The 57,671-nt window shown below is 34.1% G+C and carries 58 protein-coding genes, 5 tRNA genes and 1 pseudogene (2 of these 64 running past the window's edge); 39 read left to right on the top strand and 25 right to left on the bottom strand.

What is annotated here, in order from left to right:
- Positions 1 to 807, bottom strand: the 5' portion of a protein-coding gene (gene terL, locus AAGE00_RS07870) for a phage terminase large subunit (RefSeq protein WP_213863854.1). Its footprint begins 627 nt before the window's first position; 807 of the gene's 1,434 nt are visible here — the first part of the coding sequence; its start codon is at positions 805 to 807; the stop codon falls past the left edge of the window.
- Positions 808 to 1,314: 507 nt separating this feature from the next.
- On the opposite strand from terL, the gene AAGE00_RS07865 reads away from it, so the two are divergent.
- The 8 genes from AAGE00_RS07865 to AAGE00_RS07830 all read left to right on the top strand — a co-directional run bounded on the left by AAGE00_RS07865 (position 1,315) and on the right by AAGE00_RS07830 (position 8,010).
- Positions 1,315 to 2,988 carry a recombinase family protein gene (locus AAGE00_RS07865; RefSeq protein ID WP_341815255.1) on the top strand — a complete coding sequence of 558 codons (1,674 nt, stop codon included), beginning with the start codon at positions 1,315 to 1,317 and terminating at the stop codon, positions 2,986 to 2,988.
- Positions 2,936 to 3,424 (top strand): group II intron maturase-specific domain-containing protein, encoded by a 489-nt coding sequence (locus AAGE00_RS07860; protein ID WP_341815254.1) that lies wholly within the window; start codon positions 2,936 to 2,938, stop codon positions 3,422 to 3,424. The genes AAGE00_RS07865 and AAGE00_RS07860 overlap by 53 nt, the downstream gene beginning before the upstream one ends.
- Entirely contained in the window at positions 3,421 to 3,582 is a 162-nt protein-coding gene (locus AAGE00_RS07855) for a hypothetical protein (protein WP_012481963.1), read from the top strand. Before AAGE00_RS07860 ends, AAGE00_RS07855 begins: the two co-directional genes overlap by 4 nt.
- Before the next feature lie 18 nt (positions 3,583 to 3,600).
- Complete coding sequence (locus AAGE00_RS07850; RefSeq protein WP_007302365.1) at positions 3,601 to 4,236, top strand: DnaA ATPase domain-containing protein; 636 nt, start codon at positions 3,601 to 3,603, stop codon at positions 4,234 to 4,236.
- Between the two features lie 371 nt (positions 4,237 to 4,607).
- Positions 4,608 to 5,594 carry a site-specific tyrosine recombinase gene (locus AAGE00_RS07845; protein ID WP_007302367.1) on the top strand — a complete coding sequence of 329 codons (987 nt, stop codon included), beginning with the start codon at positions 4,608 to 4,610 and terminating at the stop codon, positions 5,592 to 5,594.
- 56 nt (positions 5,595 to 5,650) lie between these two features.
- On the top strand, positions 5,651 to 6,376 hold the full coding sequence (locus AAGE00_RS07840) for a lysophospholipid acyltransferase family protein (RefSeq protein WP_012481964.1): 726 nt from the start codon (positions 5,651 to 5,653) through the stop codon (positions 6,374 to 6,376).
- Between the two features lie 43 nt (positions 6,377 to 6,419).
- On the top strand, positions 6,420 to 6,689 hold the full coding sequence (rpsT, locus tag AAGE00_RS07835) for a 30S ribosomal protein S20 (protein WP_007302369.1): 270 nt from the start codon (positions 6,420 to 6,422) through the stop codon (positions 6,687 to 6,689).
- 79 nt (positions 6,690 to 6,768) lie between these two features.
- Positions 6,769 to 8,010: a citrate synthase gene (locus tag AAGE00_RS07830; protein WP_007302370.1), complete on the top strand. Its 1,242-nt coding sequence runs from the start codon at positions 6,769 to 6,771 to the stop codon at positions 8,008 to 8,010.
- Between the two features lie 44 nt (positions 8,011 to 8,054).
- Here AAGE00_RS07830 and AAGE00_RS07825 read toward each other — a convergent pair whose 3' ends face one another.
- Both AAGE00_RS07825 and AAGE00_RS07820 read right to left on the bottom strand, forming a co-directional pair.
- Positions 8,055 to 9,497, bottom strand: a complete 1,443-nt coding sequence (locus AAGE00_RS07825; protein ID WP_213863842.1) for a hypothetical protein — start codon at positions 9,495 to 9,497, stop codon at positions 8,055 to 8,057.
- A gap of 29 nt (positions 9,498 to 9,526) precedes the next feature.
- Entirely contained in the window at positions 9,527 to 9,709 is a 183-nt protein-coding gene (locus AAGE00_RS07820) for a hypothetical protein (protein WP_213863843.1), read from the bottom strand.
- 359 nt (positions 9,710 to 10,068) lie between these two features.
- Here AAGE00_RS07820 and AAGE00_RS07815 point away from each other — a divergent pair.
- A pseudogene (locus AAGE00_RS07815) lies at positions 10,069 to 10,354 on the top strand (GIY-YIG nuclease family protein).
- Positions 10,355 to 10,859: 505 nt separating this feature from the next.
- Here AAGE00_RS07815 and AAGE00_RS07810 read toward each other — a convergent pair.
- The 3 genes from AAGE00_RS07810 to ruvA form a co-directional block, all read right to left on the bottom strand.
- The gene (locus AAGE00_RS07810; RefSeq protein WP_213863844.1) at positions 10,860 to 12,080 is read right to left on the bottom strand and encodes a hypothetical protein; all 1,221 of its coding nucleotides are present in this window, start codon (positions 12,078 to 12,080) and stop codon (positions 10,860 to 10,862) included.
- A 268-nt stretch (positions 12,081 to 12,348) separates the two neighbouring features.
- Positions 12,349 to 13,338, bottom strand: a complete 990-nt coding sequence (gene ruvB, locus AAGE00_RS07805) for a Holliday junction branch migration DNA helicase RuvB (RefSeq protein ID WP_007302374.1) — start codon at positions 13,336 to 13,338, stop codon at positions 12,349 to 12,351.
- A complete protein-coding gene (gene ruvA / locus AAGE00_RS07800) occupies positions 13,335 to 13,907 on the bottom strand; it encodes a Holliday junction branch migration protein RuvA (RefSeq protein WP_007302375.1) in 573 nt (190 codons plus the stop codon). Before ruvA ends, ruvB begins: the two co-directional genes overlap by 4 nt.
- A gap of 299 nt (positions 13,908 to 14,206) precedes the next feature.
- Between ruvA and AAGE00_RS07795 the strand changes: the two genes are divergently transcribed.
- Positions 14,207 to 14,731, top strand: a complete 525-nt coding sequence (locus tag AAGE00_RS07795) for a c-type cytochrome (protein WP_007302376.1) — start codon at positions 14,207 to 14,209, stop codon at positions 14,729 to 14,731.
- Between the two features lies 1 nt (position 14,732).
- A complete protein-coding gene (locus AAGE00_RS07790; RefSeq protein ID WP_213863845.1) occupies positions 14,733 to 15,488 on the top strand; it encodes an alpha/beta hydrolase in 756 nt (251 codons plus the stop codon).
- A gap of 42 nt (positions 15,489 to 15,530) precedes the next feature.
- On the opposite strand, the gene AAGE00_RS07785 is transcribed toward AAGE00_RS07790, so the two are convergent.
- Both AAGE00_RS07785 and AAGE00_RS07780 read right to left on the bottom strand, forming a co-directional pair.
- The gene (locus AAGE00_RS07785; protein WP_007302378.1) at positions 15,531 to 17,444 is read right to left on the bottom strand and encodes an ATP-dependent helicase; all 1,914 of its coding nucleotides are present in this window, start codon (positions 17,442 to 17,444) and stop codon (positions 15,531 to 15,533) included.
- A 113-nt stretch (positions 17,445 to 17,557) separates the two neighbouring features.
- On the bottom strand, positions 17,558 to 17,983 hold the full coding sequence (locus tag AAGE00_RS07780) for a hypothetical protein (RefSeq protein ID WP_213863846.1): 426 nt from the start codon (positions 17,981 to 17,983) through the stop codon (positions 17,558 to 17,560).
- Between the two features lie 186 nt (positions 17,984 to 18,169).
- On the opposite strand from AAGE00_RS07780, the gene AAGE00_RS07775 reads away from it, so the two are divergent.
- From AAGE00_RS07775 to ccmE, 8 genes are read left to right on the top strand one after another with little or no spacing between them, the layout of a single operon-like run.
- Positions 18,170 to 18,757, top strand: a complete 588-nt coding sequence (locus tag AAGE00_RS07775; RefSeq protein ID WP_006279581.1) for an NADH-quinone oxidoreductase subunit J — start codon at positions 18,170 to 18,172, stop codon at positions 18,755 to 18,757.
- Positions 18,748 to 19,056 (top strand): NADH-quinone oxidoreductase subunit NuoK, encoded by a 309-nt coding sequence (gene nuoK, locus AAGE00_RS07770; protein WP_006012916.1) that lies wholly within the window; start codon positions 18,748 to 18,750, stop codon positions 19,054 to 19,056. Before AAGE00_RS07775 ends, nuoK begins: the two co-directional genes overlap by 10 nt.
- Complete coding sequence (gene nuoL / locus AAGE00_RS07765) at positions 19,053 to 20,909, top strand: NADH-quinone oxidoreductase subunit L (protein WP_341815253.1); 1,857 nt, start codon at positions 19,053 to 19,055, stop codon at positions 20,907 to 20,909. Before nuoK ends, nuoL begins: the two co-directional genes overlap by 4 nt.
- 3 nt (positions 20,910 to 20,912) lie before the next feature.
- Positions 20,913 to 22,355: a NuoM family protein gene (locus tag AAGE00_RS07760; protein ID WP_012481967.1), complete on the top strand. Its 1,443-nt coding sequence runs from the start codon at positions 20,913 to 20,915 to the stop codon at positions 22,353 to 22,355.
- Complete coding sequence (locus AAGE00_RS07755; RefSeq protein ID WP_341815252.1) at positions 22,352 to 23,737, top strand: NADH-quinone oxidoreductase subunit N; 1,386 nt, start codon at positions 22,352 to 22,354, stop codon at positions 23,735 to 23,737. The genes AAGE00_RS07760 and AAGE00_RS07755 overlap by 4 nt, the downstream gene beginning before the upstream one ends.
- Positions 23,738 to 23,741: 4 nt before the next feature.
- A complete protein-coding gene (locus AAGE00_RS07750; RefSeq protein WP_007302384.1) occupies positions 23,742 to 24,578 on the top strand; it encodes a biotin--[acetyl-CoA-carboxylase] ligase in 837 nt (278 codons plus the stop codon).
- On the top strand, positions 24,575 to 24,712 hold the full coding sequence (locus AAGE00_RS07745; RefSeq protein ID WP_007302385.1) for a hypothetical protein: 138 nt from the start codon (positions 24,575 to 24,577) through the stop codon (positions 24,710 to 24,712). The genes AAGE00_RS07750 and AAGE00_RS07745 overlap by 4 nt, the downstream gene beginning before the upstream one ends.
- The gene (gene ccmE / locus AAGE00_RS07740) at positions 24,696 to 25,088 is read left to right on the top strand and encodes a cytochrome c maturation protein CcmE (protein WP_012481969.1); all 393 of its coding nucleotides are present in this window, start codon (positions 24,696 to 24,698) and stop codon (positions 25,086 to 25,088) included. The genes AAGE00_RS07745 and ccmE overlap by 17 nt, the downstream gene beginning before the upstream one ends.
- A gap of 75 nt (positions 25,089 to 25,163) precedes the next feature.
- Here ccmE and AAGE00_RS07735 read toward each other — a convergent pair whose 3' ends face one another.
- From AAGE00_RS07735 to AAGE00_RS07720, 4 genes are all read right to left on the bottom strand, one after another.
- The gene (locus AAGE00_RS07735) at positions 25,164 to 25,631 is read right to left on the bottom strand and encodes a hypothetical protein (protein WP_213863848.1); all 468 of its coding nucleotides are present in this window, start codon (positions 25,629 to 25,631) and stop codon (positions 25,164 to 25,166) included.
- A gap of 95 nt (positions 25,632 to 25,726) precedes the next feature.
- Entirely contained in the window at positions 25,727 to 26,080 is a 354-nt protein-coding gene (locus AAGE00_RS07730) for a hypothetical protein (protein ID WP_213863849.1), read from the bottom strand.
- Between the two features lie 81 nt (positions 26,081 to 26,161).
- On the bottom strand, positions 26,162 to 27,628 hold the full coding sequence (locus AAGE00_RS07725; RefSeq protein ID WP_213863850.1) for an MgtE intracellular N domain protein: 1,467 nt from the start codon (positions 27,626 to 27,628) through the stop codon (positions 26,162 to 26,164).
- 200 nt (positions 27,629 to 27,828) lie between these two features.
- A tRNA-Ala gene (locus AAGE00_RS07720) sits at positions 27,829 to 27,904 on the bottom strand.
- Positions 27,905 to 28,204: 300 nt separating this feature from the next.
- Between AAGE00_RS07720 and AAGE00_RS07715 the strand changes: the two genes are divergently transcribed.
- Together AAGE00_RS07715 and nuoF are read left to right on the top strand one after the other, a co-directional pair.
- Positions 28,205 to 28,277 (top strand) — tRNA-Lys (locus tag AAGE00_RS07715).
- A 17-nt stretch (positions 28,278 to 28,294) separates the two neighbouring features.
- The gene (gene nuoF, locus AAGE00_RS07710) at positions 28,295 to 29,548 is read left to right on the top strand and encodes an NADH-quinone oxidoreductase subunit NuoF (RefSeq protein WP_007302390.1); all 1,254 of its coding nucleotides are present in this window, start codon (positions 28,295 to 28,297) and stop codon (positions 29,546 to 29,548) included.
- A 22-nt stretch (positions 29,549 to 29,570) separates the two neighbouring features.
- Here nuoF and infC read toward each other — a convergent pair whose 3' ends face one another.
- From infC to nuoI, 3 genes are all read right to left on the bottom strand, one after another.
- Complete coding sequence (gene infC, locus AAGE00_RS07705) at positions 29,571 to 30,089, bottom strand: translation initiation factor IF-3 (protein WP_007302391.1); 519 nt, start codon at positions 30,087 to 30,089, stop codon at positions 29,571 to 29,573.
- Between the two features lie 12 nt (positions 30,090 to 30,101).
- Complete coding sequence (thrS, locus tag AAGE00_RS07700; protein ID WP_213863851.1) at positions 30,102 to 32,003, bottom strand: threonine--tRNA ligase; 1,902 nt, start codon at positions 32,001 to 32,003, stop codon at positions 30,102 to 30,104.
- Between the two features lie 185 nt (positions 32,004 to 32,188).
- On the bottom strand, positions 32,189 to 32,671 hold the full coding sequence (gene nuoI, locus AAGE00_RS07695) for an NADH-quinone oxidoreductase subunit NuoI (RefSeq protein WP_012481971.1): 483 nt from the start codon (positions 32,669 to 32,671) through the stop codon (positions 32,189 to 32,191).
- 197 nt (positions 32,672 to 32,868) lie between these two features.
- On the opposite strand from nuoI, the gene mnmE reads away from it, so the two are divergent.
- The 3 genes from mnmE (at position 32,869) to AAGE00_RS07680 (ending at position 35,504) form a co-directional block, all read left to right on the top strand.
- Positions 32,869 to 34,197, top strand: a complete 1,329-nt coding sequence (mnmE, locus tag AAGE00_RS07690) for a tRNA uridine-5-carboxymethylaminomethyl(34) synthesis GTPase MnmE (protein WP_007302394.1) — start codon at positions 32,869 to 32,871, stop codon at positions 34,195 to 34,197.
- A gap of 47 nt (positions 34,198 to 34,244) precedes the next feature.
- Positions 34,245 to 34,329, top strand: a tRNA-Ser gene (locus AAGE00_RS07685).
- Positions 34,330 to 34,499: 170 nt separating this feature from the next.
- Positions 34,500 to 35,504, top strand: coding sequence for an NAD(P)/FAD-dependent oxidoreductase (locus tag AAGE00_RS07680; RefSeq protein WP_341815251.1), 1,005 nt, complete (start codon positions 34,500 to 34,502; stop codon positions 35,502 to 35,504).
- Positions 35,505 to 35,932: 428 nt separating this feature from the next.
- Here AAGE00_RS07680 and AAGE00_RS07675 read toward each other — a convergent pair whose 3' ends face one another.
- Complete coding sequence (locus AAGE00_RS07675) at positions 35,933 to 37,264, bottom strand: recombinase family protein (protein ID WP_341815250.1); 1,332 nt, start codon at positions 37,262 to 37,264, stop codon at positions 35,933 to 35,935.
- A gap of 102 nt (positions 37,265 to 37,366) precedes the next feature.
- Here AAGE00_RS07675 and AAGE00_RS07670 point away from each other — a divergent pair, with 102 nt between their 5' ends.
- Positions 37,367 to 38,326: an IS5 family transposase gene (locus AAGE00_RS07670; RefSeq protein ID WP_341815220.1), complete on the top strand. Its 960-nt coding sequence runs from the start codon at positions 37,367 to 37,369 to the stop codon at positions 38,324 to 38,326.
- A gap of 12 nt (positions 38,327 to 38,338) precedes the next feature.
- Here AAGE00_RS07670 and AAGE00_RS07665 read toward each other — a convergent pair whose 3' ends face one another.
- The 3 genes from AAGE00_RS07665 to AAGE00_RS07655 form a co-directional block, all read right to left on the bottom strand.
- Complete coding sequence (locus AAGE00_RS07665) at positions 38,339 to 38,740, bottom strand: recombinase family protein (protein ID WP_341815196.1); 402 nt, start codon at positions 38,738 to 38,740, stop codon at positions 38,339 to 38,341.
- A 268-nt stretch (positions 38,741 to 39,008) separates the two neighbouring features.
- A complete protein-coding gene (locus AAGE00_RS07660) occupies positions 39,009 to 39,329 on the bottom strand; it encodes a hypothetical protein (RefSeq protein ID WP_341815249.1) in 321 nt (106 codons plus the stop codon).
- A 53-nt stretch (positions 39,330 to 39,382) separates the two neighbouring features.
- Entirely contained in the window at positions 39,383 to 40,225 is an 843-nt protein-coding gene (locus tag AAGE00_RS07655; RefSeq protein ID WP_341815248.1) for a reverse transcriptase domain-containing protein, read from the bottom strand.
- A gap of 102 nt (positions 40,226 to 40,327) precedes the next feature.
- Here AAGE00_RS07655 and AAGE00_RS07650 point away from each other — a divergent pair, with 102 nt between their 5' ends.
- Entirely contained in the window at positions 40,328 to 41,287 is a 960-nt protein-coding gene (locus tag AAGE00_RS07650; RefSeq protein ID WP_341815149.1) for an IS5 family transposase, read from the top strand.
- 221 nt (positions 41,288 to 41,508) lie between these two features.
- On the opposite strand, the gene AAGE00_RS07645 is transcribed toward AAGE00_RS07650, so the two are convergent.
- A complete protein-coding gene (locus AAGE00_RS07645; protein ID WP_213863752.1) occupies positions 41,509 to 42,582 on the bottom strand; it encodes an AI-2E family transporter in 1,074 nt (357 codons plus the stop codon).
- Between the two features lie 49 nt (positions 42,583 to 42,631).
- Entirely contained in the window at positions 42,632 to 43,174 is a 543-nt protein-coding gene (locus AAGE00_RS07640) for an alpha/beta hydrolase (protein ID WP_341815247.1), read from the bottom strand.
- 102 nt (positions 43,175 to 43,276) lie between these two features.
- Between AAGE00_RS07640 and AAGE00_RS07635 the strand changes: the two genes are divergently transcribed.
- The 3 genes from AAGE00_RS07635 to ispD all read left to right on the top strand — a co-directional run bounded on the left by AAGE00_RS07635 (position 43,277) and on the right by ispD (position 45,954).
- Positions 43,277 to 44,236: an IS5 family transposase gene (locus AAGE00_RS07635; RefSeq protein ID WP_341815220.1), complete on the top strand. Its 960-nt coding sequence runs from the start codon at positions 43,277 to 43,279 to the stop codon at positions 44,234 to 44,236.
- 88 nt (positions 44,237 to 44,324) lie between these two features.
- Positions 44,325 to 44,471 carry a hypothetical protein gene (locus AAGE00_RS07630; RefSeq protein ID WP_019236829.1) on the top strand — a complete coding sequence of 49 codons (147 nt, stop codon included), beginning with the start codon at positions 44,325 to 44,327 and terminating at the stop codon, positions 44,469 to 44,471.
- A 277-nt stretch (positions 44,472 to 44,748) separates the two neighbouring features.
- A complete protein-coding gene (ispD, locus tag AAGE00_RS07625) occupies positions 44,749 to 45,954 on the top strand; it encodes a 2-C-methyl-D-erythritol 4-phosphate cytidylyltransferase (protein WP_052264975.1) in 1,206 nt (401 codons plus the stop codon).
- Between the two features lie 84 nt (positions 45,955 to 46,038).
- Here the strand turns inward: ispD and AAGE00_RS07620 are convergent, their stop codons facing one another.
- The 3 genes from AAGE00_RS07620 to AAGE00_RS07610 all read right to left on the bottom strand — a co-directional run bounded on the left by AAGE00_RS07620 (position 46,039) and on the right by AAGE00_RS07610 (position 50,311).
- Positions 46,039 to 46,905 carry a ParB/RepB/Spo0J family partition protein gene (locus tag AAGE00_RS07620; protein WP_213863753.1) on the bottom strand — a complete coding sequence of 289 codons (867 nt, stop codon included), beginning with the start codon at positions 46,903 to 46,905 and terminating at the stop codon, positions 46,039 to 46,041.
- Complete coding sequence (locus AAGE00_RS07615) at positions 46,902 to 47,744, bottom strand: ParA family protein (protein WP_006014513.1); 843 nt, start codon at positions 47,742 to 47,744, stop codon at positions 46,902 to 46,904. Before AAGE00_RS07615 ends, AAGE00_RS07620 begins: the two co-directional genes overlap by 4 nt.
- 86 nt (positions 47,745 to 47,830) lie before the next feature.
- Complete coding sequence (locus AAGE00_RS07610; protein WP_007302355.1) at positions 47,831 to 50,311, bottom strand: response regulator; 2,481 nt, start codon at positions 50,309 to 50,311, stop codon at positions 47,831 to 47,833.
- A 159-nt stretch (positions 50,312 to 50,470) separates the two neighbouring features.
- Here AAGE00_RS07610 and hemF point away from each other — a divergent pair, with 159 nt between their 5' ends.
- The 10 genes from hemF (at position 50,471) to sucD (ending at position 57,178) form a co-directional block, all read left to right on the top strand.
- Positions 50,471 to 51,295, top strand: coding sequence for an oxygen-dependent coproporphyrinogen oxidase (gene hemF, locus AAGE00_RS07605; RefSeq protein WP_213863754.1), 825 nt, complete (start codon positions 50,471 to 50,473; stop codon positions 51,293 to 51,295).
- A gap of 141 nt (positions 51,296 to 51,436) precedes the next feature.
- Positions 51,437 to 51,646, top strand: a complete 210-nt coding sequence (locus tag AAGE00_RS07600) for a hypothetical protein (RefSeq protein WP_341815246.1) — start codon at positions 51,437 to 51,439, stop codon at positions 51,644 to 51,646.
- A 100-nt stretch (positions 51,647 to 51,746) separates the two neighbouring features.
- Positions 51,747 to 52,706, top strand: coding sequence for an IS5 family transposase (locus AAGE00_RS07595; RefSeq protein WP_341815149.1), 960 nt, complete (start codon positions 51,747 to 51,749; stop codon positions 52,704 to 52,706).
- Positions 52,707 to 52,816: 110 nt separating this feature from the next.
- The gene (locus AAGE00_RS07590) at positions 52,817 to 53,647 is read left to right on the top strand and encodes a hypothetical protein (protein WP_007302352.1); all 831 of its coding nucleotides are present in this window, start codon (positions 52,817 to 52,819) and stop codon (positions 53,645 to 53,647) included.
- Between the two features lie 60 nt (positions 53,648 to 53,707).
- Positions 53,708 to 53,779: transfer RNA gene (locus AAGE00_RS07585), tRNA-Glu, on the top strand.
- A 32-nt stretch (positions 53,780 to 53,811) separates the two neighbouring features.
- Positions 53,812 to 54,507, top strand: coding sequence for a 16S rRNA (uracil(1498)-N(3))-methyltransferase (locus AAGE00_RS07580; protein ID WP_007302351.1), 696 nt, complete (start codon positions 53,812 to 53,814; stop codon positions 54,505 to 54,507).
- A 122-nt stretch (positions 54,508 to 54,629) separates the two neighbouring features.
- Positions 54,630 to 54,703, top strand: a tRNA-Pro gene (locus AAGE00_RS07575).
- 198 nt (positions 54,704 to 54,901) lie between these two features.
- Positions 54,902 to 55,102 (top strand): 30S ribosomal protein S21, encoded by a 201-nt coding sequence (gene rpsU / locus AAGE00_RS07570; protein ID WP_007302350.1) that lies wholly within the window; start codon positions 54,902 to 54,904, stop codon positions 55,100 to 55,102.
- A gap of 30 nt (positions 55,103 to 55,132) precedes the next feature.
- On the top strand, positions 55,133 to 56,293 hold the full coding sequence (gene sucC, locus AAGE00_RS07565) for an ADP-forming succinate--CoA ligase subunit beta (protein WP_341815245.1): 1,161 nt from the start codon (positions 55,133 to 55,135) through the stop codon (positions 56,291 to 56,293).
- Between the two features lie 3 nt (positions 56,294 to 56,296).
- On the top strand, positions 56,297 to 57,178 hold the full coding sequence (gene sucD / locus AAGE00_RS07560; RefSeq protein WP_007302348.1) for a succinate--CoA ligase subunit alpha: 882 nt from the start codon (positions 56,297 to 56,299) through the stop codon (positions 57,176 to 57,178).
- Positions 57,179 to 57,184: 6 nt separating this feature from the next.
- Here sucD and dapF read toward each other — a convergent pair whose 3' ends face one another.
- Positions 57,185 to 57,671, bottom strand: the 3' portion of a protein-coding gene (gene dapF, locus AAGE00_RS07555) for a diaminopimelate epimerase (protein ID WP_012481958.1). Its footprint extends 308 nt past the window's final position; only the last 487 of its 795 coding nucleotides appear in the window; its start codon lies off the right edge, out of view; the stop codon is at positions 57,185 to 57,187.

Raw genomic sequence — 57,671 nt, 5'->3', positions numbered from 1 at the left:
GGGATATAGCAGCTGACCTTCCTTTTTTAAGTATAAAATCCTTGAAGATGTAGCGCCTGTTGAGCTTTTGCACTCATTTGTAGTTACTTGAATAATAGGAACAGGAGAAGGGAGAATGGATCTTTTGATTGAATAGATAATTTCCTTATTTTCAGAAATCATTGGCAAACAAACATGATGCCATATATTTTTCGGCTTGGAGAGAAGATGCCCAGTCAAATCCTCTTGATGTAGTCTGTGCATTACAACAACGATAACTCCTTTTTTCCTGTCATTAAGCCTGGTTATTAGAGTCTGATCGAACCAGTTTGTGGCACGTTTTCTAAACGTCTCGCTCAAAGCTTGAGAGGAACTCAGTGGATCATCCACGACGATAAAATCTCCACCTTCACCAGTCAGTGTTCCACCAACAGATGTTGCAATCCTACATCCTCTCTGCACTGTTTGAAATTTATATTTAGTGTTCTGGTCTTTGCATAGTTCTACCTCTGGAAATAGCACTCTATACCAACTAGACTGCATCACGCACCTGGTGTCAAGCGAATGCTTTTCGCTAAGCCGCTGAGAATAGCTTGCAACTATTATTCTTGCGGTTGGCTGATTACCAAGTATCCATGCGGGCCATGCAACACTCACGCACATAGACTTCATCGAGCGCGGAGGCATATTGAATATTATTCGCTTCACTTCACCAACACTTGCTGCTTCAAGCCTGTCTGCTATGATTTTTATATACTGATAATTGTTATACTCACATCCCGGCATCACCGTTTGAAAGCATAGTTCGATAAATTTTAAAAAGTTCATGTTAGTCTCCTATAGTGTTAGTGGAATTTACTTTATGGTGGTGTCAGCCTCTTTGGTGTCATATCAGCGTCCTTTTTCTTGTCATCCAAGTAGCCCTTTCCTTGTCATTCCAGTGCTTGACACTGGTTCACCTTATGATGGTGTTATTCAAGTAGCCTCTATCCAAGTGCCCCTTTGGTGTCATCCGAGTAGCTGACACTGGTTTCTTTACACTACCGACAATGTTGCAAAAAACATAAAAATAAAACTAGAGAAAACCATTTCTCGAAAACTTCTGTGTCCAGAACCAAGAGTCCGATTTACTTATAGCGCTAATAATCAATTAACCATCGGCTTTAAGGAATGATATGAACATATTATTTCAAGGAAAAGTCATGAGAAACAAGAGATTAGCTATCCAAATTAGCTGTAGCTATGAACCTAATCGGTTAGCAGAACAATGCTTATCAGATGCTTATGAAAAGGTAGTGTCAAAGGAAATAAGTCAAAAAAACTTAAAACATAAAAATGGGATTCAAGGAGGGTCAAATGGTAACAGTATGTTTATATGCGAGAGTTTCTTCGGGGAAACAAGTAGAAGGAAATACGATAGAAAGTCAAATTGCAGCTTTAGAGAAGCAAATTAATCTGGACGGATACAGATTGTTAAGTGAGTATAAATTTATTGATAACGGCTACAGTGGATCTCATTTAGTCCGCCCTGATTTAGAAAAATTACGTGATAAAGTAACAGAAGGTAAAATTGATAAGATTTACATTCATTCTCCTGATCGTTTATCTAGAAAATATGCATATCAAATGGTGCTGATTGAAGAATTTGAAAAAGCAGGAGCAAAAGTGGTTTTTTTAAATTATGAGATTAACGGTAACCCAGAATCTCAATTACTGTTACAAATGCAAGGTATGATAGCAGAATATGAACGTGCGAAAATTATGGAACGAAGTCGTCGTGGTAAAATCTATGCAGCTAACAAAGGCTATGTAAATGTAATGGGAGGAGCTCCTTATGGTTATCGTTATATAGATAAGCATATGGGAGGAGGACAAGCTTTATTTGAGATTAACGAAAAAGAAGCTGATGTCGTTCGTAAAGTATTTTTGTGGATAGGCAGAGAAAGAACAAGTATTGGGGAAGTATGTCGTCGGCTAAATACTATGTCCATTAAGACACAAAAAGGAAAAGAACGCTGGAATAAAGGTACAATTTGGAGTATGTTGAAAAACCCTGCTTACAAAGGACAAGCAGCTTTTGGTAGAAGAAGGTTAGGAGTAAGATTAAAGCAAGTAAGACCACAGAAAGGCTCTTGTGAGCAGCCAAAAAGTAACCACTCTGTCTATCCTGTTGAAAAAGCAAATTGGATTTATATTAAAGTGCCAAATATAGTAGATGAAGATATATTTGATATTGTTCAAGAACAATTAGCTGAAAATAGAAAAGTAGCAAGGACAAGAAAAAGAGGAGCAAAGTACTTACTACAAGGTTTAGTCATATGTAAGCGTTGTAATTACGGATGTTACGGAACTTGCATGAGAAGTAGACGAGAAGAAGAAGGTGGTCATTATGCATATTACCGTTGTAGTGGTAAAGATTCTTACCGTTTTGGTGGTAATAAGATTTGTGACAATAAACCCATTCGCTCAGATGCATTAGAAACAGCTGTGTGGGAAGAGGTTAAGCAGTTATTGAAAAATCCAAACAGGATTTTAGAAGAATACAAGCGTAGGCTTTCAGAACTAAAAAAATCATCATTGGATCAAAAAAGTGACCTGCTAGAGAAACAAGAAAATAAATTAAAACGTGGTATTGCTAGACTTATCGATAGTTATGCTCAAGAATATATCAATCAAGAGGAATTTGAACCACGAATTAAAGCAATGAAACAAAGCTTAAAAACAATTAAAGAAGAGAAGAAAAAGATATTTTATCAAAAGGAATTAGAACAGGAGGTAACTCTGGTTGTGGCCAATTTAGAAGACTTTTCTTCCAATATTACGTTAAACCTTGATAACGCAGACTGGTTAACTAAACGTGATATTATCAGAACATTGGTCAAGAGAATTGAAATTAACCTTGAGGACGTAAATGTGGTATTTCGCGTAAAAGAGCTACCGAACTCTTCTGGACATAATGGAAAGGAAAATAAAAATTTGCAACATTGTCGTAGGTGTAATAGTAATTAAGTCACTTAACTCTCTACTGAGAGGATGGGGAAATTACTATCACCATGTGTGTGCTAAAAAAGCGTTTAGAAAAATCGACAATGAAATTTGGCATAGTTTATGGAAATGGGCAAAGAAAAGACATCCTCGTAAAGGATTACGTTGGATAAAGAATCGTTACTTCAAAGTAATGGGTCAACGCCAATGGGTTTTTGCTGCACCCATATGCAAGAACAAACCAAAAGAGATACGGTATTTAAGACTGCTTAAGCTGATTGATATACCTATCAGACGACATGTTAAAATCAGAGCGGATGCAAATCCCCTTGACTTAAAATGGAAAAAGTATTTTGATGAGAGAGTGAAACGAACAAGAATGTTAGCAAGCTCCTTTTCAAGAGAAGGTTCTCTACTGTTGGTGTCACCATTAAGAATGATGTTTCCTGAGGAATCATGAAGGACAAGCCGGTTCTAGAAAAGAAGAACTTAGATAAGGGGCTCAAGCGTAGTGTGGGGAAACCTGCATGCTGCGTTTCTAAGGGAGGGGGTAGTAGTAATACTGCTTCCTTACCTGACCAAGTAAATTTTTATGCAAAAATTATTATCAAAAAGTAGTAATGTAAGAGGCTTTACGTGCAATTAAATTTATTTAACAATAATCAAGTTGATTATTGTTGGCAAAATTATATCACCTTAGATGAAAATAAGCACGTATATAACTCAATAGTTAATGATTTATCTTGGAAATGCCTGATTCTTTTTGGACCTAACAGCTCTGGGAAAACTCACCTTGCTCATATCTGGCAATCAAAAAACGATGCTATTTTCATTGATGTAAATAATTTTGTAAGCGAAATGAGGTACAGCGATGCGTTTATTTTAGAAGATGTACAAAACATTAAAGATGAGGAAATGTTGTTACATTGTTATAATTACATGAAAGAAAATGATAAGAGACTGCTAATTACTTCTTCGATTTTACCGAAAAAGCTTAACTTCAAACTAAAAGATTTAAGCTCGCGAATATTATCAACTATCAGCGTAAAAATTTTACCTGCAAGCGAAGAATTATTAAGAATTATGCTAATAAAACAATTTTCAGATAAACAGTTAAAAATTGATCTAAAGGTAATTGATTATATTCTAGCAAGAATAGAACGTTCTTTCCACAGCATTAATAAAGTTATAGAAAAAATAGATAATGAATCTATAGGATCAAATGTAACCATTCCTTTTATTAACACTTTATTAAAAAAAAGTGCAAATTGATTCCTTTTTTTGTAAGGTATTTATTACATATATTAAAAATTTATTAATACCCATACAATAATGAAGTTGAAATCACTATTTCTTTATGTTAAAATTATAATAAATACTATGATATAATAAGAATAAACAGACATAGCTAAGGGAAATTTTATACGATAGTAAAACTTACTTTACAGGATGTTTTTTATAGACTCAATGTGATAATTGAAATATGGTAAAAATAAGATCAAATTTAAAAAAAAGGTTAAAACAAAGGTTTGTAGTACTTACTTTATTGATAAATGCTTTGTTTATCTCATATTTTCTTATAAAAAACACAAAAAATACTTTCAATCAAATTATAGTCAAAGAAATAAATATAGGAGCTGATAATGAAAAATAAACAACCACAAAATAAAAAAGAGAATCTTTACATCACGTATTACATAGATGCTTTGGTTTCTGAAAAATCCTCTACACAAAATACTTTGGAAAGTTATCGTTCAGATTTACACCAACTTGAAAAATTTTTATTAGAAGGAGGCACTACCTTAGTTGGTGCAAGTAAAGCTAATATTAAAGATTATGTAAACTTTTTACGTACACAAAAGAAATATAAAACTAGTTCTATATCAAGAAAAATATCTGCTATCAAAAATTTCTATAAGTGCCTATTTAATGATGGAATAATAGATTTTAATCCAGCACCGGCTAATGATAATGAATTAAGAAATCCAAAGGTTTCCCGTCCTTTGCCTAAGTATTTAAGTGTTCAAGAAATATTTTTGCTCATGGAAACAGTAAAAAAATCAGCAAGCGGATCGAATAAAGAGATAAGCAGTAAAAGGCTATGTGCAATTTTAGATATTCTTTACTCTTCCGGGATGCGTGTTTCTGAACTAATTAATATGAAGTTATGTGAAGTATTACATTTAGTAAACGGTAATGGTAAAGAAGGCTATATAATAATAAAGGGAAAAAGTAGCAGAGAAAGGCAAATCCTTTTTAATGAGCAAGCATTGCAAAGTCTTAAAAATTATTTATCAATTCGTGACAATCTGCTTCCTAACAACAAAAAATCTGATTGGCTATTCCCAGGTGATAAACCTAATAAACCCATTACAAGGCAAAGAGTTGGTCAATTAATAAAGGAATTAGCAAGAAAGTGCGATATTGATGAAAATAAAATCTCTCCACATGTGATTAGGCATTCTCTTGCTACCCATCTACTGAATAGCGGAGCAAATATTGTGCTGATACAAAAAATTCTTGGCCATACTAATCTTTCTACAACACAAATATATACTCATATTGCTAATGAAAAGTTAAAGGACAAATTAGCTGATTCTCATCCTATTACTCAGATGATCAATAATTAAACTTATTGCTTTTAGTTTTGTAGTAAAGTTAAATTCAAATAAGTTTACGTGTGTTTGTGATTGCAAGTTTATTGTTTAATTTACTCCTTATATTATGGGAAGTATTCTATACTTTAATTACTCTCCCTGTAATTTTCTTTCCTGAGTGTGTAATAACCATTTTCCTTGTTTGCTCGGTGAGAGTTGTATTATTCATGTTGCGTTTATTATGTGGCATTAAATATGAAGTGAGGGGAATGGAAAACATTCCTAAGCAACCTTTTATAATTGCATCTAAACACCAATCTCCATTTGAAACATTTATTTTTATACTACTCTTTAGAAAAGCAGTTTTTATTTTAAAACGTGAATTGAAATGGATTCCATTCATTGGTTTACATCTTATAGCGCTGAAAATGATTTTTATTAACCGTTCAGATGGTATCAGTTCTATACGCCATATAATTAAACTAGCAAAAATGCATATAAAAGAAAATAGAAGCATAATAATATTTCCTGAAGGCACAAGAACGACTATAAACCAAAATATAAAATATCAATCGGGTATTGCTGCTTTATATAGCGTATTATCTGTTCCTGTGTTACCGATTGCTTTAAACACTGGTTTGTTTTGGCCAAAAAGCATACTTTCTCTGAGAAAGAATCCCGGAAAGGCGGTAATAGAAATATTACCTCCCATATATCCTGGGTTAAACAAAAATGAATTCTTGCAAAGTTTAGAAAAAATCATTGAAGAAAGAAGTAGTAGATTAATTGCAGAAAAAACTGATATTGCAAATTAACAAAAAAACTTTATAATTAAAAGAAAAGTACAGGTATTAATATATGGCAAATCATAAGAGTGCTAAAAAAATGATGAAGGTAATAGCAAAGCGTACTTTAGTAAATAAGATGCGAAAAAGCAAAACTCGTACTGCTATTAGAAGATTAGTTGATATAATCAAGTCTGGTGACAAAGAGAATGTTGTCTTGGCATTTCGGAATGCTGAATCCAATTTACACAAATGTGTAAATAAAGGTGTCATTCATAGGAATACTGCTGCACGTAAAATAAGTCGCTTAAATGCAAAAGTAAAAGCATTGATGACCGCTTAATACGGTTAATGTAAAGTTAACTGTATTAATATATACTTTTCAGTTTGTATATTCTGTATAAAATTAAGTAGCTCAAGTGATGGATAAAAAAGCATTATTGGAACTAAGTAATGGGTCAAAAATTGATCTGCCCGTATTAAGTGGAACAGTAGGTCCTGACGTGTTAAATATTAAGGATTTATATAAGACGACAGGATTATTCACTTATGATCCGGGGTTTGTTTCCACAGCTTCATGCTCTTCCACAATTACATTCATTGATGGAGATGAAGGAGTTCTTAAGTATAGGGGACATGATATAGCTGATTTGGCAGAGAATAATAGTTTTACTGCTGTGATTTATTTATTGCTCTATGGTGAACTACCCAGTTCAGAGCAACACAAAAAATTTCTTCTCAAAATACAAGAATCATCCAAAGTATCAGAGCAAGTTACAAATGTAATCAAAGCATTTCCAAAAACTGCTCACCCTATGTCGATTTTAGTTGCATGTTTTGCAAATTTGTCAGCATCTTACCATGAAACACATGGCAACAATGTCAATGGTGAAGATTTAGATTTTGGAATTTCTGCAATAGCACAAGTTCCTGCAATTGTTGCAATGATTTATAGACATATCAACAATCAGGAATTCACAAATGCTAATAATAAATTAAGTTATAGTGAGAATTTCTTAAATATGATATTTGGCAGTGCTGTTAATAATACCCTTTTTGTAAAAGCTCTGGATAAAATATTTACTCTCCATGCTGATCATGAACAGAATGCTTCTACAGCAGCTGTCAGATTGGTAGGGTCAGCTGGTTCTAATCTATTTGCAAGCCTGTCTGCAGGAGTTGCTACACTTTGGGGTCCAGCACACGGTGGAGCTAATGAGGCAGTTATAAATATGCTAAAAGAGATAGAGCAAAGTGGAGATGTAGATAGATTCATTGAGAAAGCTAAAGATGATAAAGATCCATTTAAGCTAATGGGATTTGGACATCGTGTTTATAAAAACTATGATCCGCGCGCGCTTATATTAAAGGATGCTTGTCATGAGATTTTAAGCAAACTAGAGCAAAACAATGAATTACTTGAAATTGCAAAAAAACTTGAAGAAATAGCTTTAAAGGATGAGTATTTTATTACACGTAAGTTGTATCCAAATGTTGATTTTTATTCAGGTATAATAATGAATGCTATCGGTATCCCTTCAAGTATGTTTACACCCATTTTTGCACTTGCAAGAACCACTGGTTGGGTTGCCCAGTGGTATGAAATGGTAAACGATAAAGAAACCAAGATTTGTAGGCCAAGGCAGCTCTACCTTGGCAAATAAACTTTCATTCACAATTCATCTTTGAATAGCCTAATTTCCTTTAGCTATAAAATACAACAAATTGATTTTTTATTAGTTGATGTCTGCTTTTTTGCAGAACATTGGTCAGGCTGTGATATAGAAGGTTGGTTAAATGTTGTTTTGGGCTTATTAAAAGAAGATCGTGCTGAAGAAGGGCCAAAGCCACTATCTTTAGCCGAAGCATCATCCCCACCTTTACCTTCACCATAGTAGTCAGGCCTAAGGAATTTGCTTGTGTTTCCATTATGTGATTTACCTATAACTGAATTCTTAGGTGAATCACCAAAATCACTATCTGCACTTGTATCTGCACTTGGTCCATCCGTCCCTACTTTTTCAGGAGGGACAAGAATTTGTGGTTTCATAGCTGGCACACGCGCAGGATCAATGGACAGTTTATAATCCTCATTGATTACAGAGCTCTCCATGATCTTATCCATCACACAGTAAGCAATGTCTGGGTTAGCAAAATCTATTCCGTACAATCCTTTACTATCACTATTCAATAGAGACTTCTGCGAAGTATAAGCTTCAACATTATTTAATACATCCATACCAAACATATTATTAACGTGATTCACTTCTTCTCTTGTTAAATATCTATTACCATTACTACCACTTATAATAGGAATTAAAACTGAATCTTCATCACCCCCTAAGTAAGAATTACGCACCATAAAATCAACTTGTATGTTTGCTTTACGAAACAAATCAACCACTGCAAATTTCATCATGTCATTAACTCCAATCTCGCCTTGTGGAGTATCAAAACAACGACCTGTCAAGTGTGCTTCATGCTTTACTATGTCTTTGATGAATTTAAGATCATCAAAAACGCCTTTCTTTAGATATACATAATTCCCCTTCTCTTCTAAAAAATCCTTAAATCTTTTAGGACTATTTTCATAACTTTCCATTCTCGATGAGAATGATTTTACAAAAGATTTTTTTAATTCTTGATCATCAAAGCCCTTACAGTATAAATAAGATTTTCTTTCAAAACCCACATCGTATACATTTTCATTCACATAATCTGGACCTTTAGGATGATCGTCTATAATACGTGCTATTGTAAATCGTATAAGTTCATTAGCTAGCAAATATTTTAGATTACAAACTACCTCTTTTTCAATTGGCACTGAAAACCTATGTCTGCTATTATCTGTAGTCCATTTTCCTTGATTAAAGTTAAAAGGAAAAGAGTCTGTATAAAAAAGATCATTGGCAGCCTTTTCGACAAAAACTTTTTCATCCTCATCTTCATTATCTCCACAAAACTTTCCTACTATACTCTCTCTCATATTTTTCAAGTAGTCTTTGCGCTGACCAATATTCATATCTTTATCAAATGAGAGAACAACATGATCTTTTTCTATAGTGAGATTAGTAATAGCAGTATTATCAGAAAGAAGAACACTATTAAACGCTTTTACTAATTCTCGATTTATTTTACTTTTATTAGGCATAACGCCACCTCTCTAATTAATTAACATAATTACTTACCACTCCTACTGGTGCCCTGACCACTAGATTGATTTTTCTTTCTTTCCTCTTCACGTCTAATCATGTCTCTAAAATCATCTATTTTCTTTGGATCTATTTTGCTCAGATCAACCCTTCCTCCTCCTGGAGCAGTATTATCAAATACTCTTTTGCCTGAACCATTGTTACCATGCATATCAACCTCTAAACTAAATTATTATGTAATGAGTATATTAAGAATCAATTATTAGCACAAGCAGTTTTTTAACATAAATTTTATTCACCATTTTTATACTCCTGGATTCCAGACTGGGATGACAAGAGAGGAGGTAATGGAATAACACCTTTCCTTATTGACTTAAGTCGCAACTGTACAAACATTGCAATATGGCACATCGTTGGCACTGCCTCCCATTCAAGACGGTGTCATTCCAATACTTTCTCTCTTGTCATTCAAGTAGCCTCTTTAGTATCAAAGAATAGCCTCTTTAGTGTCATCAAGTAGCTCCTTTAATGTCATTCCAGTCTGGAATTCGGTAAATTTATTTATTATATATGAAAAGTTATTATATTTATATACTTGCAAGTGAACGCAATGGGACTCTATATATAGGTATAACATCAAATTTGACTAAACGAATTTGGGAACACAAAAGCAAAGCCATCTCTGGTTTCACGTCAAAGTACAATGTTTGTAAACTAGTCTATTTTGAAAGACATAAATTTAGCAATTAGTAGAGAAAAACTCCTAAAAAGTTGGCAGAGAAAATGGAAAATAAACTTAATTGAAAAAACAAATCAAGAATGGAAAGATTTATATGATGAAATTGTATCTGGATGACAGTGTCTGAGTACACAACTTTACGAACATTGTAATATGGCGCATCGTTGGCACTGGCTTCCATTCAAGACGGTGTCATTCCAGTCTGGAATCTAGAAGAAAAATGGATCCTAAACTGGAATGACAGCTCTTTTAACTAAGTTCCTGGATCCCAGTGTCAGCTACTTGGATGACAAGAGAGGAGGTAATGGGATGACATCAAAGGAGGCACTGGAATGAAAATGAAGGGCTACCTGAATGACAGACCGGTTTTCATTCAAATTTTATTCAAGACAATGTCATTCCAGCGCGTAACGCTGGAATCCAGAAGAAAAATGGATCCTAAACTGGAATGACAGCTCTTTTAACTAAGTTCTCTGGATCCCAGACTGGGATGACATCAAAGGGGCTACTGAAATGACAAGAGAGAGAGCTACTTAGATGACATTCCGCCATGTCATTCCAGCACTTGATGCTGGAATCCAGATAAAAAACCAGTCTGGAATGAAAAAAAGAGAGAGAACCTTTACACACCTCTCTCTTTGACTGAAGAAGCGTGGTTTTCAACTCTTACACCATCAGTTAATCCTCCTGGCAGTTCCACAGCAGCATTAGCAGCTTTTTGCTGACTCTTAGCAGAAGGCTCTTTTATTCGTTTCGTCCCATAAGTATCCCTCTCTTTGTTATTTCTTCTAATTCTCCTGTGTTCCTTTTGCTGTGGAGCAGGTGGACAGACAGCTAATTTTGGTTTTTCAGTTTTCTCTTCTTTTGCTTCTTTCTTTTCTTTATTCATTTTTTCCAGTTTTTGTACTTCACTATTTTTGTGACTTATAACAGGTTTAGGTAGAGTGTCTACTAATTTTTCTATAGGCTTTGGTAAAATAGCACGTTCTTGCTTGTCTAGAACAATTGGCATTGGAACTTGAGATGAAAAATTAAATAGGGAAATTGGTATGATTTCATTCACTTTTGTTTCTATTTCTTGACGAACTTCTTTTGATTCTGTTTTTTCTGCTTTTTTGTCTCTTTTTTCCTCAGTTACATCTTGCTCTACTACTGCTGCTAAATCAACTGCAAAAATTTCTGCAAACATTGCAATGACTGAGCCCACGAGAAAAGTTTGAAGCTTCAATTTTAAATTTTGCAACGCTTGCAAACGTTCGAGTATTGCTATTTCTTCTTCAGGAGATAACTCACCGCTGAGTAATTTCTCCTGCAATTCTTTTATCTCTTTGTCTAGCCTTTTATCCCAACTTAAATCTAAATCTTTTTTGAAGATCTTTTTAACTAATTCCTTAAGCTTATCACGCAAAAACTTAATTATCGAAAGAAGCAGATTTTTCTCTTTCTTCTCCTTGAGCATTTTGTAGACTTTCGGATCTACATTTACTTCAAAAAGATTAAAGAGGGATTCAAAGAAATTTGCGAATACCCCTTGATTATCATCAGTAAAGTAATCCTCATTATCTTGTATATGTAGCTCTACTTGAGATAATGTTTCATCAATGCAACTCGCAGCCTGACGCTCAAGCTCTATTCTCTTGAGCTCAGCTTTCCTAGCAAGCTCCTCCATGAATCCTTTTAATTCATTGAGCTTCTGCTCTGCAGAGAGATCTTGCTCTCTGATTCGATTAATGTAGATTGAGCTACCGTCCTCTTCGTTGTTATTGATTAAAAAATTTTTCATTGCTTTTTCTCCATTAATTGAATTACTGTTTCTATAATTGTTTAGAAGGCTTTTTACCATTTTATCTTAAGTCTATAAAATACAATAACTCAATCTTACAATATGAAGTATTTAATAAGTATTAATCTTAAAAAATATCAATAAATTATTGATATTTTTACATTCATACTATATACAGCCTAGCATATATTACGTAATTTTTCAAGAACATATTCACTATAACAGAAGACTTTCTTATTTGCCTCTAAAACACCTGCAAATCATATAATAAAAGAATATTATAATGTTTAATGTAATACTATACAATGTTATAAAATATAGTATAATACTAGCATACCACTGAATTAATGCTGAGATATTCCCTTGCTTGATCAGTTAAAACACGTCCTCTTGGTGTGCGCTTTACAAAACTGACCTTGATTAAATAAGGTTCTACTGTTTCTTCAATATTGCCAACATCTTCAGATAGTGCAATAGATATGGTGTCAATTCCAACAGGTCCTGAGGTGTTAAACAAAAATCTCAGATAATCCATATCTAATTTATTTAGTCCCATTTTATCTATACCCAATTTTGATAGTGCAGAACCGGCAATTTCACAGGTAATTTTTTTATCATCTTTTACTTCAACAAAATCTCTTATTCTTCTGAGTAATCTCAAAGCAATTCTTGGAGTACCACGGGCGCGGCAGGCAATTTCCTGCACAGCATCCTTTTCGATTTCAGCACAAAGAACTCTTGCACCTCTTTTTATAATATCAACCAGTTCCTCAAAAGAATAAAACTCAAGATGCAGGGGAATACCAAAACGATCCCTCAGCGGTGCAGAAAGCAGTCCAAGCCGTGTTGTTGCCCCAATCAGTGTAAATGGTGGTAAATCTATTCTTAAAGTTCTGGTAGATGGGCCCTCACCTACTAGTATATCTAGGCAAAAATCTTCCATAGCAGTATATAAAACTTCCTCAATGCTACGATTTAATCTATGAATCTCATCGATAAATAGAACATCTTTTGCATTTAAAGTAGTGAGCACTGCAGCTAAGTCCCCAGCTTTACTAAGCAATGGACCAGAAGTTGCACGAAAGCTAACCCTTAACTCCTTAGAGACAATTTGTGCTAAAGTTGTTTTACCAAGCCCTGGAGGACCATAGAGCAATACGTGATCCAAAGCTTCAGCTCTCGTCTGTGCAGCATTTATAAACACTTTTAAATTTTGTATTAAGTCTTTTTGCCCGACAAAATCATCAAGTTGCTCAGGCCGGATATTTAAATTACGTACATCTTCAGAGTATTCCTTACTACATGATATTGACTTCATATTGTTTTAAGCGCCATACGAATAATATCTTTAGTGTCCAAGTTTGGTGATTCATCTTCTATTTTTTTTATTGTATCATAAGCTTTTGTTCTTTCATATCCAAGATTGATCAAAGCTGAAAGAGCATCTTCACTAATTGAGTGAAAATGATTGTTATTTATCTCTAATTTACTTACTTTGCCATTCAGCTCAGTAATAATTCGATTTATGAGTTTCAGGCCAAGTCCACTCACCTTAAGTGCTAGTTTATCCTCATTTATAATTGCCAAAAACAGTTGCTCTGGAGTTAATTTGCTCAAAATTGACATTGCGGTTTTATAGCTGACACCGCTCACTTTAACTAATAAACGCAGACACTGCTGTTCTTCTTTACTTATAAAGCCATATAGCTGAGTAACGTTTTCTCTGCTATTTGCATAAGTGTCGATAAGTAATTTTACTCTACTTCCAATCGAACAAGCACTTAAAGTTTTGGCTGAAAGATATACTATGTAGCCAACATCATTCACATTCAGGATTATGTGATCGCTACACACCTCATCAACTATTCCTCTTAGATTTCCTATCATTTCTAGTACTTTATAAAATTCAGTTTAAATGCTCCTGAATCTTAGGTCAAGCAAACGAACATTATAGAAGTAGTTCCAGTTTCAATCATTGCAGACAAGTTTGCAGGAAATCTATTTTAATATGTTATTCCAGATCATTATGTAATTGAACCACAAGTTACTCCGATAGAAATAGAATTGCAGTCTCCTAACTTAGCTAAGTAATAGAAATTTCTATCTTTGGTGAAATAAAGGTAATTGTTTACTGTTTGCGAAAATATTTGCATAATTTAAGTAACATTACTTGATAAGAATTAACTATGGAGCTTAATAAGATTGCAGCATCGATTTTACTTTCTGGATTAATAATTATGATAGTTAGTAATGTAGTTGATATGCTCTACAACCCAGAGGATTATAAAATTGAACACCAAACAATAGTAGCAGCCAGCAATGAGCCTCAACAAAAGATTGAACAAGTGGCACTTGATATTGGAGAGCTCATGCAGAATGCTAGCTTTGAAAAAGGCAAGTCAGCAGCAAAAAAATGTATAGCTTGTCATAGTTTTGAGAAAGGTGGAATGAATAAAGTGGGGCCAAACTTATGGAACGTGGTTGGAAATAAAAAGGCCCATCTTGGCAGCTCATTCAATTACTCAAAAGCACTACTTGAAAAAGGTGGGAAATGGGAGTATGAGGAGTTATTTGCTTTTTTAAAAAATCCAAAAGCCTACATAAAAGGTACACGTATGGCATTTGCAGGCATTTCCAATCCACAAGAGATTGCAGATCTAGTCAGCTATTTGCGTTCGATGAGCGATAGTCCGGTTGCCTTGCCAAAGTAGTATGAATTATTGTAAATTACTCGATGGAAGTAATGGCCATATAGCATATCGAAAGCTACAAGGAAAGAAGGCTTCTATAGTTTTTTTTAGTGGTTTTGCATCCAATATGGATGGAACTAAAGCAACTGCCGTTTACAAATTTTGCCAAGAAAATGATATAGCACTTGTGCTCTTTGATTATTTTGGCCATGGTAATTCAAGCGGTGATTTTGCTGATTATACAATAAGTGATTGGCAAAAAAATTGTGCTAAAGTGATAAGTGAATTAACTAGCAATAAACAAATAATTATAGGTTCAAGTATGGGAGGATGGCTGATGCTGCTCACTGCTCTTCAATTTCCAGAAAAAATTGCAGCATTAATCGGCATATCGTCTGCTCCTGATTTTACTGAAGATTTGATATTCAAGCAATTGTCAGGCAAGCAAAAAGAAGAACTAGGTTCTAAAGGTGTAATAGATTTTACTTCGGAGCATTGTGCATACAAAATAACTAAAAATCTGATCGAAGACGGTAGAAAGAACCTTCTTTTAAACAGAGAAGCAATAGATATAAACTGTCCTGTGCGCTTATTGCATAGCATTAATGATAAAGATGTTCCTTATCAAACTTCATTGAATTTAGCTGAAAAAATTAAGTCAACAGACGTTGAAATACACTTAATAAAATCAGCAGAACACAACATGTCTGATAATCATTCACTGAAAATTTTATTTAAGACCATCAGAGAATTTTTGCCAGGAGAAATATATAATTGAAGTAATTCAGATGTGTTTGTCGTAAGAGCTGCAGTTATAGCTTCAACAGTAGGCACTATTCTTGATCACCTCAACATTTTCTCTTGGCAATTCTTTAATAAATCGAGAAGTGCTCATTGGTTGCCACTGATTATTAATTTCCCTCCTATCTGCACATGAAATGATCAACCTTTCTTTTGCTCTAGTTATGCCAACATATGCAAGTCTTCTCTCTTCTTCCAAAGCTTTACCACTTTTATCTTCAAAAGATCTTTGATGAGGAAATAATCCTTCTTCCCAACCAGGTAAAAACACGCACGGGAATTCAAGCCCTTTAGCCGCATGAAGAGTCATAACATATACAGTGTCATCGCTATTCATATTATCCACTTCCATCACCAAACTAATATGCTCCAAGAAGGTTATAGTGCTGTCAAAATTCTTCAAAGATGAAATGAGCTCTTTAACATTTTCTATTCGCGCTAAACCCGTCACTCCTTCATTCTCAAGCATTTCCATATATCCTGATTGATTTGCTACGATTTTAACAAATTCATGCAGTGGTTTTACGCTTACTATTTCTTCCCAAGCTTTAATTTTATTTAAAAAATCATTTAGTGAGAGTTTAATTCTTTCGGTTACTTGATCACTATTAACCAATATTTTTGCTGCCTCAAAAAAAGAAATTTTGTTATCCTGAGCAGTCGTGTATATTTTCTTTAGAGTTGTAGCTCCTATGCTTCTTTTTGGACGATTTACGATCCTTTCAAAAGCGAGATCATCATTATTATTTGTAACAAGCCTCAAATATGCAATTATATCCCTTACTTCTTGACGTTCGTAGAATTTTACGCCACTTATAATCTTATAGGGAATTGAATATTTTATAAAATACTCTTCGAGAACTCTAGTTTGAAAAGTAGCCCTGACGAGCACTGCAATATCACTAAATCTGTATTTATTGAGTTTTAATATCTGTTCGCTTATGAACCTTGCTTCAGCCTTTCCGTCCCACAATTTGATTAGATTTACCTTTTCGCCTTCAATGTTTGTTGTCCACAATTTTTTTTCTAAGCGAGTCTTATTGTGATTGATCACATATGATGCAGTTGCAATTATGTGGGATGTTGACCTGTAGTTACACTCCAGTTTAACGGTTTTTGCATTTTTAAAATCATCGGAAAATTTCAAAATATTTTCAACTTCTGCACCACGCCAACTGTATATCGACTGGTCATCATCTCCTACACAGCAAATATTTGAATGCTCTTTTGCAAGGTATTTTAGCCAAAGATATTGTATTGCATTTGTATCTTGATACTCATCTACCATGACATACTTAAACTTGTTTTGGTAGTAGGACAGAACCTCGGTCTTTTTATTAAAAAGTTGTATGTTATATAACAATAAGTCACCAAAATCAACAGAGTTAAGGAATTTTAACCTTTCCTGATACTGGTAATAGACTTTAAGTGCAGTTACGTAAACTGGCCTAAATGATTGAACATCTTCCACTTCAGACGGCAATAAGCACTTCTCTTTCCATTGCTGAATAATATTCATAATGGTCTTATATTTTTCTGATAGGTAATCAGGATTTATTTCATTGATAATATTTTTTATTACCTGTAATTGGTCATCCACACCAATGATTGTAAAATTGGGGTTTAAGCCCACAATTTCTGCGTGCATGCGCAAAATTTTTGCTGCAATTGCATGGAAAGTGCCAAGCCATGGTATGTTTGTGCCCGTTAGCTCAAGTACCCTTGATACCATCTCATTTGCTGCTTTATTTGTAAATGTAACTGCTAATATCTCATCAGAATAAGCGTGACCGTTTCTAATTATGTGTGCTATTCTTGAAGTAATCGTTCTTGTTTTTCCGGTTCCGGCTCCTGCCAGTATCAAAACTGGCCCATTTATGTTAGTTACAGCTAATTGCTGTTCTGGATTTAACAGTGAGAGATAATCGTTCATTGAAGCTCTATAGATTATAACTTTATAAAGTTAAACCTATGATCCAAATATTGTAAAGGTCTTATTGAACATAACATTCAACTCATTCAAGTACTAGATATTTAAGCGTAGATCTATCTTGTTGGGGTAGCTTCAAGTGTATGGTAAGTAACAACAACTTGATTTGAGATATTGGCATCAAAACTTCTGCTTGTTTGATGAATAGGTGGAGTTTGAAATGGCTTAGGCTTACGATTCAGTTCCTTCATCTTTATTTCCTCAGCTTTAATAGGAAGTTTTTCTGGAACATAGAAGTTATGAATTTCAGCTCGTTCAGTGAAATTTTCATATGTTGCTTTCAACCAAGCTCCAATATCATATATAAAACCATATGCTTTTTCTTTAAATTCTATCAATGATCTACTGAAACTTGCTAATGTGTTATTAAAGTAAATTGTCATATAGTCTCTTGTGGTGTATTGATAACCTTCTCCATTTAATCTGCTATTTTGTGCGTTAGAACTATTGTTGCTTTTGAAGTAACCAAATATGTTGTACATTTTGAGCTACCGCTGACTATTAATATACATACATTATATATTAATAAATCAAGATTGTCAAGAGTGTTTATTGCATTACTGAGGAGTTGAAGCTTGTAGTACGATATTTTCAAATCTTTAATATAGTATTGACTTTACAGCAACAATTACCTTAAGTTAGTAACTATTGTTGCAGTTAAAGTATCGATGCCTTTTTTCTTTTATTTTTTTGCAATTCTCAGCATTTTATCTGCTGTATGCGTAATTAGTGTAAGAAATCCTGTGCATGCAGTATTATTTTTAATTTTCACCTTCGTTAACTCTGCAGTTCTTTTCATTCTCCTTGGAGCTGAGTTCATTGCTATGATGGTGATGATAGTATACATCGGTGCGGTTGCGGTGTTGTTCCTCTTTGTAGTTATGATGCTCGATATTGACTACATAAGGTTGCGCCAGGGTTTTGCAAAGCATTGCACTCTTGGTGCTATGTTGTGTGTTGTGTTTTTTCTAGTCATCAGCTTTGTAATCCGCAGCTCAGCACCGAATATAAGCAATGTTATAAACTATAATACCAATAATGTGAAAGCTATTGGTAATTTGCTGTATACCGACTACATGTACGCTTTTCATCTTTCTGGTATTCTGCTGCTTGTTGCAATTGTCGGTGCAATTGCTCTTACTTTGCAGGACAAGAAAAAAGGAGTTAAAAAACAGAATGTATTAAAGCAATTGACACAATCTTCATCTGTAAAATTGATTAAGGCTAAATTTGGAAAAGGAGTAGAATGGAAATAGGATTAAATCACTTTTTGATAGTTGCTGCTGTTTTGTTCACTATTGGAGTGTGCGGTATTTTCATCAACCGTAAGAGCATAATCAATATATTGTTATCAATAGAAATATTATTGCTGGCAATTAATATCAACTTAGTTGCTTTTTCTGCCTTTATGAATGATATAGTTGGGCAAATTTTTGTGATGTTTGTGTTGACTGTTGCGGCAGCAGAGTCAGGAGTTGGGCTTGCAATATTGGTTGTATATTATAGAAGCCGTGGCAATATAGACGTTGAACAAGCAAATTTAATGAAAGAATGATGGATATACTGAAATTAATAGTATTTTTGCCACTCTTTGGTTCACTGTTTGCAGCACTTTTTAGAAGAGATGTTTTTAGTCAGTTAGTTACAACGGCAGGGATTGGAATATCTGCAGTTTTATCTTGGTATGTTTTTCTCACCTTCTCTGAAAATTATCACTTGAGTTTATTTCCTTTATTTTCATTAAGTGTATTAAAAGTAAATTGGGCAATTAGTGTGGATGCTCTCTCATCCTTAATGCTTATTGTTATTACCACCGTTTCACTGGTAGTACATCTCTACTCTATCGGTTATATGGAGCATGATAAGGGGAAGTCGAGGTTTTTTTCTTACCTATCGCTATTTACGTTTTGCATGATTGTGCTGGTTGTAAGCGATAATTTCGTGCAGCTTTTTTTTGGCTGGGAAGGGGTTGGCCTATGTTCTTATTTACTCATAGGATTTTGGTTCCAAAAATATTCTGCAAATAATGCAGCAATTAAAGCATTTGTTGTGAATAGGGTAGGAGACTTTGCACTATTGATTGGAACCTTTCTTATTTATTATACATTTCACTCTTTGAATTTTACTGAAGTTTTTGACACAACTGATCTTCTTGGCACGCAGAACATTAGGGCATTCTGCTGTGAATTCAAAGTAACTCATATAATATGCATATTACTTTTTATTGGCTGTATGGGTAAATCTGCACAGCTTGGTTTACATGTTTGGTTGCCAGATGCAATGGAAGGGCCAACCCCTGTTTCTGCACTCATTCACGCAGCAACGATGGTAACAGCAGGTATATTTTTAGTAGCAAAATGTTCTCCATTATTTGAGCTATCAAATGTGGCACGAGAATTAATAGTTATTGTTGGGGCACTTACTGCTTTCTTTGCAGCTACGGTTGCGATTACTCAGAACGATATAAAAAAAATAATTGCTTATTCAACCTGCAGTCAACTTGGTTATATGTTCATGGCATGTGGGCTTTCTGCTTACAATGTTGCTATTTTTCATTTAATGACACACGCTTTTTTTAAAGCTCTACTATTTCTTGGTGCTGGCAATGTGATTCATGCAATGCATCATGAGCAAAACATTCAGAAAATGGGAAATTGCTGGAAGAAAATCCCTTGCACTTATACTCTCATGTGGATTGGATCTCTTGCGCTTTCTGGAATATTTCCATTTGCAGGTTTTTACTCAAAGGATTTGATAATTGAACATGCTTATAGCACGGATAGCTTTGCTTTTGTAATAAGCTTAGTTGTTGCATTCTTCACAGCGTTTTACTCTTGGAGGTTATTGCTTCTTGTGTTCCACAGCCAAAAACAAAGTAAAATTAATATACATGAGGCACCAAAGATTATGCTTATACCATTACTGATACTCGCTTTTGGATCAGTATTTTCTGGAATATGGGGAGCAAATATTTTGAACATAACTAGTAATGCGTTTTGGAAATCAAGTTTAGTGATGATTGATGAGCATGGAGTTCATAATTTCTTTATAAAACTACTGCCAACCTTAGCAAGCCTAAGTGGAATAGCACTTGCGTGCCTAATTTACCAATATCAAGTAATTAGGCAAATTAAGAGTAAATTTTTACTTAAGTTTTTGCAGAATAAATGGTACTTTGATGAGGTGTATGAGTTTGTTATAATTGCACCGATAAGGTTTATATCTAGGCTTCTATGGAAGTTTGATGTTAAGGCTATTGATTCATTTGGACCAAATGGTGTTGTAAGGTTGGTTAATGAATGTTCAAAAAGTTCTATAAAGTTACAAACTGGTTATATATTTGATTATGCATTTATTATGTTTGTTACTTTAATAATCGGTGCTTTATATATTATTGGAATTAAATAGAAGGTGTTGTTACTTAGTATATTCTTGCTTCCACTGATAGGAGCGTTGATTTTATCCTCGATCAGGATTAATCATCAATCTATACACCTAAAATTCCTTGCCCTATTTTTTGCTATACTTCCATTTTTGCTTAGCATTGTAGCTTGTATAGAATTTGATTATAACAATGCGGACTTTCAGTTTGTCAGCTATCCAATCAAGAATGTAGGAATAGGGATAGATGGTATATCGTTGCTTTTCCTTCTGCTTACAACTTTCTTGTTTGTAATTTGTATACTCTATAACTGCAAAATGAGTTATACGACCCTAAAAGCCTATATGGCATTATTTCTACTGCTTGAGAGTTTTGTAGTCGGTTTTTTCGTTTCACTGAATGCTATAAGCTTTTATGTGTTTTTTGAAGCTGTTTTAATACCAATGTTCTTTATTATTGGCATTTGGGGAGGGAAGCAAAGGATATATGCGACGTTTAAGTTATTTCTTTATACATTAACTGGCTCATTATTATTTCTGCTTGGATTGGTGTATATCTATAGTACTTTTGGGACGTTTAATATACAAAAATTAGCTACATTAGTGCCAAGCCTTGATCTTGAAGTGCAGTCATTGCTGTGGATTACATTTTTTATTTCTTTTGCAATAAAAGTACCTATGTTTCCATTTCACACTTGGCTTCCTGATGCGCATGTGCAATCACCAACTTCTGGATCTGTGATTTTAGCTGGCTTGCTTATTAAAATGGGGGGATATGGATTTTTAAGGTTTTCTATTCCAATGCTTCCTCAGGCAAGTTTGTATTTTTCAAATTTCGTTGTTGTGCTGAGCATTATTGCGGTGATATATGCTTCTCTAGTTGCGTTTGCTCAAGATGATATAAAGAAGTTAATAGCTTATTCTTCAATAGCACATATGGGGATCGTTACTGCTGGCCTCTTTTCATTTTGTGAGGAAGGAGTACTGGGTAGCATATTTCAAATGATTAGTCATGGCCTTATTTCTGCTGCTTTATTTTTATGTGTTGGAATGCTATATACTCGAACTGGAACTTTGGAGATTGCAAAATATTTTGGCATAGTAAACACAATGCCAAAATTTGGTTTTATGTTCATTTTATTTTCAATGGCTTCAATAGGGCTACCTGGAACATCTGGGTTCGCAGGTGAGTTTTTGGCTATGGTTGGGATGTTTAAGAGCATAGGGTTTTTTACAGGATTTATCGCACTTGGCACTATTTTAAGCGCAGTTTATATGCTGAATTTATGTAAGCAAATAATATGGGGGGTTAGCTATTCTAAATTATTAAATAACCGTTTGGATAGCATAGAATTTTCTGTCTTAATTCTGCTTGCAGTGTTTGTTATTTTGCTTGGATTTTACCCAACCCTTGCACTGAATTATTTGAAGCCATGTATGGCAAATTTGTTAGTCAAATATAATGCGCTATGAATTATATACAGATATTGCCGGAAATGTTCTCTATTATCTCCTCGTTAGTGTTGCTACTGCTTGGGATTATATTTAACCGCAGAACTATCAACTTATTAGCACTTGGCTGCACAGTGGTAACTTTAATTATTTTAATTCTTTCGGCAGAAAACAATGAAATTTTTCTCTTTAATTCGTTGTTAAAACTCAATTTATACATCAGGTCAGCCCAAGGGTTAATTCTCAGCACAGGAATTTTAATACTTTTGATGCTGAATTTATCAAAATATGACTATAAATATGAATTTTCAATACTGATTCTTTTTGCACTGTTTGGCATGATAACTTTGGTTTCAGCAAATAGTCTGATCTCTTTTTATTTAGCTTTTGAGTTGATGAGTATATCTTTGTATGTTCTTGCGAGCTTTAATAAAGATTCGATTTATTCATGTGAAGCGGGAGTGAAATATTTTACACTCAGTGCACTATCTTCCTGCATTATGCTATATGGAATGTCGCTGCTTTATGGATATACAGGACAAGTCAATTTCTCTGAGCTCGGTTCATTCTTGCAAAACCATCAGATAACTTATGGAATAGTCTTTGGGTTAGTCTTTGTTCTAATTGGTTTGTGTTTCAAGCTTGCTATTGTTCCTTTTCATATGTGGGCTCCAGATGTTTATCAAGGTGCACCTACCATAGTAACTGCGTTTTTTTCTACGGCCCCAAAAGCTGCACTTGTAACATTTTTAATTCGATTGATGAATGAAGAGTTAGTAAATGTAAAAAGTTATGTTCAGCCTATTTTCTTATACGTTTCAGCATTGTCTGTGCTTATCTCAGCTTTTGGGGCTTTGCGTCAGCAAAACTTAAAAAGGCTGCTTGCTTACAGTTCAATTGGTCACATTGGTTTTATATTTGCTTCACTTTCTATTTTTACACAAGCAGGAACAGATAGTGCCTTAATGTATCTGGTGATATATATCATCACAAGCATAGGGCTATTCTCATATCTCGTACAAATTGACGATGATGATTGTGATATTGCAAATTTATCTGGTATAGGAAAAAAGCAACCAATTTTAGCATTCCATCTTTCTATACTATTACTCTCGATGTCGGGAATGCCTCCACTTGCAGGTTTTATCGCTAAATTTTTTATATTCAAAAGTTTAATAAATTCTGGCTTTATCAGCCTGTCTTTGATCCTTGTAATATCGAGTGTGATATCATGCTACTATTATTTAAATATCATGAAAGTTATGTATTTTGATAAAGCTAGTGGTAATAAGGTTGCTTATTCTAAGAGTCTATTCATTATCACTTCAGTGGCTTCACTGATCAATCTCGTTCTTTTCTTGTATGTAGAAGATCTTGACTCACTCATTAAACTAAAGGGCTGACAAGGTGATCCTTGAAGGTTTTCGTATTTATCATTACAAAGAAGTTCCAAGTACTAATAAAGAAGCATTGGGTTTAATTGAGAAAGGGATATCAAATGAAACTGTCATTATTGCTGATAAACAAACAGAAGGCAGGGGACGCACTGGAAAAAGCTGGATTTCTCCAGAGGGTAATCTCTATGCGAGTTTGATAATTAACCAAGAAAAGGATGTCAGCAAATTGACAGAATTGACTTTTGTGACTGCTCTTGCTGTTGGAAATACTTTATTATCGTTAAATTTCTTGAATAATCAAACCCACTGCGGTGTCATTCCAGTGCGTGACACTGGAATCCATACTTTTTCTTCTGGATCCCAGTGTCAAAGCACTGGGATGACAAGAGATCAATTCATAAACGATCTCAATCTTCAACATAAATGGCCAAATGACATTCTAATCGATGGCAAGAAAATAAGCGGAATATTGGTTGAAAAAAAATCCAATTCAAATTGGCTCATTATAGGAATTGGAATTAATGTCAATCATGCGCCACTTCCAGGCACAACGTGCATTAGCAATTACGGTGAATCTGTGTCTAACATGGATCTGTTAAAGGAATTAATAATAAATTTTAATAAGCTAAGAAAGCAATGGCTATTTGATGGGTTTTATGCTATAAGAGAAATGTGGTTAAAAAAAGCATTCAAAATGAATGAGCAAATCAGTGTAAAGTTAGCTGACAAATTGTATGAAGGAATTTTTGCTGATATAGATAAAAGTGGTAAATTGGTGTTGCAGCAAAAGGATGGAAGCTTAATTTATTTTGATGCAGGTGAGTTATTTATTGGCAGTGCATTATGAATACATATGTAATTTTTGCTTACCTTATTAGTTTCATACTGATTGGTGGAAATTTGATTTTTACCGTTTCTTGCTATACTAAAAGTAAAAAAATTCTAGAAAGCCTGAAAGATAATAATGAAGAAGAAACATAAGCGATTACTTATAACTTCAGGAATTTTCTGCTTTTTAAGTTGTGCAGTTTTTTTTATTTTAACAACGCTCAAAGAAAATATCTCATTTTTCTATACAGTAAGTGAGGCAATAGTTTTACCAAATAATCAAAAGCCAATCCGTGTTGGTGGAATGATTGTTGAAAATAGCGTGATACGGAGCGAAAGCGAAGTAATTTTTCAGATGACAGATTTTAATAAGAGCGTTATGGTGAAATATCAGGGAATACTTCCACCAATGTTTTCAGAAAAAAGTGGTGTTGTTGTACAAGGTAAAATGTTTGATAATGGTACCTTTCTTGCAGATACGGTGTTTGCAAAACATGATGAGAACTATAAGCCGAAAGTCCTAAAATAGATTTCCTAATTCAGTTGTATTGAAATGGTATGTGAAAGAAAGCAACAGCCTGCTAGCAAGCTGTTACTTTCCTAACTACCACAATATATCAGAGTGAGTTGGTGCTTCCCATTCTACGTCATTATGGTCAATTATTGCTGCTTTTAATCCTTCAACTTCGCCCCTTAGGTGATCAAGTTCTTCTGCCCATGTTCTATAGTTTTGATTATTATCAATAAATCCATCCTGCTGAATTAACTTATTCAAATGAGATAAACCTTCGGCCAAGTGTTGGTTCATATCAATAAACTCTCCTCTAAGTTGTGCTATGTTCTCCATAATTGAGACACGCAAGCCCGAAACAAACTTCTCGTTTAAATCGCAGACTAACTTATCCATAACTTGATAGACGTAATGAATTGTTGCAATTTTATCTTCAATGTCCTCAAAGTTTGTGGGCTTAACTTCAACTTCTATATTGTCTATTTCTTTAAAGTTGAAATCGCTCATTTGGTTTATTACTTCAAAGTTATTTTCGCTTTCTTGTTTACTGTTGTTACTCATGTTAGCTCCATAAAATTTTAAAATCAACTCAGTTACACTGAAATAGCATGTAAAAAGAGTAACAGCCTGCTAGCAAGCTGTTACTTTCCTAACTACTAGAGTATATCAGGATGGGTTGGTGCTTCCTCAGGTAATATACTATCTAATTTAGCTGTTAAATCTGCTAGATCTTTTTGTAATCCTTTACTTGTGTCGCCTATAATATCTTGCAAACTTACGACTTTATCTTGCTCTTGTTTTAACATAATATTTAACTTATTAATAAATTTTTCATTAATATTATTAGCTAATTCATCAAATGCTTTTTTAACAGTATCACCACTAACCGCTTTTTTTAAGTCCTGTATATTCTTACCAGTACCTGTCTTAAGTGTAACAAGACCAAGAGCGCTTATAAGTTGTTCTTCATTATTAGCACTTTGTAAAAGGTTTTGTGAGTTCTTACTCATATAAATTACCTCCATAAATTATTAAAGTTTAAATTATTTTTTAGTTTCACATGCACACTGTTAATTTATCAATATCCAAGTTCACAATAAATTATCTATTATTGCAAACTCAGTATTCATATCTTGAAAAACGTAAGTTGATGGATGTGCATCATTCCAATTTGCTTCACTCTCCTCAGGAATCATTCGGTCAACCTTATCCAGAAGCTCTTTCATTTTTTCATTTTGCTCGTTAAATTTCTCTTTCAATGCATCAATGATAGCATTGGACTGACCTTTACTGCCAAGATCACCAATCACAGATATGACTTTCTCGTGAGGCAATTTGTGAATAATATCTTTCAGCTCTCCTGCACCTAAATTATCCAAAAGTTCTTTAAACTGCTCATTAGACATATTGCGAGCAAAAGCTTGAAGTTTGTCTGGGTTGTCAGCTAAAGACTTAATGATAATCTGAATCTTATTAGAATCAGTTAAATCTCGAGCTACTATTGCAAGTTTATCGTGGTCTAGTTTATTAATTAAATTATGTAACCTATCTCCTTCTAAAGTGTGTACTAGGGCTGGAAGTTGCTCAGACCACAATTCCTTGGAAAGAATGGTCAAATGGTGCTCATCTAAATCTTTTGCTAATTCTACAAGCTGATAATCGTCTATATTATTGATAAGTGCCTTGAACTGATCGACTTTTAAATGAGGTAAAATTTCTCTTACTTGCTCTGGATTTAATTCTCTCACTAGGGCTCCAAGCTGATCATCATTTAAAATAGGAATAATTATTTGTAATTTTTCTGGATTTAGTTCATAAGCAAGAATATGTAATTGGTGATTGGTTAAATGACTCACCAAAGTTTTCCATTGATTATCTGTTAAGTGCTTTACTAAGTTCTCTATTTGGACTTCACTAAGAGTATGGGTAAGAGTTTCTAACTGATCTTCTGTTAGTCCCCCAACAAAAATTTTAGCAAACACCTTTGATAGTATTATATTCTCTGGTATTTTAGATAATATATTTTTTACTGTTTCTTCACTGACGTCCAGCCCAATATATTGTAATGCCTGATTGTCAGGTGAATTAACAATATTTCCTTGATAATCTGAGAAATAATATTTATAAGTATCAGACAATTCTTCCTGTGTTACATAAATGTACTTAGATCTCTCAGATTTAATATCATTACGCAAAGTACCAGAACAACCTTCTTCGCAGTCTACAGAGTACGATTTCATTGATAGCTTGACTAACATATCATTATAATATACAAATGCACAACTGTTTTTTGTATAACATGGTTTATCTCTAGAAAAACTACCTTTCAAAGTATTTCCCTCTTCGTTTCTTATGCAATAAAAGGTATCTCCAAGGATGTTATTGCCGCATAATCTTATTGGTAATTCTATCGTTTCATCTTCTTTTCCCAGTTGCACAAGCTTAACTTTTTTAACCGATTGAAAAAGAGAAAATTCAGGCCAATAGACGTTGTTACCAAATCCTTTTGATAATTCCTCTCCGGGTACCATCTTAAAAACGCGTTTCTTGCTACTCATAAGTATTTCCTAATCAACTTAATTATAGCTATTCTAACATTTATTGATTAATTTATTGTTAAGTTAGTATATATCAGAATTATAATAACACACATTACTTGCATAAAGAAAAGTTATAGAAAGAGGGATTTTTTAGGAAACTAGTATAAAACACTCCTAGATTAAAATAAGCTGACTTTATGATACGCTAGAACCTATATTGGTGGAGGCAAGCGGGATCGAACCGCTGACCTTCTGCGTGCAAAACAGATGCTCTACCAGCTGAGCTATGCCCCCAATTCTTGCTTAAAGCATAAATCACTCACGCTGAAATGCAAGAAATATTTATTTGTGAGGCTATTGCTAAATAGTGCACAAATTCTGCATTTATGTATAATTCTCTATCTTTTTAGAGTTGTACGTCAGCTTTACCAAAATGAATCTTTGAATTAACAAGAAGTTTTCCTTCAAAAATTTTTAATTAAATTATCACTAATGCAGTACATTATGTAATTTATTTAACCACACATGAAAATTTTAGTTTGATTAAAACGGATAAAAACTATATTACTGTTTAGTGTAGCTGAAAAATAAAATGATCCCGTAGCTCAGCCGGTAGAGCAACTGACTTTTAATCAGTGGGTCACGCGTTCGAATCGCGTCGGGATCACTTAGAATCTTAAAAGCATGCTAAAAGAACAGGATAAAATATTCATAAACTTAAATGGTAAAGAAACACCACTACTTGAAGGTGCAAAAAAACGTGGTAGTTGGCAAAAAACAAAGGAATTACTGGATTTAGGATCAGAAAAAATCATTGATGAAGTAAAGAAATCTGGCTTGAGAGGTCGAGGGGGTGCAGGATTTTCTACTGGCCTTAAGTGGAGCTTTATGCCTAAAAATCCTTTAAAAGCGTATTTAGTAGTCAATGCAGATGAGTCAGAACCTGGTACGTGTAAAGATAGAGATATATTACGATATGAGCCACATAAGTTACTTGAGGGAATTCTTCTAGCTGGCAGAGCGATCAGCGCATCAGTTGCATATATTTATATCAGGGGTGAATTTTATAATGAATATTTAGTTCTAAAAAAGGCACTTGAGGAAGCCTATAAAGAAAACTTAATTGGAAAAAATGCCTGCAAATCAGGTTATGATCTTGATGTGTTTATCCATAGGGGTGCAGGAGCTTACATATGTGGGGAAGAAACAGCTCAACTCGAATCCATTGAAGGAAAAAAGGGCTTTCCTCGCATGAAACCTCCATTTCCTGCAGGTGTTGGACTTTTTGGTTGTCCAACTACAATAAACAATGTTGAAACTATAGCCATGGTTCCAGATATTCTAAATCGCGGAGGAGAGTGGTTTGCATCTCTTGGTAAACCAAATAATACTGGCACTAAGGTCTTTTGCATTTCAGGGCATGTAAATAATCCATGTAATGTTGAAGAAGAGCTCGGAATTTCACTGCGTGAATTAATTGAAAAATACGCAGGTGGAGTGAGAGGAGGTTGGGATAATTTACTTGCTGTAATACCTGGTGGGTCTTCAGTCCCACTAATTCCAAAATCTATATGTGATACTATTGAAATGGATTTTGATTCATTAAGGGCTGCACAATCAGGGCTTGGTACTGCTGCTGTAATAGTGATGGATAAATCAACTGACATAATAGCTGCAATAGAAAGATTATCACATTTCTATATGCATGAGTCCTGCGGACAATGTACACCATGCCGTGAAGGCACTGGATGGATGTGGAGGATTATGAGAAGAATGGTAGCAGGAAATATTAAACCTGGTGAAGTAGATAAGCTACTTGACCTTACAACTCAAATAGAAGGGCATACAATTTGTGCACTTGGCGATGCTGCAGCTTGGCCAGTTCAAGGATTAATCAGACATTTTCGTCATATAATTGAAGAGAGGATAGTAACTTAACTTATACTTTTAAATGATTTTACTACTTAGCAGCTAAAGTTAAAGAATATTGATTTCCTTCCCTTTTAGGTGCTAATTCTACTTTTGCAATATCTTCAGCGTCTCTAATTAGCCGTTCTAATTTTTTCAGTCCAACTTCAGTGTTTACAAGCTCTCTCCCTCTAAATCTCATTGTGACTTTAATTCTATGTCCATGCACAAGAAAATCCCTTGCTTGACGCAATTTTGTTTCGTAGTCGTGATCACCAATATTAGGACCCAGTTTAATTTCTTTTATAGTTAATGTTTTTTGTTTCTTTTTTGCTTCACTTGCCTTCTTTTTTATATCATACTTTTGTTTGCTATAGTCCAGAATTTTACATACTGGAGGAGTTGAATCAGGTGCGATTTCTACCAAGTCTAAATTAACACTTTGTGCAACTTCCAAAGCTTTTTCTATTGGAACAATTCCGACCATTTCACCACTATGATCAACTAAGCGTACCTCCTTAGCTGTGATGAGTTCATTAATTCTGTTTTTATTGTTCTTTTTGACTTGCAAATTTTAGCTCCATTAATTCAAATTAATAATCTTTAACAGCAATTCAGTAGCATTCTCCAAAGAAAAAGACTCCTGTTTTTCCGATCCTAAATTTCTCACTGACACAGTTTTATTTGTAACTTCATTTTTGCCTATGATCCATAATATAGGTACCTTACTTGAACTATGCAAACGTATCTTATAGCTAATTTTTTCATTGGTCAAATCAGTTTTGATTCTCACACCTTGTTCTTTTAAAACGTTGCTGATTTCTGTAGCATAACCGTCAGACTCATTTGTAATGGTCAGAATAGCAAGCTGTGTTGGAGCAAGCCAAACTGGAAATTTTCCTGCATAATTTTCTATTAAAATTCCAATAAAACGCTCAAAAGTTCCAAGAATTGCCCTATGTAACATGACAGGGTGATGCTTGTGCCCGTCTGTTCCTATATAAAAAGCTCCAAGCCGCTCCGGTAAAATAAAATCAACTTGCAACGTTCCACATTGCCAATTTCTACCTATTGCATCTTTCAAAATAAACTCTAACTTTGGACCATAAAATGCACCTTCACCAGGATTAAGTTCATAACTAAGCCCTGCTTCTTTAACTGCTTCAAGCAGTGCTCTTTCAGCTCTATCCCACACTTCATCATTACCTGATCTAGTATCTGGACGGTCTGAAAATTTCACAGAAATTTCATTGAACCCAAGTTCTGAATATACTTCTTTTAAAAGGTCACAAAACTTTACAGTTTCAGAATTCACTTGTTTTTCCATACAAAAAATATGTGCATCGTCTTGCGTAAAACCACGCACTCGCATCAGTCCATGCAATGAGCCTGAGCTTTCATTTCTATGGCATGTGCCAAACTCTGCCATACGTATCGGTAAATCACGATAGCTTCTGATGTGAGAATTAAAAATCTGCACATGACAAGGGCAATTCATGGGTTTTATTGCTAGCTTTTTACTTTCAGATTCATCAATAATGAACATATTTTCACGAAACTTATCCCAATGTCCCGATTTTCCCCACAGCTCTTTGCTTACTAAAATAGGGGTTTTCACCTCAAAGTAGCCATTGTTCATTAACTTTTTTCTGATGTAAGACTCAAGAACATTATATAAAGTATATCCCTGTTCATGCCAAAAAATCTGCCCAACAGCTTCCTCTTGAATGTGAAATAAGTCCATATCCTTAGCAATTTTGCGGTGGTCGCGTTTTTCTGCTTCCTCCAGACGTTTAAGATAAGTATTTAATTCATCCTTATTTCTCCACGCGGTGCCATATATTCTTTGCAACATTGGGCCCTTAGAATCGCCACGCCAGTATGCACCTGCTACTTTCATAAGTTTAAACGCTTTAACTCTGCCAGTTGATGGTGAGTGCGGACCACGACATAGGTCTACAAAGTTGCCTTGTTTATAAACAGTTAGGTTTTCGTTTTCTGGTATTGATGAGACAATATCAACCTTGTATCTTTCACCTATATCACTAAAGAAATCAATTGCCTGCTTACGAGTCCAAACTTCTCGGACGAATCTGTGGTTACTTTTTATAATTTCCTTCATTTTTTTTTCTATTGCAGCAAGATCGTCCGTGGTAAAGGTACGATCTGTAGCAAAATCATAGTAGAAACCATCTTGAATTGTTGGCCCGATAGTAATCTGAGTATTAGGAAAGAGCTCTTTTACTGCCTGCGCCATTATATGAGCAGCATCATGCCTTATTATATCTAAACCCGCTTCGTCACTCAGTTGTATTACCTCTATCTCTGTATCAGATTCAATTTCACGTGAGAGATCATACAACTCACCATTTACCTTAAAGGCAATTGCTTCTCTCAAAGCATCCGGTTGTAATATATCAAAGCCAGTGACTCTACCACTGTATTCTTTTACTTTTTGTTCGGCTAAAAAGGTAACTTTTATCATTCATTAGACCTTTTATCATCCCAGTGCTTGACACTGGGATCCATGTTTCTTTCTTTTCTAGATTCCAGCGCCACGCGCTGGAATGACACCAAAAGGTGAGCTACTGATCTTTCAGTTAAATAACAGTTGTACAAGAGATCTATTACATACTTGCTGTAAGAAATTTTAATTGTTGACATACCTAGTTAATAATACGGCCTATTCTTTTTTAACCTGAGTGCAATTGCTTCTTCCCAAACTTCACCATTACGCAATAGCTTTTCTTTATTGTACATTAGCTCCTCTCTTGTTTCAGTAGCAAATTCAAAGTTAGGACCCTCCACAATTGCATCAACTGGACATGCTTCTTGGCAAAGTCCGCAATATATGCATTTTGTCATGTCAATATCATAGCGTGTGGTGCGGCGACTACCGTCTTCTCTTTCCTCTGCTTCAATAACTATTGCTTGAGCAGGGCAGATAACTTCGCATAACTTACAAGCTATGCATCGTTCTTCACCATTTGGATACCTACGCAGCGCATGCTCACCACGAAACCTTGGACTTAAAGGGCCCTTCTCCATAGGATACCTCAAAGTAACCTTTGGTTTGAACATATATTTTAATGTAATAACAAACCCTTTAATTAACTCTACAGAAGACCAATACCAAGCTAATTTCTTGAGCATAATATTTAAAACTTGTGTCAGTCATTATAAATCATATTATCAGTTTTCAAAATAAATATTTTCATCTGGATGACTTTTGTAGTTTTTCTATACAATATATTTACTAATACTGCATTAATATGAATAAGTAATATAAGCAAAAATTTTTTAGATTAGGTATTTCGATTTCTTAAATTGCTAAGTAGTTTATATAAATAATGACAAACACAAATGAAACTATTTTTGCTTTGTCGACCGTATTTGGTAAGTCAGGAGTTGCAGTAATCAGAATTTCAGGCAACTACACCCTTAAAGCTTTAAATCATTTTCATATTAAGAAAAAAATCAAACCAAGATTTGCTACTTTAGTTGATCTATATGATGATTCCAATCAATTGATAGATAATGGAATAATCATCTATTTCCCTGCTCCAAACAGTTTCACTGGCGAGGATGTTATAGAGTTACAAGTGCATGGAAGCAAGGCCGTCATAAAAATCATCTTGGAGAAATTATCAAAAATTTTCGTTATGGCCAGGCCTGGAGAATTCTCACTTAGGGCTTTTCTAAATGGTAAATTTGACTTAACGCAAATAGAAGGAATTGCAGACTTAATTGATGCTGAAACGAAAATGCAAGCTAAACAAGCGATTAAGCAGATATCAGGAGAATTGGAGAGACTATACAGCAATTGGAGGCAAAGATTAATAACGATACAATCCAAAATCGAAGCATATATAGACTTTCCAGAGGACATTTGGGCAGAAAAAAGTGAATTGGAAAAAATTAATAATGAAGTGCAATCTCTCGTGCAGTTGATACAAGAGCATTTAAATGATAATAGACGGGGCGAAAGGTTGCGTGAGGGTTTACATATTGTAATAACTGGTGAACCAAATGTCGGTAAATCAACTCTGTTTAATTTCTTAGCCAAGCGTGATATTGCTATTGTTTCTGAATATGCAGGCACAACAAGAGATATACTTGAAGCTCATATTGACATTGGGGGATACCCAATCATTCTCTCTGATACTGCTGGAATTCGTGAGAGTTCAGATCCAATAGAATCAGAAGGTATAAGTCGAGCGAAAAAAAGGTCTTTTGAAGCTGATTTAAGAATAGAACTATTTCCTTTTGAACAGCGTCATAATATCAATTGCAACGTTGTAAATAGCGATACTATTTATGTATTGAGCAAAGCTGACGATGCAATTAATGACAGAAATATACTGATTGGCGGTGTAGATTTTCTACCTATTTCTATTTTAAAGGGAATAGGTACAAACAAGTTGATCTCTCTCATAAAAAAGAAGGCAGAGGAAAAATTTGGGCATGATAGAGACACTCCTGTGATTACTCGGCAAAGACATAGGAGTCACATGCAGAAAGCACTGGAACATTTACAACGTTTTAAAATCGATAATCCAATTGAGTTGATATCTGAAGACTTGAGGCTTGCTGCATTTGAACTTGGTGCAGTGATTGGAATTATTAATGTTGAGGAAATATTGGATAGTGTGTTTAGTAGCTTTTGTGTAGGCAAGTAAGATTTTTATAGATTGCTTGAAATTAAATATTGTGGTAAAAAAGAGGTGGACGGATGGCCGAGCGGTTTAAGGCACCAGTCTTGAAAACTGACGTACGGAAACGTACCATGGGTTCGAATCCCATTCCGTCCGCACTTACTTCTCAGATTTAAAATGTTAGTTAATTTTTAGAGCTTATTTAGATGGTTCATAACGCTGGAAATCTTATCTAATCTAGCCACATCTTTTAAAAATACATCCCTTTGTAAATTGACCTTGTTAGCAAAGAAAGCTAATATCTATAAATAGATCACCATCTGAATATGGAAACCGATATAGTAATAATAGGTGCAGGGCCTATTGGAATATTCACTGCTTTTCAAGCGGGAATGCTTGATATGAGATGTCATGTAATAGATGTTTTGGATCAAGCAGGAGGACAATGCACAGCTCTTTACTCAGAAAAGCCAATATATGATATACCTGGTTATCCTGTAATTACTGCCCAAAAATTAATTGAGCAGTTAATGGAGCAAGCTTCACCGTTTGAGCCTGTTTACCATTTAAGTCAAAAAGTGGAAAAGATTTCAAATAACGAAGGTGAAAACTTTACTATCATAACGAACATAGGTACAGAGGTAAAATGCAAAGCCGTTATCATTGCTGCAGGTAACGGAATGTTTGAACCTAACCGTCCACCCTTAAGGGGTATATTAGAATATGAAAATAAATCTGTATTTTATAGTGTAAATAAAATTTCTGATTTTCAGGACAAAACTATAGTCATTGCAGGGGGGGGTGATTCTGCGGCTGATTGGACTGTAGAACTTTCTAAAGTTGCGAAGAAAATTTATGTGATACATAGGAGAAAGGAATTTCGCTGCACTCCTGAAACTAGAAATAAATTAGAATCACTTGAAAATGACGGAAAGATAGAACTGGTAGTGCCATATCAATTACACGAACTAGCAGGAGGTAATGGGCAGTTGAGAGCAGTGATAGTAAAAAACATTGCCTCTAAGGAAGAAAGAGAAATATCCGCTGATTTTTTGCTGCCATTTTTTGGATTATCAATGAATCTTGGTCCAATAAACAATTGGGGTATAGAGTTAGAACATGGCCGCATAATTGTCGACCCAGCTACACTTAGAACCAGTAGAGATAGAATATATGCAATCGGAGATATAGCTACTTATCCAGACAAACTAAAATTGATACTAAATGGTTTTGCTGAGAGCGCCATGGCTTGTTATCACATATACAAAGTAATTCACAATTCTCCAGTTAATTTTCAATATTCAACTTCAAAGGGAATTCATCGAAATTAAAGAGTAAAGAGATCCATGAACCTGCATGCAGTTATCTCAAGCATAAGGGAATACAAACGAAAAAGATTACTTTACAAATTTCCCCAACTCCCTTATCTTATCAATAAGAGTATTTATCCTTGTTTTTAATCTCTGCAGATTTAACAACAAAATTCAGTAAAAAACTCAGGTATATATTGGCAGATTACATAAAATTATAGCGGCTGCATGTCTTTTTTATTTTTTCTACATTCAGCCAAAATGCGCTTTAAATAAGCGTTAGCACATTATTACAATGCCAATTTACATTATTATAGGGTCAAAACTCGTTACACGGGGATTCTTTTGCCTTTTTTCTTCATTTGGTGAATTTCTTAATACTTGTAACTAAAGCTTCAGGCCAGCACTTGATGCTGGAATCCAGAAATCTTTTGAGCACAAAAGTTATGCTAGGTTTTGTTGGTAATACACCTACGACAATGTTGCAAATTTTTATTTTCCTTTCCATTATGTCCAGAAGAGTTCGGTAGCTCTTTTACGCGAAATACCACATTTACGTCCTCAAGGTTAATTTCAATTCTCTTGACCAATGTTCTGATAATATCACGTTTAGTTAACCAGTCTGCGTTATCAAGGTTTAACGTAATATTGGAAGAAAAGTCTTCTAAATTGGCCACAACCAGAGTTACCTCCTGTTCTAATTCCTTTTGATAAAATATCTTTTTCTTCTCTTCTTTAATTGTTTTTAAGCTTTGTTTCATTGCTTTAATTCGTGGTTCAAATTCCTCTTGATTGATATATTCTTGAGCATAACTATCGATAAGTCTAGCAATACCACGTTTTAATTTATTTTCTTGTTTCTCTAGCAGGTCACTTTTTTGATCCAATGATGATTTTTTTAGTTCTGAAAGCCTACGCTTGTATTCTTCTAAAATCCTGTTTGGATTTTTCAATAACTGCTTAACCTCTTCCCACACAGCTGTTTCTAATGCATCTGAGCGAATGGGTTTATTGTCACAAATCTTATTACCACCAAAACGGTAAGAATCTTTACCACTACAACGGTAATATGCATAATGACCACCTTCTTCTTCTCGTCTACTTCTCATGCAAGTTCCGTAACATCCGTAATTACAACGCTTACATATGACTAAACCTTGTAGTAAGTACTTTGCTCCTCTTTTTCTTGTCCTTGCTACTTTTCTATTTTCAGCTAATTGTTCTTGAACAATATCAAATATATCTTCATCTACTATATTTGGCACTTTAATATAAATCCAATTTGCTTTTTCAACAGGATAGACAGAGTGGTTACTTTTTGGCTGCTCACAAGAGCCTTTCTGTGGTCTTACTTGCTTTAATCTTACTCCTAACCTTCTTCTACCAAAAGCTGCTTGTCCTTTGTAAGCAGGGTTTTTCAACATACTCCAAATTGTACCTTTATTCCAGCGTTCTTTTCCTTTTTGTGTCTTAATGGACATAGTATTTAGCCGACGACATACTTCCCCAATACTTGTTCTTTCTCTGCCTATCCACAAAAATACTTTACGAACGACATCAGCTTCTTTTTCGTTAATCTCAAATAAAGCTTGTCCTCCTCCCATATGCTTATCTATATAACGATAACCATAAGGAGCTCCTCCCATTACATTTACATAGCCTTTGTTAGCTGCATAGATTTTACCACGACGACTTCGTTCCATAATTTTCGCACGTTCATATTCTGCTATCATACCTTGCATTTGTAACAGTAATTGAGATTCTGGGTGGCTTTGTTGCATAGCTAGTGTTGGTTGAGGTTATTGTAAGAAGAAAAGCTTTTTAATATATGGCTACTAACGAATTTTGTTGTAAAATAGGCATTTTTCAAACAAGTACAACTTATGCCACAAAAAATGAGAGTAAGTAACCAAAGAGAATATAACGAGTTTCTCAAAAAAAGAGGAAATGTTTTTCATTTTGTTAATCAAGCCATAGAAAATCGGTATGAAAATAGTCCAAAAGTTGCAGGTGGCAATAACACTTATAGTGATAAAGTTGTAATTTTAATACACATAATAGTTCATCTTTTTAGAATTGGCTTGAGACAAGCTGTAGGTTTTGTAAAAGGTTATATGGTACAAATAGGCAAAAAACTTAAGATTATCAGCTATACACAAGCTTCCAGAAGATTTAAAAAGCTTAATTTGAAGATTGATGACCATAGAAGCAATAAAGATGATCTGGAAAATGTTGAAATTGCCGTAGATAGCACTAGAGTTAGTATCTACAATAATAACGGTGGGCATAGTAAGCTTAATATTCGAAAAAGAAAATACAGTGGTTATGGTCAAGTAAGAAAATTACATGTTGTTTTAAACATAAATGATAAGAAAGCAATAAGCATGAACTACACTAGTGGTGTTGCTGTAGACTATTTGCCGGTCTGCGATATGTTAGAAGAAGTCAGTGATAAATATAACATTTGTTCTATTCGAGCAGATGCGGCTTATGATATAAAAAGTGTGTATAAAGAATGCAGAAAATACAATATTGTGCCTATTATTCGCCCTAGGAAGGATACTAAAATTTGTTTAGCTGACTACTTATCAGAAAGAAACAAGTATATTAGTAGAATTAGGTCATATGAGAATTATGAAGATGGTATTAATGAATGGAAGAAAAAAGTTAAGTATGGAGCACGGTCTTATATTGAAGTCTTTTTCTATAGGTTGAAGCAAATATTTGGGTTTGGCTTGAAAAATAAATCAGAGGTAAATCGTGAAAAAGAGCTGTTAATTAAGTGCTACTTATTGAACAAATTTACTGATATAGGTATGGCTGAATTTAAATTAGCTGCGTAAATTCACTGTGATTTACATGCCTATCAGTGCTATGCAACAAAGCCATTCTGGGTTACCGTTAATCTCATAATTTAAAAAAACCACTTTTGCTCCTGCTTTTTCAAATTCTTCAATCAGCACCATTTGATATGCATATTTTCTAGATAAACGATCAGGAGAATGAATGTAAATCTTATCAATTTTACCTTCTGTTACTTTATCACGTAATTTTTCTAAATCAGGGCGGACTAAATGAGATCCACTGTAGCCGTTATCAATAAATTTATACTCACTTAACAATCTGTATCCGTCCAGATTAATTTGCTTCTCTAAAGCTGCAATTTGACTTTCTATCGTATTTCCTTCTACTTGTTTCCCCGAAGAAACTCTCGCATATAAACATACTGTTACCATTTGACCCTCCTTGAATCCCATTTTTATGTTTTAAGTTTTTTTGACTTATTTCCTTTGACACTACCTTTTCATAAGCATCTGATAAGCATTGTTCTGCTAACCGATTAGGTTCATAGCTACAGCTAATTTGGATAGCTAATCTCTTGTTTCTCATGACTTTTCCTTGAAATAATATGTTCATATCATTCCTTAAAGCCGATGGTTAATTGATTATTAGCGCTATAAGTAAATCGGACTCTTGGTTCTGGACACAGAAGTTTTCGAGAAATGGTTTTCTCTAGTTTTATTTTTATGTTTTTTGCAACATTGTCGGTAGTGTAAAAGCCTGAGTGTTCGCTATATTTGCTTTTATCAATGTACGTGCTTTATTAAGAAGTCTTTTAATACTTTCTTTCGAAGGTTTAATAATTAACTTCTTATTATATCTACGTACATTACAACCAAGAAAGTCAAACCCTGTTGTAATAGATGTAATCTTTGTCTTCTCTTCTGACAGAATTAAACCTCGCTCATGAAGAAAAGATGATACTAAAGGCTTAACTTCCTTTTCCAGTACTTCATGTGTGAAACCTGAAATAATAAGGAGAGTAGACCGGCGGAGCTTCCCCACCAGTCTCTCGCAGAACTGCACGGAAACCTCTCGGCTTATACAGCTCCCATTATTTAGCCTTTTGATCCTAACCCAAGTGTCCAATGATAGAAAATACTTGGAGACCTCTTTCTCACTTTTCCTAGAAATTGCTTTGCTAGTCTTCCGTGATCACGAAGTTTCTTATATTTTGTCCTGACCCATCTTATGAGGTATCTCTCTATATTTCTAAGAGATGGATACATCTCTGATTTATAAAACCTGCCATAGTACTGAAACCAGCCTCTGACTATTGGATCTATCTTCTTCGATATTTCCTCTAGTGTGGTCCATGTAATCCGATGTATTCTCCATGACTTTATGGTTTTCTTGATCTTCTTCTTGGCTTTGTTACTAATTGCAGGTAGAAATGAGATGAAATAATTCCTCATCTTATTCTTTGCTACTCTAGGTCTAAAAGTATAACCTAGAAAATCAAAGCTTTGTTTAGGAAATTGTTCTTTTCTATCATCATCCTTACTGTACACAATCTGTGTCTTTTCAGGATGTAACTTCAATTTACACTTAGCCAATCTTTCTTCAATCATTACTTTCATAAATCCTGCCTGTCTTTTAGTTCTGCAGTGCACTATCGCATCATCTACATATCTTTCAAATGGTACTGTTGGATAATTTTGTTTCATCCACATATCAAACGCATGGTGCATAAATATGCTTGAAATGATTGGGCTTATTGAACCTCCTTGCGGAACTCCTTTATCCCTTGTTACCCTACTGCCATCTGCTTGCTGAATGGGGGCTTTCATCCACCTCTCAACATACAGTATGACCCATTTGCAGTCTGTGTGTTTCTTGATAGCCTGCAGTGCTAAATCGTGGTCCAGATTGTCGAAAAATCCAGATAGGCTTTGTTGCATAGCTAGTGTTGGTTGAGGTTATTGTAAGAAGAAAAGCTTTTTAATATATGGCTACTAACGAATTTTGTTGTAAAATAGGCATTTTTCAAACAAGTACAACTTATGCCACAAAAAATGAGAGTAAGTAACCAAAGAGAATATAACGAGTTTCTCAAAAAAAGAGGAAATGTTTTTCATTTTGTTAATCAAGCCATAGAAAATTGGTATGAAAATAGTCCAAAAGTTGCAGGTGGCAATAACACTTATAGTGATAAAGTTGTAATTTTAATACACATAATAGTTCATCTTTTTAGAATTGGCTTGAGACAAGCTGTAGGTTTTGTAAAAGGTTATATGGTACAAATAGGCAAAAAACTTAAGATTATCAGCTATACACAAGCTTCCAGAAGATTTAAAAAGCTTAATTTGAAGATTGATGACCATAGAAGCAATAAAGATGATCTGGAAAATGTTGAAATTGCCGTAGATAGCACTAGAGTTAGTATCTACAATAATAACGGTGGGCATAGTAAGCTTAATATTCGAAAAAGAAAATACAGTGGTTATGGTCAAGTAAGAAAATTACATGTTGTTTTAAACATAAATGATAAGAAAGCAATAAGCATGAACTACACTAGTGGTGTTGCTGTAGACTATTTGCCGGTCTGCGATATGTTAGAAGAAGTCAGTGATAAATATAACATTTGTTCTATTCGAGCAGATGCGGCTTATGATATAAAAAGTGTGTATAAAGAATGCAGAAAATACAATATTGTGCCTATTATTCGCCCTAGGAAGGATACTAAAATTTGTTTAGCTGACTACTTATCAGAAAGAAACAAGTATATTAGTAGAATTAGGTCATATGAGAATTATGAAGATGGTATTAATGAATGGAAGAAAAAAGTTAAGTATGGAGCACGGTCTTATATTGAAGTCTTTTTCTATAGGTTGAAGCAAATATTTGGGTTTGGCTTGAAAAATAAATCAGAGGTAAATCGTGAAAAAGAGCTGTTAATTAAGTGCTACTTATTGAACAAATTTACTGATATAGGTATGGCTGAATTTAAATTAGCTGCGTAAATTCACTGTGATTTACATGCCTATCAGTGCTATGCAACAAAGCCTGCCCGATTCGCACTGATGCGTAGACTCAGACGGCAAAACATCTGGTTTAATAAGTTTTAGAATCCTTTCAGTTTCTTTCTGAATGAATTCCTCTCCTTTTAAACAATATGACCGAAGACTTTCAGGTCGCACCATCTCTCAAATGTATCAGAGATCCTTTTTTTATCGTGAACTAATTAGCCATTTTTATAAAGCTCACTTTCAAAATATTTATTGACTGCATATTCTACTAATACACTGAACATTGCTATTATTGGAATAAAAAATAATATACCTATAAATCCAAAATATGAGGTGCATATGACAACTCCTAAAATAATGATAGTTGGATGTATATGAACTTTTTTTCCTATTAATAAAGGCACTAATATGCTTGAATCTATTAATTGACCAACACTAAATAATAGCAAGACAGCAGCACTTTCAAACCATCCACTAAATTGAGTAATGGCGCTCAAAAATCCGATAATAGTGTATAATAATGGCCCTATATAGGGTATAAATGTTAATATTCCTGATAAAATTCCAATAGCTACAGAATGCTTCAGCCCAATTATGCTAAGGCCCACGGAGTAAAAGATCATCATGATTATACATACGTTTAACTGTCCCCTTAGGTAATTAGATATAATGAAATCTACTTTGGAAAAATAACCTGCAGCTTTTTCTCTGTAAAGAATGGGAATTAGTTTATTAGCCTTTTCTACAATTGCAGGCCAATCACGTAATACATAAAAAAACACCACAAGCGTAATAGCTATTAATGATACCATGTAAATCAAATTAAAGCTTGAATTTAGCACTTGAATTATAAGATTACTGCCCATGCTAAGAGCATTTATAAAATAAGATATATAATCACTGTAATTTTCTACTAGATTTTTAGACAAATGATCAAATAAACTATCTTCAGTTTTTATATTAAGAAATTCTAGCACAGAAGGAATCACTTTAAGCTTTAATGAAGGTATCTTATTTACTAAGAAATTTAATATTAAAGTAATTTGAAAATATATAATAGGTAAAACAAATGTAATAACTAATATAAAAGCTATCAATAAGGCAAGTGTTATAAAAACTACAGAACATGAACGCGGTATTCTATATTTTTCAAACTTGGTTACTAGCGGGTTAAATAGATGTGCAACAAAAACAGATATTAGACACGGAACAATCATAGGACGCATCAAAAATAATGCCCCTATTATGAAAAGCAGTACACAACAAATAGTTATATGACGTTTTTGCATGTGTTTAGAATAGTTAATTTACCGAAAAATATAAAGTTTTTTGTAAGTACTACCTATTCATTATTTTATTAGGCATGAGATCAGCCAAATTTTCACTCAATTGCCAACTAGATAAAACTCCGTTATGCGGGTTATCTGTAAAGCCTCTCAGATTAACGATCTTAATCGAATTTCTATTTAACAATAGATCATCTACTGCCTTTGCCAATTGTGCAGGATATGGTATTAAGGTGTCTCTTTCATGATTAATGACTACTATTGGTATATTATCATTTTGTAGCTTTTGTATATTGCTTACTATATCAAAATCTAAATTTAGGACCTTAAGCATCTTTTTCAATAAGCATGAGGGCAGTACACTTAAAATTTTTGCTTGAGGAATTGGAAAATGCTTTATTGCATTATGAAAAGAGCTGAAAGTGCTAGTAAAAATAACGCCTCCAAGTTTAATATTTTTGTCTGTAAAATATTTTAATACTTCTGATGCAACTGCTCCCCCAAAAGAATGGCCGAAAAGTATTATATTTTCCGATTTCACACCCTTCTCCATTAATTCATTGATTTTTTCTATTGAAGACTGGCTTTGTTGCATAGCTAGTGTTGGTTGAGGTTATTGTAAGAAGAAAAGCTTTTTAATATATGGCTACTAACGAATTTTGTTGTAAAATAGGCATTTTTCAAACAAGTACAACTTATGCCACAAAAAATGAGAGTAAGTAACCAAAGAGAATATAACGAGTTTCTCAAAAAAAGAGGAAATGTTTTTCATTTTGTTAATCAAGCCATAGAAAATCGGTATGAAAATAGTCCAAAAGTTGCAGGTGGCAATAACACTTATAGTGATAAAGTTGTAATTTTAATACACATAATAGTTCATCTTTTTAGAATTGGCTTGAGACAAGCTGTAGGTTTTGTAAAAGGTTATATGGTACAAATAGGCAAAAAACTTAAGATTATCAGCTATACACAAGCTTCCAGAAGATTTAAAAAGCTTAATTTGAAGATTGATGACCATAGAAGCAATAAAGATGATCTGGAAAATGTTGAAATTGCCGTAGATAGCACTAGAGTTAGTATCTACAATAATAACGGTGGGCATAGTAAGCTTAATATTCGAAAAAGAAAATACAGTGGTTATGGTCAAGTAAGAAAATTACATGTTGTTTTAAACATAAATGATAAGAAAGCAATAAGCATGAACTACACTAGTGGTGTTGCTGTAGACTATTTGCCGGTCTGCGATATGTTAGAAGAAGTCAGTGATAAATATAACATTTGTTCTATTCGAGCAGATGCGGCTTATGATATAAAAAGTGTGTATAAAGAATGCAGAAAATACAATATTGTGCCTATTATTCGCCCTAGGAAGGATACTAAAATTTGTTTAGCTGACTACTTATCAGAAAGAAACAAGTATATTAGTAGAATTAGGTCATATGAGAATTATGAAGATGGTATTAATGAATGGAAGAAAAAAGTTAAGTATGGAGCACGGTCTTATATTGAAGTCTTTTTCTATAGGTTGAAGCAAATATTTGGGTTTGGCTTGAAAAATAAATCAGAGGTAAATCGTGAAAAAGAGCTGTTAATTAAGTGCTACTTATTGAACAAATTTACTGATATAGGTATGGCTGAATTTAAATTAGCTGCGTAAATTCACTGTGATTTACATGCCTATCAGTGCTATGCAACAAAGCCTGGAAGACTTAGATAAGCTTTGATTCTTATTTATAAATGGAATCATGAGTGGTGGTACAGATAAAAAGGTACAAGTTAAAGCTGCTAAGATGGCTAAACTTGCTGTACTAGATGTCATTGGATTAGTAAGTAATATTAAAGTTGGTAATAGTATTGATGTTCCTAAAAACAAGAAACTAGCTATTGCGTAAGTTATATAGTTTTGAAATGCAATTGGGTATTTATGTGCATGAGTGTGAAAATTAGACCTATGGAGATATGTAGATCTATCTTGTATATACCTGGCCGCATTCTTATAATTATCACCTATTCCATGAAAAAATATAAGATGTATCTCATTTTCTTTATTATACTTAGCAACGTGTATTATTTTCCTCTAGCATATATTACACCTAGTAAAAGAATATTCTTTTTTGAGAATTGGATCAACTTTTTTAAAATGCTAGATAACTTGTATTAACACCGAAAATGGTAAGCATGTACACTAACAGACTTGAGGAATACAAGATAGCAGCATTAATAGTTGCAGCAGGAGTAGGCAGTAGATGCAATGCCAAAATCCCTAAACAGTATATAAAATTGGCAGGTAAGTCTGTTTTATTTCACACAATTAGGAAATTCTTAGCTAATCAGTACATAAGTTACATAAGAGTGGTAGTGAATGAAAGTCAAAAAGATTTCTATAAAGAAGTTACGTCATCAACTATAGATACTAAATTGCTGAGTCCAGTATGTGGAGGAAAAAGCAGGCAGAGTTCAGTTAAACTTGGACTGGAGAGTTTGCAAAAGATCAATCCAGATTTTGTTATTATACATGACGCTTGTAGGCCTTTTGTATCAAATATTCTAATAAACAACTTGATTGAATCTATGATTAATGGTCAATATACAGGAGTAGTTCCAGCAATAGAAGTCGAGGATACTATATCGTTGGTGAGTAATAATTTCATTGAATCTACGATTTCAAGAGAAAAACTTAGAGCCATGCAAACTCCTCAAATTTTTAATTTCAGAGAATTATTATCGTGCCATCAATCAGTCAAAGAATTTACTGATGATTCATCACTAATGGTAGAGCATAAAAAACATGTTGCGATTATTGAAGGTGAGAAAAAGAATTTTAAGTTAACTACAAAAGAGGATATCAATATGGCAAAACTTCTCTTTGGAGAGCCAAAATTCCGTGTCGGAACCAGTTATGATATACATAAATTTGTTAAAATTCAAAATGATGCTAAGAGCTTTATAAAAATTTGCGGTGTGGAAATTGAGCATAATATGGCAATAGAGGCACATTCCGATGGTGATGTTGCAATACATGCAATCGTTGATGCAATACTCGGAGCACTAGGATGTGGCGATATAGGAGAACATTTTCCTCCTAATTCCTCTAAATGGAAGGATTGCAATTCATCTCATTTTCTTGACTTTGCTGCTAAAAAAGCACAGGAAAAAGGATATAGCGTGTCTAATTTAGATATTACTATAGTTTGTGAAGAGCCTAAAATATCGCCTTACAAAGCAGGAATGAAGGAATTCATATCAAAAATATTAGAAATTAATGGTGAATTCGTAAATATCAAAGCAACCACAGCGGAAAAATTAGGTTCTATTGGAAGAAATGAGGGAATAGCAACGTATGCTTCTGTGCTATTGCGTGCAAATTTTTATTGAAGGTAGAAACGAAATAACTTACTTGACAAACTCCACCATTTCACTTCCATTGCAAGGAAAGTGGGAAGGTTTGTCAAGAAATTTCTATGAGCTACTTTCGACATTAATAGCTGATTCAAGTCTTCTATTCAAAATTTTCAATATAAAATCCAATTCATTTGAGTTGTTATAACGTATCATGACTTTACCCTTAGAATTACTGTCATTAATTTTGATCTTTAAACCAAGCTGAGAAGATATAGCTCCTTCTAATACTGCCATATCTTGATTTTTAGTACACTTATGCTCTTTTCGGTCGTTATTTTGTTGTAAGTCTTTTATCAATTTTTCAGTTCGCCTAACGCTCAGGCCCTGAGAAACTATTCTTTCTGCAATACTTTCCGCATTTTCAACATTAATCAATGCTCTTGCATGACCCATAGACAATTTTTTCTCGTTGATCATTGTTTTTACTCCATTAGGGAGTGACAGCATTCGTATCATATTGGTTATGTGACTGCGGCTTTTACCTAAAGTTAAGGCTAATTCTTCGTGTGTATAGGAGAATTCATCTATTAGTTTTCTGTACGCCTCACCTTCTTCTATTGGATTAATATCTTGCCTCTGTATGTTTTCAATTATCGATACTTCTAAGCATTCCTTGTCATTTAAATCTTTTATGATAACCGGCACACTATCAAGATTTATGACCTTACTTGCTCGCCAACGACGTTCCCCTGCTACTATTTCATAACCTTCATTACTTGGATCTTTGCGCACCACAACAGGTTGTATTATACCATTTTTCTCTATCGAACCTGCAAGTTCTTTTAATGACTCCTCATCAAAATATTTTCTCGGCTGAAATTTGCTCGGGTGTAGTAATGAAATAGGTAACCGATCTTCTTTATTACCATAATTATCGCCTATGAGGCCAGCAAGACCTCTACCTAAGCGCCTATTGTCCTTCACGCTGCACCCTCACTTATCAGCTTTTTCTCTTTACAGATGCTCATGTGTTTCTTTAAAATTTCTTTTGCCAAACTTATATATGCTTGTGCACCAGGACACTTAAGATCATATACAATAGCAGGTTTTCCATGAGAAGGCGCTTCTGATAACCGTACATTACGTGGAATAATGGTCTCATACAAGGGGATAATAGTTTTATATACTTTATCATTTAAATATTGGCAAATATCATTTTTAATCTGCTCACTAAGTTTGTTGCGTCTGTCATACATTGTGAGCAATATTCCTTCTATTAACAGGAAAGGGTTTAGGTTATTTCTTTTTATCAGCTCTACAGTCTTAACTAAATGGCTCAATCCTTCCAGAGCGAAAAATTCACACTGAAGAGGAACAATAATCGAGTCAGCAGCGGTCAGAGCATTGATAGTAAGCAGACCAAGTGATGGAGGACAATCGATAATTATGTACTCATAATTATTACGTACTTTCTCTAGCGTATCTTTTAGTACGAATTTTCCCTGCTCAAGTTGTGATAGCTCAATTTCTGCAGCTGATAAGTCAACCACTGATGAAATCAGCGATAGATTTGGAATTTCCTTTATATTGAAAATTGCCGATTCCACCAATTCACTTTCGCTGCTCAGCAGTATTTTATATATATTTTTTTCTTCCCTGCTACGATAAGAAATCCCAAGTCCTGTACTAGCATTTCCTTGAGGGTCAAGATCTACCAGTAAAGTACTTTTTCCCACAGCAGCAAAGGCTGTTGATAAATTTATACTAGTTGTAGTTTTACCAACTCCACCCTTTTGATTTACTATTGCAATGATCTTGCTCACGCCTTTTATCTTATGTATAAAATAACTCTATTGTATATATGCAAGAAATTTTTGCATTAGAAAAATTTTTTTGTTGCCAATCATACTCAAAGTAAACTGCCTTTTTTTGTCTTGTGTAACACACTTTGAACCTTATTTCCTAACTCATTCAGAGTAAATGGTTTGGGTAAAAAATGGAAGTCTTCTATATTGATTTCATCGCTCTTTAAAAAAGCATCCTCTGTATACCCAGAAATAAAAATAACTTTGATGTTTGGCCTATGTATCAATGTTTCTTTAACTATTTCTGGACCACTCACCTCTGGCATGATTACATCAGTGATTATTAGATCTATGTGTTGATTTTTTTTTCTAATGATCTCTAGTGCCTCGCTGCCTATACTCGCTTCTATTACATTAAATCCTTTTCTTGTAAGAGCCTTAGCAGTAAATTCCCTTACTGAATCTTCATCTTCAATTAATAAAATTATACCATTACCTTTAATCTCTACCGGTTTCTCTATTTCTTTACTATCTTCCTCTTTATCATTTTCATCCGATATGTAAACTATGGGCAAAAATATGCTAAATTTAGTTCCATGATTCACTTTGCTAGCAACATAGATGTATCCTTCGGTTTGTTTAATAATGCCATATACAGTAGAGAGGCCAAGACCTGTACCAGAAGTAATATCTTTGGTAGAAAAAAATGGATCAAATGCCTTTTCAATTATATCACTCGTCATTCCACATCCAGTATCAATCACTTCAATCACAACATAATTCCCATGTTCAATCGTTTCCTTATCTGGAGAAAACATATCCTGAGGTGTAGAATTTAATGAATCAACCTTTTGATTAAAGGTTCGTATAGTTAACTCTCCCCCCTTTTCCATAGCAGCACCAGCATTAACTGCTAAGTTAAGCATAACTTGCTCTAATTGTCCTTGGTCAGCCCTAACAGCACCCAAATCGCTACCATAATAAATATTAAATTTTATATTTTCACCTATTAATCTTTTGATCATTTCATAAAGATTAGCTATCGTACCATTTACATTAATAATCTTTGGCTGCAAAGTCTGTCTTCTTGAAAAAGCAAGCAGTTGTCTTACTAAATTTGACCCACGTTTTGCATTTTGCTGTATCTGTATTATATCTCCAAAAGATGGATCGCTAGCTGAGTGCTGGAGTAAAAGCAAATCACAAAATCCTATTATTCCGGTTAATATATTATTGAAATCATGTGCAATACCACCTGCTAATTGCCCTATAGCTTGCACCTTTTGATAATGCTCAAGTTTTATCTCTAGTTTTTTACGTTCAGTATTATCAATAAAATAACAAAGTATGAACATCACTTTATTATGAAGAAACTTATTAAAATATATTTTCATGTTATTACCGCCATTGAGCTGCACATCAAAGGACGCATTATTTATCCTATTACTTGAAAAATATTCACGCACTTTCATATGATAACCATCTGATATCAATGCAAAGATAGAATCATTACTTGACCCCGCAAGTTTTACTAATGCTATATTTTTCTTTATAAAATTGCCATTTATATCGCATTGTGCAATAGCAATTGACGAATTTGTAAAACAAGGGTGTAGTTGATAATCAACAATATTTGATTCAGTTGGTGTTATAAAGCCGTGTATATAGCTATGATTGTATTTATCACAAAATATAGCAGTACTCATATAAGCCTTAAATGGAGCACCGCTTATAGTAAAAAACATAATTTCATTTTTGGTTATTGTATCGTCATACTTAGATTGAGATATAAAATCATTGATTGAGCTACCTTTTTCCAATTTTTTTAGTTCAAACATGTCTAAAAATCTTTTATTTACAGATAAGATACCTCCTTTTGTATTTGCAACGTAAGTTGCTATATTGTGTTTCTCTATCAACTCTTCATATACCTGCTCTTTGTTTACCTGTGTTGCCTTCAGTACAAAATACCCATTCGGTCTTGCTATTGGGGCTAATGATAAATTTAAAGTCTTATTGCTATTTATAGCAATTTGTGGATTATCCGGTATTGGTTCAGAGAGCAAAAGAAAGTTAGATATTCTACTCTTCTTGCTTAAGGAAATGCATACTTTTACAGAAGTGTTATTTCTTAACGCATGATAGAGTGATTTTCTGTCTTTTTCTGACACATCTCCTGCTTCAAGAATTTTATCTAGCGTAACATCATCGTTTATGTGATCTTTGAACCTTTCGTAGAACCTCGCATCAGCATAAATAATACCCTCATCTTTATGTAAAATGAGACAAAACTCTGTATTATGATTCAGCGCATTTGCAAATATTGCATTTTGAAACTCTATGATATTAAGTAGATACTTGTAACGTTTTATATTATATACCACAAAGAGAGTCATTAGAATGCTAATTAATAAATTAATCTCTATATTAACATGCTGACTATATACATTAGAAAAATAGAGTACTGATATTGCTATTGGAGGTAAGAACATAATGACTGCCATCACAATAATTGACATCCCATAATTTCTTAGTATGAAGTCAACTCTGTTCTCTTTTTTGTTATCTATGTATCTTTTACTCATTATTATTGCTTGGCATCCTTGCACATATAAAAATATTCTACTATATTGATTTAATTATTATAGATTTATTAACATCCTTGATGAGTAGTTACTATCCCAATCTAATTAAGTCCTGTAAATATAGAGTACAATAATATTAATAAGCCAACAGAAGGCATTATGGAAAAACAAAAGACACAAGCATTTGAATGGTTCTGCGCACTGAGAAACAAGATCACCGAATCTTTCTTATCAATTGAGGTACAGTCATTCACACAACCAAAAATCGAAAAAAGAAAGTGGAACCGACCAGGTGGAGGAAGTGGTGAATCTACAATTATCTTTGGTAATATTTTTGAAAAAGTTGGAATAAACGTCTCAAGAGTATACGGAAAGCTCGAAGACTCAGCCATTAATGAAATTCCTGGTGCAAGTGAAAGCAATGGAGAGTTTTGGGCAAGCGGTATATCTTTAGTGTCTCACATGCAATCTCCCCTTATCCCTGCAGCACATATGAACACAAGATTGATATATACCTCAAAACAATGGTTTGGTGGAGGAATGGACTTTACTCCAATTTATAAGGATGAGGGAGATTGCAAGTATATTCACGAATCAATTAAAGCAACTTGCGATGAGTTCAACATCGAATATTATCCGAAATTTAAAAAGCAATGTGATGATTACTTTTTTTTACAACATAGAAAAGAGCCACGTGGTATTGGTGGAATTTTTTATGACAATCTAACTTCTGGCAACTGGAAAAACGATTTTGAGTTCACAAAAGCAGTAGGTGAAGCCTTTTTAGAAATTTACTTACACATCATACACAAACATATGCAAAAATCTTGGACAAAAGAACAACGAGAAGAACAATTGATAAAACGTGGCAGATATGTGGAGTTCAATCTTCTTTATGATCGTGGTACAAGGTTTGGTTTAATGACTAATGGTAACCCCGATGCAATTATGATGTCGATGCCTCCTCTTGTTAAGTGGGTGTGAAAAGCGATTATTAATATAAAATAAATCGTTATAGTTTAAGATTGTACCACATATGGTGAGCTTTTGTATAGAGGGGTACGATCATGGGTATAAGTAGATAGTTTTTTAATTAAATCCGCTAGAAATAGCAATATAAGAGGCGTGAGGCTAGCTTTAAGTCTTCATAATATAGTAAACAGCTTTGAAAAACTCTTTTCTAGAATTAATCCTTTTAGGAACAAGGGGTCATTTGACTTGAATAATGATCAAACTTTAAATCGAGCTTTAGAGTATGCAGTAACAAATCTTGATCATAATGTAATGACGTTACTTATTAGTGCTGGAGCAAATATTAATGGCTTTGTTGCATAGCTAGTGTTGGTTGAGGTTATTGTAAGAAGAAAAGCTTTTTAATATATGGCTACTAACGAATTTTGTTGTAAAATAGGCATTTTTCAAACAAGTACAACTTATGCCACAAAAAATGAGAGTAAGTAACCAAAGAGAATATAACGAGTTTCTCAAAAAAAGAGGAAATGTTTTTCATTTTGTTAATCAAGCCATAGAAAATTGGTATGAAAATAGTCCAAAAGTTGCAGGTGGCAATAACACTTATAGTGATAAAGTTGTAATTTTAATACACATAATAGTTCATCTTTTTAGAATTGGCTTGAGACAAGCTGTAGGTTTTGTAAAAGGTTATATGGTACAAATAGGCAAAAAACTTAAGATTATCAGCTATACACAAGCTTCCAGAAGATTTAAAAAGCTTAATTTGAAGATTGATGACCATAGAAGCAATAAAGATGATCTGGAAAATGTTGAAATTGCCGTAGATAGCACTAGAGTTAGTATCTACAATAATAACGGTGGGCATAGTAAGCTTAATATTCGAAAAAGAAAATACAGTGGTTATGGTCAAGTAAGAAAATTACATGTTGTTTTAAACATAAATGATAAGAAAGCAATAAGCATGAACTACACTAGTGGTGTTGCTGTAGACTATTTGCCGGTCTGCGATATGTTAGAAGAAGTCAGTGATAAATATAACATTTGTTCTATTCGAGCAGATGCGGCTTATGATATAAAAAGTGTGTATAAAGAATGCAGAAAATACAATATTGTGCCTATTATTCGCCCTAGGAAGGATACTAAAATTTGTTTAGCTGACTACTTATCAGAAAGAAACAAGTATATTAGTAGAATTAGGTCATATGAGAATTATGAAGATGGTATTAATGAATGGAAGAAAAAAGTTAAGTATGGAGCACGGTCTTATATTGAAGTCTTTTTCTATAGGTTGAAGCAAATATTTGGGTTTGGCTTGAAAAATAAATCAGAGGTAAATCGTGAAAAAGAGCTGTTAATTAAGTGCTACTTATTGAACAAATTTACTGATATAGGTATGGCTGAATTTAAATTAGCTGCGTAAATTCACTGTGATTTACATGCCTATCAGTGCTATGCAACAAAGCCAATATTAATGAGATAAATAATAGTATAGGAAATGTAATCCTTCAATACAAAATAGCATCATAAGCTATGCAGTACGGAGATAAGGACAGTCTCAAAGATCATAAAGAAAAATGTTGTTTAGTGCTTGGTGAGCTAATAAAAAAAGAAAGAAAAGAAATATTGGAGATTTTGAAACAAACGGAAAGTTGTGACAAGCTTAAAGAGGAAGTAGAGATAAAATTTAAGGCCAACTCACCTAAAAAACCTCCTAGGATTTTTGAGCATGATGATATTTTACTTTTAAAAGAGCCCATTTATGATGAGGTATATGACGCTAAGGTTAGTAACTCATTAGAAGAGTTGAGCGTATCGGAAGAATCCATTTATGCTGAAGTATATGATTTGCATAAAAGATCTACTGAAAATTTATCATTGAAAGATAGTGGTTATTCTAGTATATCAGGAGAACCTATTTATGAAGATGTAGATGATTTCTCAGAGCAAAAAAAGCCCACTAGCTTAAATCATAAAGAGCAACCAGAGCCTATTTATGCTAAAGTAGATTTATCGAAAAAGAGATCAGAAAGACAAGCAAAACATATAAAAGATAATTCTGGGACTTATCATGGATTAGTGAAGGATAAAGTGAATAATTTGCAAGTAAAACTAAATGAGCAAAGTGCTAATAAGCCAGCGAGTCAGCAAATCAAGACCAAGGCTGGCTTTAACGTAAAAGAAATAAGGCAAAATTTTGAGCGTAGAGATTCTGGATACGATTCTGGCTATGATTCAGATACAAAAGTTGAACAAAAATTAGAATTAGGATCTAAAGCTCCTAAATCTGAGATAGGTTCAGTAAGCATTGAACATGGGGTAATAGGAGGCTGTCGATATAAAATCACTACTCTAACTGTGTGATTCAAAATAATTGAATTGACTTTATATGTATAATCGATATAACTCAGTTAGATTCAAGTCGACTCTTTCGTCTAGTGGTTAGGACACCACCCTTTCACGGTGGTAACACGGGTTCAAATCCCGTAAGAGTCACTCAAACAGAATGCAAATAACTAAAGTTTTGAATGAAAAAAATTAGGCTTTATGTTGAAGAAGCTTTATCACAAAATGTAAGTTTGGCGCTTCATCCACGACAAAGTCACTATATTTACAATGTAATGCGGCTTAAGAAGCATGATAACATCTATCTTTTTAATGGAAAGGATGGAGAATGGTTAGGAGAAGTAGTGAATATATCAAGTAAATCGACAAAAATTATAATAAAAGAACGCACTAAACAACAACAACATGAAAAAAATCTATATTTGTATTGTGCTCTGGTAAAAAGCGGCGCCTTAAGCAACATAGTAAGACAAGCAACTGAAATGGGAGTAACCTGCATTCAATTTATTTCAACAGAACGTACAGTAGTAAAAAACATTAACCTAAGTAGAGCGAAATTACAGGCAATTGAAGCTGCGGAACAATCCGGTAGGACAAGTATACCACAGATTTTTCTTCCTATTAATTTTTGTGAATTATCCGATTCCCAGAATAAAAATTTTGTTTTGTGTGATGAAACAGGTGAAGGACAACCTCCTAATAAAGTTCTAAAAGGCAAGAAAAACGTTGCTATTATTGTTGGCCCCGAAGGTGGTTTTTCATCTTGCGAACTTGATTCTGCCAATAAATTTTGTCAGAAACTGAGTCTAGGAAAAAGAATTTTGAGAGTTGATACTGCTGTAGTTGCTGCATTAACCTTCACCAATTGGTATAGCTAGATTTTTTAATATGGCTAGTGCAACTTGACACTCTATATAAAGAAATCTGCATTATATTTTTCCTAAAAGAAATAAATGAAACTTGCATTTTTCCGAACTATCGATACTCTTAGTAAAGAAGTCGGGGCGTAGCGCAGCCTGGTAGCGCATTTGGTTTGGGACCAAAGGGTCGGGAGTTCAAATCTCTCCGCCCCGAGATTAGAAAAATTACAAGAGCACTGTAACCTAAGAGCAATTTTTATCAGCAAGTAAATGATTGACAGCAGAATGAAGCTTTTTTCATATAAATCACTGCATATCATATTCTATCGCTCAAGTTTATAAAATAATTGACAATGTTAATTTTCTAATTTATAAATGGATTTTGAAGTGATTACCGAAGGAGGTATAGAGTTTGATTGAAGTATCAGTCCATTATGGTGATGTAGATAGAGCTCTTCCAGTGTTGAGAAAAATAATTCAAAAGGAAGGAAGAGGGCTCAAAATGAAAAAAAAATATCACGAAAAGAAATCAGAGAAAACAGCTAAAAAAAAAGCTGAAGCAAGGAAAAAGAGGTATCAGCAAGAATGCAGAAGACAGCGTTATGGTTGGTAGTTTTTACTAAGGTTAATAATTAGTTATCTTATGAATATTCATGAATATCAAGCAAAGGAAATTTTACACAAGTTTAATGTCCCGGTACCAAAGGGTTTTGTTGCTACATCTGCAGAAGGAGTAGAAACTCAAATAAATCAACTAAAATCTGACGTGTTTGTGGTTAAAGCTCAGATTCATGCAGGTGGTAGGGGTAAGGCTGGTGGTGTAAAGCTAGCAAAGTCAGTTGAAGAAGCTCAACAGTTTGTAAAGAACATGCTCGGCATAACTTTAGTTACTCATCAAACAGGGCCTAGTGGACAGCAGGTAAGAAGAATATACATTGAGGAAGGTTCAAGCATTAAAAAAGAGTACTATTTGAGTCTAGTAGTTGATCCAAAGCTCAGTAGGTTAGTATTTATATTTTCCTCAGAAGGTGGTATGGATATTGAAGAGGTAGCAAAAAATTCTCCTACAAAAATTGTGAAATTTGATATTGACCCTGCTACTGGTTTTACAAATCTTGATAACAGTAAACTTGCCAATAATTTTAATTTGAATTCAGAACAAATAGAAAGAATAACAAATATTGCAAAAAATATATATGATGCGTTTATTACAACTGATGCAAGCCAAATAGAAATTAACCCACTAGTTGAAACAAATTCTGGGGATTTTGTTGCACTTGATGCTAAAATTAATTTTGATGACAACGCTTTATATCGTCATCCAGAAATCGTGCAGCTTCGTGATTATGATGAAGAAGTTAAAGAAGAGATAGAAGCTTCAAAACATGGACTTAGTTACATCAAAATGGATGGCAATATTGGTTGCATGGTGAACGGTGCAGGTCTTGCTATGGCAACAATGGATATAATAAAGTACTATGGAGCAGAGCCTGCTAACTTTTTGGATGTTGGTGGTGGAGCGAGTAAAGAAACTGTAACTGAAGCATTTAAAATCATATTGTCTGATAGCAACGTAAAAGGAATTCTGGTTAACATATTTGGTGGTATAATGCGTTGCGATATTATCGCAAGTGGAATTGTTGCGGCTGCAAAAGAAATGAGCATTAGAGTTCCTCTAGTGGTTAGATTATCAGGTACTAATTTTGAAGAAGGAAAAAAAATCTTAGAAGAGTCAGGATTAAATATTATTGCTGCAGATGAACTGGGTGATGCTGCGCAAAAGATAGTAAAAGAGGTAAAATAAAGCATGTCCGTTTTAGTAAACAAAGATACAAGATTAATATGCCAGGGTTTTACTGGTGCACAAGGCACATTTCATTCAGAGCAAGCAATTGATTACGGAACGAAAATGGTGGGAGGTGTAACTCCTGGAAAGGGTGGTAGCACTCACCTTAATTTACCGGTTTTTAATACTGTAGCAGAAGCCAAAGAAAAAACCTGTGCAAATGCTACAGTTATATATGTACCTGCTAAATTTGCTGCTGCTGCAATACTTGAAGCAATAGATGCAAAAATAGAATTGATAATTTGTATTACAGAGGGCATTCCTATACTTGACATGGTAAAGGTAAAGCATGCTCTCGCTGGTTCAAACAGTCGATTGATTGGCCCAAACTGTCCAGGGGTTATTACACCTGAAGAATGCAAAATAGGAATTATGCCAGGACATATTCACAAACGTGGACATATAGGAATTATGTCTCGCTCTGGAACTTTAACTTATGAAGCGGTAGCACAAACAACTGCTGTTGGTCTTGGTCAATCCACGTGTATCGGAATTGGGGGGGATCCAGTTCATGGTATGACATTTGTTGACTGTATGGAGCTCTTTTTAAAAGATGACGATACTCATGGTATTGTAGTTATTGGTGAAATAGGTGGAAACGAAGAAGAAGATGTATCACATTTTGTGAAAACAGAAAAAACTAAAAAGCCAATCGTTGGTTTTGTAGCAGGCCAAACGGCACCTCCAGGAAGACGTATGGGACACGCTGGAGCAATCATCTCTTCCAGCGGTGGAAGTGCTGGTGCAAAGTTAGAGGTTATGCGCAGTGCTGGGATTGCGATTGCAGAAACCCCTGCTGTGATTGGTAAAAAGGTGTTAGAAGTAATGAGTGTCAGTGCCTAGCCTAGGTCATAAAAACCCTATATCCCCAGTCATCAGTATATTTTTTGACCACTCAATCAGTAAATGACCTCCTGGTAAATGTACTGAAGTTTGTTTAGTAGCCAAACACTTACGAAGTATAGATGCAACAAATGCTGCACAAGCCGCACTACCACATGAAGCAGTAATACCTGTTCCTCTTTCCCAAACTCTTAAGTTTATTTCTCCAGATTTTTCTATTTGTGCAATACTAACATTTGTTTTCTGAGGAAATAATTCGTGATTTTCTAGCTTTGGTCCTAAATTCTGCAATGGTATTTCGCTTATGTTATCAACAAAAAAAACTATATGAGGGTTACCAATATTTACTGCAACTGGCTCTTTCAGCATTTCAAGCTCTATAGGTAGATAAAGGGGATCGCATTCACAAGAAAGAGGAATTTCATTCCATTTAAGCAGTGGTTTACCCATATTGACCTTTATTGATTTATCACCTACTTTAAAACATTCTAAG

It is taken from the genome of Wolbachia endosymbiont (group B) of Aricia artaxerxes (genome assembly GCF_964026975.1).
Classification (GTDB): domain Bacteria; phylum Pseudomonadota; class Alphaproteobacteria; order Rickettsiales; family Anaplasmataceae; genus Wolbachia.
This window is presented reverse-complemented; position numbering and strand designations above follow the sequence as displayed.

Bases quoted from the DNA above. Each gene is read 5' to 3' on its own strand.
- AAGE00_RS07745 (WP_007302385.1), top strand. From the start codon at position 24,575: ATGAATACATATGTAATTTTTGCTTACCTTATTAGTTTCATACTGATT.
- AAGE00_RS07825 (WP_213863842.1), bottom strand. From the start codon at position 9,497: ATGCCTAATAAAAGTAAAATAAATCGAGAATTAGTAAAAGCGTTTAAT.
- AAGE00_RS07655 (WP_341815248.1), bottom strand. From the start codon at position 40,225: ATGCAACAAAGCCTATCTGGATTTTTCGACAATCTGGACCACGATTTA.
- AAGE00_RS07580 (WP_007302351.1), top strand. From the start codon at position 53,812: ATGAAAAAAATTAGGCTTTATGTTGAAGAAGCTTTATCACAAAATGTA.
- AAGE00_RS07645 (WP_213863752.1), bottom strand. From the start codon at position 42,582: ATGCAAAAACGTCATATAACTATTTGTTGTGTACTGCTTTTCATAATA.
- AAGE00_RS07725 (WP_213863850.1), bottom strand. From the start codon at position 27,628: ATGAGTAGCAAGAAACGCGTTTTTAAGATGGTACCCGGAGAGGAATTA.
- ruvB (WP_007302374.1), bottom strand. From the start codon at position 13,338: ATGAAGTCAATATCATGTAGTAAGGAATACTCTGAAGATGTACGTAAT.
- AAGE00_RS07640 (WP_341815247.1), bottom strand. From the start codon at position 43,174: ATGCAACAAAGCCAGTCTTCAATAGAAAAAATCAATGAATTAATGGAG.
- AAGE00_RS07595 (WP_341815149.1), top strand. From the start codon at position 51,747: ATGCCACAAAAAATGAGAGTAAGTAACCAAAGAGAATATAACGAGTTT.
- AAGE00_RS07590 (WP_007302352.1), top strand. From the start codon at position 52,817: ATGCAGTACGGAGATAAGGACAGTCTCAAAGATCATAAAGAAAAATGT.
- AAGE00_RS07785 (WP_007302378.1), bottom strand. From the start codon at position 17,444: ATGAACGATTATCTCTCACTGTTAAATCCAGAACAGCAATTAGCTGTA.
- ispD (WP_052264975.1), top strand. From the start codon at position 44,749: ATGGTAAGCATGTACACTAACAGACTTGAGGAATACAAGATAGCAGCA.
- rpsT (WP_007302369.1), top strand. From the start codon at position 6,420: ATGGCAAATCATAAGAGTGCTAAAAAAATGATGAAGGTAATAGCAAAG.
- sucD (WP_007302348.1), top strand. From the start codon at position 56,297: ATGTCCGTTTTAGTAAACAAAGATACAAGATTAATATGCCAGGGTTTT.
- AAGE00_RS07675 (WP_341815250.1), bottom strand. From the start codon at position 37,264: ATGCAACAAAGCCACCCAGAATCTCAATTACTGTTACAAATGCAAGGT.
- AAGE00_RS07860 (WP_341815254.1), top strand. From the start codon at position 2,936: ATGGAAAGGAAAATAAAAATTTGCAACATTGTCGTAGGTGTAATAGTA.
- AAGE00_RS07775 (WP_006279581.1), top strand. From the start codon at position 18,170: ATGCCTTTTTTCTTTTATTTTTTTGCAATTCTCAGCATTTTATCTGCT.
- AAGE00_RS07865 (WP_341815255.1), top strand. From the start codon at position 1,315: ATGGGATTCAAGGAGGGTCAAATGGTAACAGTATGTTTATATGCGAGA.
- ccmE (WP_012481969.1), top strand. From the start codon at position 24,696: ATGAAGAAGAAACATAAGCGATTACTTATAACTTCAGGAATTTTCTGC.
- AAGE00_RS07830 (WP_007302370.1), top strand. From the start codon at position 6,769: ATGGATAAAAAAGCATTATTGGAACTAAGTAATGGGTCAAAAATTGAT.
- AAGE00_RS07680 (WP_341815251.1), top strand. From the start codon at position 34,500: ATGGAAACCGATATAGTAATAATAGGTGCAGGGCCTATTGGAATATTC.
- sucC (WP_341815245.1), top strand. From the start codon at position 55,133: ATGAATATTCATGAATATCAAGCAAAGGAAATTTTACACAAGTTTAAT.
- AAGE00_RS07735 (WP_213863848.1), bottom strand. From the start codon at position 25,631: ATGAGTAACAACAGTAAACAAGAAAGCGAAAATAACTTTGAAGTAATA.
- AAGE00_RS07845 (WP_007302367.1), top strand. From the start codon at position 4,608: ATGAAAAATAAACAACCACAAAATAAAAAAGAGAATCTTTACATCACG.
- nuoF (WP_007302390.1), top strand. From the start codon at position 28,295: ATGCTAAAAGAACAGGATAAAATATTCATAAACTTAAATGGTAAAGAA.
- nuoK (WP_006012916.1), top strand. From the start codon at position 18,748: ATGGAAATAGGATTAAATCACTTTTTGATAGTTGCTGCTGTTTTGTTC.
- AAGE00_RS07650 (WP_341815149.1), top strand. From the start codon at position 40,328: ATGCCACAAAAAATGAGAGTAAGTAACCAAAGAGAATATAACGAGTTT.
- thrS (WP_213863851.1), bottom strand. From the start codon at position 32,003: ATGATAAAAGTTACCTTTTTAGCCGAACAAAAAGTAAAAGAATACAGT.
- AAGE00_RS07855 (WP_012481963.1), top strand. From the start codon at position 3,421: ATGAAGGACAAGCCGGTTCTAGAAAAGAAGAACTTAGATAAGGGGCTC.
- AAGE00_RS07820 (WP_213863843.1), bottom strand. From the start codon at position 9,709: ATGCATGGTAACAATGGTTCAGGCAAAAGAGTATTTGATAATACTGCT.
- AAGE00_RS07795 (WP_007302376.1), top strand. From the start codon at position 14,207: ATGGAGCTTAATAAGATTGCAGCATCGATTTTACTTTCTGGATTAATA.
- AAGE00_RS07730 (WP_213863849.1), bottom strand. From the start codon at position 26,080: ATGAGTAAGAACTCACAAAACCTTTTACAAAGTGCTAATAATGAAGAA.
- mnmE (WP_007302394.1), top strand. From the start codon at position 32,869: ATGACAAACACAAATGAAACTATTTTTGCTTTGTCGACCGTATTTGGT.
- AAGE00_RS07755 (WP_341815252.1), top strand. From the start codon at position 22,352: ATGAATTATATACAGATATTGCCGGAAATGTTCTCTATTATCTCCTCG.
- nuoI (WP_012481971.1), bottom strand. From the start codon at position 32,671: ATGCTCAAGAAATTAGCTTGGTATTGGTCTTCTGTAGAGTTAATTAAA.
- AAGE00_RS07780 (WP_213863846.1), bottom strand. From the start codon at position 17,983: ATGTACAACATATTTGGTTACTTCAAAAGCAACAATAGTTCTAACGCA.
- AAGE00_RS07665 (WP_341815196.1), bottom strand. From the start codon at position 38,740: ATGGGATTCAAGGAGGGTCAAATGGTAACAGTATGTTTATATGCGAGA.
- AAGE00_RS07610 (WP_007302355.1), bottom strand. From the start codon at position 50,311: ATGAGTAAAAGATACATAGATAACAAAAAAGAGAACAGAGTTGACTTC.
- AAGE00_RS07635 (WP_341815220.1), top strand. From the start codon at position 43,277: ATGCCACAAAAAATGAGAGTAAGTAACCAAAGAGAATATAACGAGTTT.
- AAGE00_RS07670 (WP_341815220.1), top strand. From the start codon at position 37,367: ATGCCACAAAAAATGAGAGTAAGTAACCAAAGAGAATATAACGAGTTT.
- AAGE00_RS07810 (WP_213863844.1), bottom strand. From the start codon at position 12,080: ATGGTAAAAAGCCTTCTAAACAATTATAGAAACAGTAATTCAATTAAT.
- hemF (WP_213863754.1), top strand. From the start codon at position 50,471: ATGGAAAAACAAAAGACACAAGCATTTGAATGGTTCTGCGCACTGAGA.
- ruvA (WP_007302375.1), bottom strand. From the start codon at position 13,907: ATGATAGGAAATCTAAGAGGAATAGTTGATGAGGTGTGTAGCGATCAC.
- AAGE00_RS07630 (WP_019236829.1), top strand. From the start codon at position 44,325: ATGAGTGGTGGTACAGATAAAAAGGTACAAGTTAAAGCTGCTAAGATG.
- nuoL (WP_341815253.1), top strand. From the start codon at position 19,053: ATGATGGATATACTGAAATTAATAGTATTTTTGCCACTCTTTGGTTCA.
- AAGE00_RS07790 (WP_213863845.1), top strand. From the start codon at position 14,733: ATGAATTATTGTAAATTACTCGATGGAAGTAATGGCCATATAGCATAT.